This window comes from Trinickia terrae (assembly GCF_005144415.1).
In the GTDB taxonomy this organism is placed as follows: Bacteria; Pseudomonadota; Gammaproteobacteria; order Burkholderiales; family Burkholderiaceae; genus Trinickia_A; species Trinickia_A terrae.
The window spans coordinates 171,924-229,594 of record NZ_SWJE01000006.1 but is presented as its reverse complement, the minus strand read 5'-3'; the positions used below and the strand labels follow the sequence as shown (position 1 = coordinate 229,594).

The window sequence follows — 57,671 nt, the reverse complement described above, 5'->3', positions numbered from 1 at the left end:
GCGAATTGCTCATGGTGGACCTCGAAAGTAACGTAAAAGTAAGTGGATTCGGCTTGATTCCTGATCGGGCCTGCTGCTCCGATGGGTGCTAAATCTAGGCGCGTTACCGTCGATTCCGAATACCCGGCGCGGTCAAACAGTCTTGCGCGGCGGGAATAAATGGTCACGCTATGAGCAGGTCTCGGATGGACTCGAGTGGCGTCTTGCCGGGGGAGCAGGCGCTCGCGGCGCGACTATAGGCGACGCATGGTGCAGCTATGCGGCCGTTGGCGCAAGAGCGAGCGCTTCGATGCCCGCGAAATCCAGTGATTCGACGCAGAGCTGCAATTTGGCCAGAAACGCATCGCACGAGGGATGGGACCTGACCATCGTTTCGATCCACTGTTCTATGTCGGTCAGGCGTCCGTCCTTGGCCAGAATGGCCAGCGTTCGACGATCACCTTCGGGAGGAACCGTGAGGGCCGCGAGATCGTTGCGTCGCGGACGGATCTGCGTGGAACCGGTGGAGAGATCTCGCGGGATCGGCGGTGTCGAAGTATCCGCATCTTCCGCGACGGGCACGATAATCTCGAATGAAAACGAGGTGCCCTGTTGCGGCGCGCTTGAAACGCGCAAGTCGCCGGCCATCGTATTGACGATTCGCTGCGCGATGAAAAGGCCGAGACCGGTGCTGCCGTTCACTGCCTGTATCTGGCGAAAAGCCGAAAAGAGGTTGGACTGTTGTTCGATTTCGATGCCGATGCCGGTGTCCGCGACTTCGAAACCCAGCTCCCATTGATGCTCCAGTTCGCGCGCTCTCACCGTCATCATGACGACGCCGTCGCGGGTGAACTTGGATGCATTGGACAGCAAATTGAGCAAGACCTGCTGTAACCGCCGGCCGTCGATCATCAGGCGGCGTGGCAACGATGTCAGTGCCTGGAAGTGAAAGTCGTTGTTCAGTTGCGCGCAGAGCGCGATGGCGTATTCGGCAATCTCGTCAAGCAATGCCGGCAGATCGATTGCGACGGGCGTGGTTTCCAGCGGCTGCAACTCCGCTTTGGCGTACCCCACCAACTCGTCGATCAGGCCGAGTTGATAGTTCACGCTGCGCTCGATGGCGTGGATCAGCGGCGCCTGCTTTGAATCGGTCTGATTCATCAGCAGCCTGGCGTAGCTCGTAATCGTTGCAAGCGGTGCACGAAGGTCGTGACTGACATAACCCAAGGTTTCAATCTTCTGCTGGTTCTTCTCTTCGGCGTCGAGCAGCGCCTCGTTCAGCTCCGATGTGCGTTGCGCGACTTCATGCTGCAGTCGTTCATGCTCGGACCTTTGCCAGTTGGCGAGTTCCGTCCTCGCCTCTTTACGTTGAATTCCGACGTGGTTTATCCATGCGGCAAGCACAACAAGATTAGTGGCCAGCCCAATGATCGCGAGGATGGGATTGGGCTGAATATCAGACGTCAGCCACGCGAGACTCGCAGGTAAAGCCCCGAGCTTCTGGAGCAGATTCATCGCAAAGTTGAAGAAGGAGAACGTCATCGTAAGCAGCATGATCCGCGCGGTTGGGGTGCGCCGAAGTGCGAGCACGGCGGGGATGCCGATCGAGCCGACAACCCCGAACAACGCGTTGACATACAGGCTGACTTGCGCGAAAAGGAACAGATTTCCGAATGCACATCCTGCCGCTGCAATGCACTCGAGCAAGGCGAATCCGAACAACACATGGCGTGCAGGGAGGTTCGTCTTTTCGGTGCGTGCGATGCGCAACACGAATACGATGAAGAGCAGCATGCCGCTGCATCCGAGCACTGAAACACTTCGTGCGCTCCATTCGGCTGCGTGCGGCCACAGATACAGCTTGGTATAGCCGCGGTCGGCAGCTTCATATAACGCTGTCGCGACACAAAGCGCCGCTAACACGAGAAACGAGACGCTGCGTGAAAAATAGGAAATGAGGAGCGCGCACCAGGCCAGCGCTAGAGTTCCACCTATCAATCCGCCGTCCCAGAGCGCCGCGCGCCTTTCCAGCGCATCGAATGCCGTTGCGGAATACACCTTTGGCCCCAGAGTGAGCGCGGTGTCCCCAGCTACCCGGATCAGGAAAAGAAGTTGCTCGCCGGGGCGGAGGGTGAAGCTCACCAGGGGATAGCGCGATTCAGGCGATTGAATGACCAGGTTCGCTGAGGGATCGGCGCCTTCATGTTTCCATTGACCGCCGGAAGTGGCGTAAAAGTCGACGTGCTGGAGACGCGGCTCTGTGAGCGCCAGAACAAGCGGAAGTTCATTCGGACTGCGGTTGGTGACTACCGCACGTAGCCACCAGGCTGAATGGGAGAAACCCACCTTCAACTCATCCCCCGAAACGCGAAAGAAACGTTGTGGCGATCTTGCCGTTAGCGCGAGCACGTCGTCCAACTGCATCTTTCCCGAAACGTCTTCGAACGCTTCCACCCGGTCCAGCGTAGCGAACCGATGCGCCTGCGATCCGGCCGTATCCGGGGTGAATGCGAACGCTTGCGCGGCCCACCAGGTCAGGCATACGAGGAGCAGGCGCTTCCATGTGCCAGTTGTCATGGCGACTCAATCTGTATCAAGGGTGGTTTCCCCGGTGCCGGCCAAGTCTTGAAGCCGGGGTTCCTGGCGGTAGGTCGAGGGTGTCACGCCGAATCGCTCGCGAAATGCCGTGGCGAAATTCGCCGCACTGGAGAAACCAATCTCTTCGGCGATGCGAGCGATACTCAACGGCGTGTTGTTCAGCAGGTTTTGAGCAATCCGCAAGCGTTCGTTTCGGAGATGCTCGAACACTGTCTCGCCAAGGTGATCTCGAAACGCGCGCGACAGCCGTTTTTCATTCGTTCCCACGATGCGGGCCAGTTGTTCGACGCCGGGTGGATTGTTTAGCCGTTTTGAAAGATGCTGAACGGCCGCACGAACGAGGACGCCGTCGCCTGACAAGTCCGGAGCCGACATCTCTTCTTTGGTGGCGGGCAGGGTACGGTTTGTTCGCGACAGGTGGACACGAATGCGCGCGAGTACCTCAGCCGGCGCGAACGGCTTGAGTACGTAGTCGACGCCACCGATCTCCAAACCCTCGAGACGCTCGTCGAGGTCGGCGGCTACCGTCAGAAATATGATGGGAATTGCGCACGTGCGGGTGTCCGCGGCAAGAAGCCGGCAGGCAGCGAATCCATCCATCCGAGGCATCCGCACGTCCATCAGGATGAGGTCGGGCGAGAGGGCCAGCGCTCGTTCATATGCCTGCGCCCCGTCGAATCCAACGCTAATGCGGCACCCCGCGCTACGCAGAACGTCGATCAACAATCGCAGCTGGTCCGGCTGGTCGTCCACCACAAGAACATGTGCATCGGTGAGAACCGCATTTCGGGGCTGCATCATTACGTTCGGTAAGGTTTATCGACTCGAGTTCCTTCGAATTATCGGCAGGTGAGTCGATAGATTAAGGGCCGGTAACAATTTTCGCTCGAGCAAAGTATTTTTCCGCTCCAGCAAAATCTAAAACCAACGATGCAGATCATAATTGTTTCCAGCGCCACGCGGCGCATCTGGAGTTTAATATTTTTACGAAAATACTCCGCAGTGGTGCGTAATTGTGTTTTGTGATTGCAAGGATTCTGATTTTTCAATCTTTAAAGATTTTTGCTTTTGAAATTGGATCGGGTTACCTGATAATCGTGCTCGGGATGTAGATTAACTTCGAGTGCCTCGCAAACGATATTTCTGCAAGCATGATGGATGCAATAAAGGCGGGGTGTGGCGCGCCGAGACCAGGCGCTCAACAGAATTATTAAAGCTCTATGAAATCCCATGTATATGAGGCCGGTATTCACCGGTCTGATTGGCGGATGTTGCTCAGACGGTTGGCGCATCCGATGTTTCATAGTGTCACCGATTGGAAGCGCGAGCATTTGCTGAGCCGAATCCATGATCTGGAAGCGGAAAATTCACGGCTTGCACAGATGGCGATCACGGACGATTTGACCAGTGCATATAACCGCCGGCATTTCGACGAGTATTCCCGGCGGGACTGGACATGGGACAGCGCAAGGCATTCGCTGGCTCTTTGTCTGTTCGATGTCGATAACTTCAAGGCATACAACGATTCGTATGGGCATGGCGCGGGCGATGACGCACTGCGTCTGATTGCCGACGTCGTGATGCGCCAGCTTCGACAAGGCCGGGATCTTTTATTCCGACTCGGCGGGGACGAATTCTGCGTATTGCTCTATCTGGATTCGGCCGATTCAGCAGTTGGCATTGTCGACCGACTGCGGCGCAACGTCCGGGAATTGGCGTTGCCTTCTCCGCGTGGTCGTGACGGTGTTCTGACAATCAGCTTCGGCGTCGTATGGCGTGACGATCGCCGCGCACGGATGGCGACACCCTGGCAGCTCTATCTCGACGCGGACCGGATGTTGTACGAAGCCAAACGCAACGGTCGAGACCAGATCAGGCTGGCAGGCCTTTGACCTGCACCGCATTCGCTGCCGGCGACCAGTCCGGCTGCGCCATATCACGCGGGTGAACCGCCTGCGATTTCCCTGAGACAGTTCGCAAACTACGGATGGTGAGTCCATGCCATTGAAAGTCATGACCGTATTCGGCACGCGGCCGGAAGCCATCAAGATGGCGCCGCTCGTCAAGCAATTGGAGGCGGACGCCGATATCGAGTCGATGGTGTGCGTGACGGGGCAGCATCGGGAGATGCTGAAGCAGGTGCTCCAGCTGTTCCAGATCGAGCCGGACTGCGATCTCGCGCTGATGACCGGCAACCAGACGCTCAATGGTCTGGCTTCGCGTCTCATTGCATCGCTCGACGAGGTGCTCGCCGCACGGCGGCCGGATCGCATCCTGGTGCACGGCGATACCGCGACGGCATGCGCTGCCGCAATTGCCGCGTTTCATCGCGGGATTCCGGTGGGGCACGTGGAGGCGGGGCTGCGCACCGGCAACCTGATGCAGCCGTGGCCGGAAGAGATGAACCGTCGTGTCGTGGACGTAGTGAGCGATCTGATGTTCGCGCCCACCGCGAGTTCGAAGGCGAACCTCGAACGCGAAGCACTTCAAGGCCGGATCGTCGTCACCGGCAATACGGTGATCGATGCGCTGAACCTGACCACCGCGCGCATCGACAGCACCCCGGCCTTGCGCGCCGAACTCGACGCGCGCTTGCCGTTCCTCGACGGCGCGCTGCCGGTGCTGCTCGTGACGGGCCATCGCCGCGAGAGCTTCGGCGCGGGCTTCGCGAACATCTGTGCGGCGCTCGCCGATCTGGCCCGCTCCAACGCCGTGCAGATCGTTTATCCGGTGCACCTGAATCCGAACGTGCGCAAGCCGGTGCAGGAGACGCTCGGCGCCGCGCGCAACGTTCACCTGATCGAGCCGCTCGACTACCTCGGGTTCGTGCGGCTGATGCAGCGCGCTTCCATCATCCTCACCGACTCGGGCGGGATTCAGGAAGAGGCGCCGGCTTTCGGCAAGCCGGTGCTGGTGATGCGCGACGTTACCGAACGCCCCGAAGCGATCGAAGCGGGCGCCGCGCGACTGGTCGGAACGAGCCGCTCCAGCATTCGGGACGCTGTTCTCTTTCAGCTCGCGCGGCTGAGCGATTCGCGAGCACCTGTCCCGCGCAATCCATATGGAGACGGACTGGCGTCCGAGCGTATTGCGGCAGTGCTGGCTGGCCGGCCGTTCCAGGAGTTCGGCGCACCCGATGCAAACGCGAGCATCCTGCCGATACCCGCGCAGCAGGCGCATGTGCGGCGCGCCGGACACGCGGAGTTTCAGTGAACGCGCAATGCCGCGCATCGCCCGTTGCTTATTTCTATCCATAAACGACCGTGAATCCTGTTCTCATATCGTGCATCTCCAGTCCGTCGAGCACGCGTAGCGTGCGCGCTTTCCGTTTGCTGCATGCCGCCAGTTCGTTCGTGCTGGGCTGCGCACTGGCAGGCTGGATCGGCGGCGCGCTTGCGCAGCCCTTGGGGGTGTCCGCCGCACCCGGCAAGGGCGTTGTTCCTCGCGACAGCGGCTTCGCCGAAGCGCTGGCCCACGCCGGCAACAGCGTGACGACGCGCAGCGTCGCATTGAGTCGACTTGGCATGCGTGAGACCGCCGTTCTCGACGCGCCGCAAACGAACCGGGAGTACTACTTTCCGGTGCCTGCCGGCGTGCCTCTCGACGGTGCCGAGCTGCAGGTCGATGCCGACTATCTGCGCGGCGACGGGGGCCGCGCCACGATGCTGGTCTCGCTCGACGGCTCACCGGTGCTGGCTCGTGCGTTGACGCAGCCGCGCGGCGATGCGGCCGCAACGCTCGGTGTGAGCGGCGAGCCGCGCCCGAGCGGCTATGTTCGTGTGGGTCTCGCGTGGTCGTCGGTCATCAACGACGCCATATGCACAGACCAGACCGCGATCGGCAACGTGTTGCGCGTCGAGCCGACCACGCGTCTTACGTATCGCTATGACACGAACGATGTGAAGGATCTGCGCACCGCGTGGACGGCGCTGCCGCAAACACCGTCGATCGTGATTTCGGCGGCGAGCGTCGGCGCGCCGGCCTATGACACCGCATGGCGTGCCGCTGCGCTGATGCAGCGCGACGGCCGCGAGCCCGTGATTCGAACCTGGCCGAAGGTGGGCGATACCGTGGAGCTGGGCACGCTCGGCGTACCCGCCCCGCTGCGTGTGCTGCCCGCGTTCGCTGCTCTGGCGATGGGCGGCACGCACCGGTTGGCGAATCCCGCGGAAGTGGGGGCGCTGCTCGTGCTCGTGCCTGAGCGCGTGTGGCCGGCGGACCTGATTGTGGCCGATGACGCGCTGCATGCCGCGCTCGATGCGTCGCTCGACGCGCTGCGTGTGCAGGCGCTCGGTGTATCGCAGGATGATGCCGACGCGTTCGACGTGTGGCGCAAGCGCGCCATCGCGCCGCTTGCCGCGCCGCTGGCGGGAGGAGAAGCGCGTCTTGTGCATGTCGGCGGACAGGCGGCGATCGTCGTCGGCGACCGCAACGCCATCGACGTCCTCGCCCAGGCTTGGCGTTCGATCAACGTGTCGAACCAGCTCGTCGTGCACGAAATCGACAGCGGCTCGAACGGCAAGGCCGAAGTCGTTTCGCTGACCGCGCTGGGCGGCGAACCGCGGACCATCGACGTGCGTCGTCAGGCATCGTGGAGCGTGGCCTTCGACCTGGGCGCGGTGGCGGGTGCGGGCCGTCTGCCGGACGACGTGGTGCTCGATCTTGCCGGTGCGCCCAACAGCCACGGCGCGAACGTAGTCGCTTCGGTCTACTTCAACGACGTGCTGATCGGCGCGAAGCTGCTGGACGCGGACGGGCGCGCGCAGCGCGTGACGGCCCACATCCCGCGCTACGCGCTCGCTGCGCGCAATCAGCTGCGCGTGTCGTTCCAGCGTCAGCCTGATGGGGGTTGCGCGACGGACCAGGGGTATCCGGCTGCGGTCCTGCCCGGCAGCCACTTGACGCTTGTGCATGCGGAGGGCGACCAAAGCTTCACCGGCATGGTTGCGCGCTTTGCGCAGAGCGCCACGGTGATCGTACCCGCGTCGTACCTCGGTGACGCCACCGCGACGCTGCCGCGCGTGGCGCGCCTGGCGGATGCGGCTGGCGTCGCCCCCCAGCGCGCGGCGCTCGACGTGACGCCCGCCGGCCAAAGCGCGGCGCCGACCGCCCCCTTTCTTGCCATCGACGTGCCGCTTGCCGAACCGAAGTCGCATGTGCGCGTCGCGAATAACGGGCTGACCATTCTCGGTCCGAACGAAGAGTCGCTCTACGACGTCAGCGGTGTCGCGAACCTGGCCGGTGTCGGCGTGGTCGATGTCGAGCGCGCCGGCGGCGCGATGGGTGTGGTCTACCGCAATATCGGCGCGCGTGCGCCGCTGCTGCCGGTTGCATTCCAGCTTGCGCGCGGCGATGTCGCGGTGATCGACGGCAGCGGCGTGCTCAAGCAGATCGATACCGTGCACGCCGGTGCACTGGAGCAGGAAAGCACCGGCACGGCGTGGACGAAGCAGTGGCTCATCTGGATCGTGCCGGCCGCCGTCGTGGCCGCCTTCATCGCGTTGCTGCTGCTCGCGTCGCTCGTGCGCCGGCGCAAAGCGCGCAAGCAGGACGGCGAGTGAGCTTGCGCATCATGGACCTGTATCTCGGCTACTACGCCGCGCGGTACTACGACGTGCTGCAGTATTGCGCCGGCTTCATTGCGGTGCTGATCCTGCTGTCGAGCATCGACGATCTGTTCGTGGACGCGTGGTACTGGGCGCGCGAGGCATGGCGCGCCGTGACGATCAGGCGTGCGTACCGGCCGCTGACTGTCGAGCAGCTGTACGCGCGCGAAGAGCAGCCGATTGCGGTCATGGTGCCGGCATGGCTCGAATACGACGTGATCGCCGCGATGATCGAAGACATGGTGAGAGTGCTCGATTACCGCAACTACGTCGTTTTCATCGGCACCTACCGCAACGACGCTCGGACGATCGCGGAAGTCGAACGCATGCGCCGCCGCTACCGGCAGTTGCGCCGTGTCGAGGTGCCCCACGACGGTCCGACCTGCAAGGCGGATTGCCTGAACTGGGTGATCCAGGCGATCTTCGGGTACGAGCGGGAAACCGGGCTCGAATTCGCGGGTGTGGTCTTGCACGACAGCGAGGACGTGCTGCATCCGGTCGAGCTGAAGTTCTTCAATTACCTGCTGCCGCGCAAGGACATGATTCAGCTGCCGGTCGCGTCGCTCGAGCGGCACTGGTACGAGCTGGTGGCCGGCACCTACATGGATGAATTCGCCGAGTGGCACGCAAAGGATCTCGTGGTGCGCGAGAGCCTCGCGGGGGCGGTGCCGTCCGCGGGCGTGGGCACCTGCTTCTCGCGGCGCGCGCTGCAGGCGCTCGTCGACGCCACCCGCAACCAGCCGTTCAACACCGAGAGCCTCACGGAAGACTACGACGTCGGCGCAAGGCTCGCGAAGCTCGGCATGCAGTCGATCTTCGCGCGCTTTCCGGTGCAGTTTCGCTCGAAACGCGTGAGCTGGTTCGGCCTTGGCAAGCCGCGCGAGGTCACCGTGACGATGCCGCTGTGCGTGCGCGAGTTCTTTCCGGACACGATGCGCACAGCCTACCGGCAGCGCGCGCGCTGGGTACTCGGCATCGGCCTGCAGGGCTGGCAGCACACCGGCTGGACCGGCACGCTTGCCAACCGCTATCTGCTGTTTCGTGACCGCAAGGGGGTGGTTACCGCGTTCGTCGGCATCGTCGCGTACGCGCTGCTGATCCAGTTCCTGTCGTTCATGGCCGCCAGTGCGACGGGACTGACAGGCGAAATGCTGCCTTCGCCGTTCGTGGATTCCACATGGATGCATGCCGTGCTCTCGCTCAACGCCGTGGCCGTGGGGTTGCGCGTCGTGCAGCGCGCCTACTTCGTGACCCGGCTCTACGGCTGGGAGCATGGGCTGATGTCGATGCCGCGGATGGTGGTCGGCAACTTCATCAACTTCCTCGCGGTGTCGCGCGCCTGGCGGCTGTTTCTCACGCACCTCGTCACCGGCAGACGGCTCGCGTGGGACAAGACCATGCACGACTTTCCGTCGGCGGACGGGCTGACGGCCGGCCGCCGCCAGAGGCTGGGGGAGCTGCTTGTATCGTGGCAGGCAATTGACGAGCTGCAGCTCGCGCTGGCGCTGGACGACCGGCATGCGCGCGAGGCGCCGCTCGGCCGTGTCCTGATGGCCAAAGGCTGGCTCGACGAAGAAACGCTTGCCGAGGCGATTGCCTTCCAGGCCGACCTGCCGCGTGCCGTGCTCGATCTGCACCAGTTGAACACCGACCGCGCGCGCCTGCCCGTCGAAGCCGCGATCCGGCACCGCGTGCTGGTGCAGGGCAGCGACGCGGCGGGCCGCGCGATCCTGCTGGCTGCGAGTCCATTGCCCGCGCAAACGCTCGAGGTGCTGGCCGAGGCGCTCGGGCAGCCTATCGCGCAGCACGTTGCGCGCGAGAGCGAGATCGCAGCCGGACTGCGCCTTTTGCGCGACGCGCCGGCCGCACTGGAGCCGGCCGCGGCGCGTGTGCCGTTGATCGGCGATCTGCTGATCGAGCTGGGCCACGTGACGCGCGAGCGTTTCAACGACGCACTGAACCGCTACCGGCCGGACCGCGACGGCCGCATCGGCGATTTCATGGTCGATAGCGGGGTGATCAGCCGCGCGGCGCTTGACCACGCGATCGACGCGCAGACCCGCGCGCGGCGGCCGGGAGCGATCGCCACATGAGCCGGCCTTCCATTCGCGCGACCGAGGCCGGCAGCCCGCTTCGCATCGCGGCTGCCGCATCGGTGCTGCTGGGCGCGGGCTTGCTCGGCGGCTGCCAGTTCCCGCAGGCGGAGCGCGTCGACGGCATTGCCTGGCAGATCGACAGCGCGCACGTCAGTCCGCATGGGGACTGGGACCGGCTGGGCGTCACGGATCTGCTCATTCAGTGGACCGCGGTGGACGGCACTGCGTTCGTCCCCGGCACCGGCTTGCGCGAGGCGCCGCGCGTGCCCGACTGGCCGCGCATCGCGCGCGAGCCGTGGGCAGGCCATGTGCTCGTCGGCCTCGCGGGCCGCTTCGACGAGCGTGCGGTGCGTGCTCACGTTGCGGAACTCGCGGATCAATCCCTGAAGCTCGCTGCCGCCGCACCGCCGCTTTCCATTGAAGGCTGGTATTTCCCGGTCGAAGCCGATCCGACCTGGCAGGACGCTGCGCGTCTCGCGCCAGTGTTGATGCGCCTGCCGAGGCCGCTCTGGATCAGCGTGTACGACCGCTCGAACATCGGCGGGGCGGCGCTTGCCGACTGGCTCGACAGCTGGCTGCCGCGCGACGTCGGCGTGCTGTTCCAGGACGGCGTGGGGGTGTATGCGCGCCAGCCTCGCGTGGCCCGCGAGTATGCGGACGCGCTGGCGTCGAAGCTCGGGGCGGCGCGCGTGCGCATCATTGCCGAAGCGTTCCGGCCGGGCGCCGGCAACGCGTTTCGCCCTGCCGCCGCGGCAGAGCTCAAGCCGCAGCTTGCCGCTTACCGCGGCTTTCGCACTTACGTCTTCGACGGACCTCACTATGTGTCGACCGAACTCGTGGAGAGCCTGCTGAAGTGATCTGTCGCTCTCTACCCGCCATCAGACGCGCTGCCCCAACGGCTATTTCGACGCTATTCGCCGGTCTCGTTTTCGCGAGCGCGTCAGCGTGTGCCGACGAAACGCTGGCTTTGCCGCTCACGGGCAGCGCGTATAGCGTCGCCCAGCAGGCCTACAGCGAATATGCGCGCGGCGATTACGGCGCAGCGGTTCGCGATGCCCGCGAGGCAGTTCGTTTGCGTCCGGACGTGCAGCGCCTGCATTCGCTGCTCGCGCGGGCCGAAGCGGCGTCGAGACGGCGGCTTGACGGGACACATGCGGGGGCGCATGCGGGGGCGCATGCGGGGGCGCATGCGGGGGCGCATGCGGGGGCGCATGCGGCTCCCGGCGCGCCGCACGAACCGGCCAGGCGCGACGCCGACGCTGCGGCAGCGGCCTTGGCCAAGGCCGCTGCCGCGCAACGTGCCGGCGAAGCGGCCGCGCATGCGCTCGATCTGCTCGCGCGCAACGATGCGGAAGGCGCGTCGAGCGCAATCGGCGAAGCCGTTACGCTGGCGCCCGACGTGTCGCAATACCGGCTTTTGCAGGTCAGTCTGCTGACGCGTCTGCAGGACATGAAGGCGGCGTACCGCGCGAGCCGCGAAGCGCTCGTAAGCGCGAGCGACGATTCGATGGTGTATGTGCTGCATGGCTATTTGCTGCAGCAAGACGGCCATTACGATGAGGCGCGCGCGTACTACGGACAGGCGCTCGCGGGCGACTCGCTCGGCGATGCGGACCTGCGCGCCGTTCGCCTGATCGTGGCCGATGCCGCGTTGAGCGCGGGCGACACGGCGTCGGCGCTCAAGGCCGTCGAACCCATACCGGACAGCGATGCCGATGCCCGCGAGCGGCGCCAGCTCGCACGGATGCTGGCGTCCGGCAGCACGATGGCGCGTCCTGCCCTGCAGCCGCCGCTCCTGCGTTGCATCGTCAACCGCTTCGGGCCTGTGTGCTCGCTGTTCGCATCGGAACGGCCGTCGCAAGCGTTTGCCGCAGCGGCGTATCGCGCGGCGGCCGACCATCGTCCGCAGGAAGCCGTCGATGTGTTCCAGATGGCCCTGCGCATCGGCGGTCCCAACCGGGAGCTCGAGGGACGGCGCGACGCCGTTCGCCGGCAACTCGCGCAGGAACCTGCGCGCGAGGCTTACGCGGCGATGGCCGACAACGATCCGGAACGAGCGCAGAAGGCGATCGCCGAGGCGATTTCGTATGCGCCGGACGTGATGTCGTACCGCTTGCTGCAGATCGATGCCTTGAGCCGCCAGCACCGGTATGCCGATGCGGAAGCGGCGGCGAGCGCCGCGATCCGGATTGACGACGAGGATGCGGTCCCGGTGCTGCTGCGCGGCTACCTGCGCCAGATGCAGGGCAGGTATGCCGCCGCCCGCGGCGACTATGAAAAGGCCGTGAAAAACGGCACGCTCAGCGACGACGACCTGCGCAACGTCCGGCTGTATGCCGCCGATGCGGCGATGGCCGCCGGCGATCCGGCATTCGCAGCCGGGACCTTGCAGCCTTTGCCGAAGGACGACGGGGAAGCGGCCTGGCGGCGCAGCCTGATCGCGTTCCATCGGCGCCATTCGGACCGCACGCAGCTGCAGGCGCCGTTTCTCGATTGCCGGCTGACGCCTTACGGCACGGTGTGCGAGGCGCGCCCTGCGGACGCTGCACCCGATGCGATGGTCCCTGCCATCTATCGCGCGCTCTCGAAAGGAGAAAACGCGACTGCGCTCGCGCTGGCGCGTGAGCTCGTTGCCGTCTCGCCGAAGCGCGGCACGTATCGACGCGTGCTGGCCGATGTGCTCGACGCGAGCGGCCGGCACGACGAAGCCCGCCAGGTGCGCTCCGAACTGAAGGACGCCGTGCCGGACCTGGGCTTCGCGTACCTCGCCGCGGTGTCTGGCGCGCCGGCAACGGCCGTGCAGGCGTTCGGGCAGATCGACGAGGCCGGCAGGCTGCCCCCCAAGGCGTTACGCGATGCGGGTTTCGCCGCGATCAATGCCGATGCGCGTCCGCTCGCGGCGAGCTACTTCCGCCGCAGCATCGACGCCGCCGGCGACGGCGACCTCGACCAGACGCCGCAGAGCCTCTACGAGACGCGCCGCGCGATATCCGAGCTCGAGCGTCAATGGGGCGCCTATGTCGCGCTGACTTACCGCGGCAGCAACAACATGCAGGCGGGCGGGAACCAGTCGGCGCTGGTCGGCGACAACCTGCAGATCGGCACCGAGGCCTGGTGGCGGCCGTCCGCGCTCGAGCGCGACGGCACGTGGGTCGATCTCTATGCACGGCTCACCGGCACGGCGTACAGCGCGCCGACCACGTCCACCAACGCGGTCACGGGCAATACCTTCACCGGCCAATCGCCGGCCGGCTGGCCGAGCCTGCTGTCCGCATTCGGTATCCGCTGGAAGCCGCTTGCTTCGCAGAACGTCATTGCCGCGTTCGAGCGGCAACAGGCGATCGGCTCGGCGGCGAAAAGCGACTGGCTCGCGCGGCTCGGCTACTCGTGGGGCGCCGGCACCGATCTGCGCTTCGATGTGCCGAGCTGGAACAGCGTGCAGGTCTACGCGGAGACCGGCGACTACCTGCTCGCCAGGACGCGTTACTTCACTTCGGAGGTGCAGGCCGGGCGCAGCTTCCGGCTGCCCGAAACAGGGTTCGGACACACGGTGCTGTGGCCGCACGCCGTGTTCGCGGCGGACTACAACGACGCCTACGACAAACCGTTGGCGGTGGGGGCGGGCGTCGGCGTCAATCTGCGCACGTGGCTGCGGGAAGACCGCTATCACGCGCCGCGTTCGTACTTCGACCTGTCCGTGCAGTACCGCCTGAGGGTCGCGGGCGACGAACGCGCGAAGGGCTGGTTCATTCGCAGCGTCTTCAACTATTGAAAAGGGAGTCTCTCGGTCATGGTAAAGAGCCATGCTTTTTCCATACGTGCCGGCCGCCTTCGCGCCGGCGTCACCCTGCTTGCGGGCATCGTCGTGCTGGCCTGGGGAGCCGGCTCGACGGCACAGGAGATTGCCCGGCTGTATGCACCGCAGGCGCCGGCCGGATCGAGCTACCTGCGCGTGGTGAATCCGTTGGCGGCGGCAGTCGATGTCGAGTTCGCGGGCGAGCGCGATACGCTCGATCCGAAGCGAAGGATGAGCACCGACTATCGCGTGGTCGATGCCGCCGCCGGTGTCGAGATCAAGGCCGATGGCCATGTGCTCGGGCACATCGGCGTCAAGCCGGGCACGTTCAACACCGTGGTGCTGACGGGCGCCGGCCAGCCGAGGCTGATCGCCGACACAGCCGACGGGCGCGACGACCTGAAGGCGGAGCTGCGTTTCTATAACCTCGCGCCCAAGTGCAACGGCTTGCTCGCGATCGAGAACGGCGCCACGGTGTTCGATCGCGTGACGAGCGGCGACGTCCGCAAGCGCGTGATCAATCCGGTCCAAGCTCGGCTGCAGGGGCGGTGCGAGGCCGCCGGAAGCACGGCCCCGGTCGCGTTGCCGCCGCTGAAATCAGGCGACCGCGCGAGCGTCTTTCTGCTCGGCGACGCCGGCGCACCGCGCCTCGTCATCCAGGCCGACGCCATCGAGCCTTACTCGGGCAGCCACTGAGCCGGACACCTATGGTCTTCGCGAGCATCAGCTTCGTCTTCGTTTTCTTGCCGATCTTCCTGCTGGCTTATGCGGCCGTGGGCTCGCGCTGGCGTAACGCAACCCTCCTCGTGTTCAGTTGGGTCTTCTATGCGTGGTGGCGTCCCGGCTTCCTGCCGCTGATCGTCTCGATCGCGCTCTGGTCGTGGTGCACGGGCCTTTGGATCGAGCGCGTCCCGGAGCGCCAAAAGCGCTGGGCGCTGCTCGCGGGCATCGCGTGGCCGCTCGTCGCGCTCGTGTGGTTCAAGTACGCAAACCTGCTGCACGACACGGCTCGATCAATCGGCGTGCCGCTCGGCGCATGGCAGGCCGTCATACTGCCGATCGGGCTGTCGTTCTTTGTCTTCGGCGCAATTTCCTATTCGGTCGACGTCTATAGCGGCACCGTTGCCGCCGAGCCGAACTTCGTCAACTACGCGACCTACCAGTCGATGTTCGGCCATCTCGTGGCGGGGCCGGTCGTTCGCTACGAATGGGTGGCCGAGCGGCTTCAGCGGCGCGCGTTCCATGCCGCGGAGTTCGCTGCCGGCGCCGAGCGGTTCATGCTCGGCTTTGCGCAGAAGATCCTGCTGGCCGATACGCTGGCGCCGCTCGTGACGAGCGGCTATCAGCTCACGTCACCGAGCGCGGCCGACGCTGCGCTGACCGTGCTGGCGTATGCGCTGCAACTGTATTTCGACTTCTGCGCATACAGCGGCATGGCGATCGGCTTGGGCCTGATGGTGGGGCTGCGGTTTCCCGAGAACTTCGATGCGCCTTATCTGGCCGGTTCGCTGTCGGAGTTCTGGCGCCGCTGGCATATCAGCCTGTCGGGCTGGCTGCGCGACTACCTTTACATTCCGCTGGGCGGCAGCCGCCAGAGCCTGCCGCGCAGCTGCATGAACCTGTTGATCACGATGGCGCTCGGCGGCTTGTGGCACGGCGCCAGCTGGACGTTCATGGTGTGGGGGCTGTGGCACGGCGCGGGCCTCGCGGCCGAAAGGCTGTGGCGTGCGCGGGGCGGGGCGAAGCTGCCGTTCTGGGCAGGCCATGCCGCGATGCTGCTGTTCGTGATGGCCGGCTGGCTGCTGTTTCGCGCCGAGACCTGGACGCAAGTGTCGACGCTGCTTGCAGCGCTCGGCGGCAAGCATGGATGGCAGGTATCGAGTGCGTTCGCTGCCGTGTCGAGGCCTAACCAGGCCGCCTGTCTGCTGATCGGCATCGCGCTCGTTTATTTGCCCGCGGCATGGTCGCGCTGGGAGCGGGGCCGCGCCTATGGCGAAGCGCTACTGCGTTATCTGGCCGTGCCGTTGTGGCTCGTTGCGCTGTGCGTGCTGCAGGGGCGCACCGTGGTCCCATTCCTCTATTTCCAATTCTGATCGTGATGCGCAAGCTCAACACGGCCGCTTTCGTCATCATCGTGATGTGCGGCGCCGCCGCGCTGCTTTGGCGGCTCAACGAAGAGGCCGGGCCGCTCGCTCAACTGCTGCGGCAGTCGTCGTGGCTCGACGGCGCCGCGACCCAGGCGCTGGACCGGCGCGTGGCTCAGGCGGCCATGCCGCAACCGGCGGTGCGGCGCGTGATCAACGGGCTGCTTTACGCGGTCACGGGCGACGCCGATCCGCAGGTGCGCCGCGGCTGTCCGGGGTGGCTTTTTCTCACGGAGGAAGTGGTCGAAACGCCCGGCGGCGAGCGCAACCTGCAGCGGCGTGTGCTGCTCGCGGGCAGGCTGCTGGCCGACCTCAGGAAACGCGGCATCGAAGTCGTGGCCGTGCCGGTGCCGGACAAGGTCGAGCAGGCGGCGGGCGAGCTGTGCGGGCTCGACGTGTCGTGGCAGGCGCGCGGACGGCGTCTTGCCTGGCAGCAGGCGAGCGCGGGCCTCGCGTTGCGTCAGGTCGATCTCCATGGCGGCTGGGTCGCCCCCGGCTATTGGCGTACCGATACGCACTGGAATCGCGAGGGCGCGAGATTCGCTGCCGGCCGCGTGGCGGCCGCAGCGCAGGCTTACGTGCCTGCCGGCGATGTGGTCATGCAACTGCGGGTGGCCGCGCGAACGCAGCCCCGCGGCGGCGACCTGGCGCGGCTGGCGGGAATAGACGGCAACGTGCCGCCGTTCGCGCCGCAGCCCGACCTCGACCGCGACGAGCAGCTCGAGATACGCCGAAGCGGCGGCTTGCTCGACAATGCGCCCGCCCCGGTCGTGATGCTGGCCGGCTCGTCCTATTCGCTCAACTCCGGCTTCTTCGATGACCTGCAGTTCGCGATGAAACAGGAGATCGCGCAGCAAAGCCGGGTGGGCAGCGGGTTTGCCGGCAGCGTGCTGCAGCTGCTGCGGCATGACCCGGAGCGGCTCGGCGGTATCCGGCTGCTGATATGGGAATGGCCTTTGCGCTCGCTGTACCAGCCATTGACGGATGAAGAGATTGCCTATTTGGAACAACGATGAGACTTCGAATGAAAGATCGCGATTCGCTGAAGAGCAAACCAAACCGGAGCCGCTGGACACGTTTCGCGGCATTGGCCGTGCTTGCCCTGGGAAGCCAGGCGCGCGCTGCGCCGTCCGTGATCGAAGGGCAGGACGGGTGGCTCTTTCCAGGCTGGGAAAGTACCGGGAAGGTCAATCGGGCGCAGCTCGAGGCCGATATCAAGCTGATCCAGCAAACAAAGGATGACCTGGCGGCGAAGCATGTCGCGCTGGTCCTGATGGTCGTGCCGGCCAAGGCGCCGTTCTATCCGCAACGGCTTCCTGCCGGAACGACGCTCTCGCCGCAGGTCCAGTCGCGCTACGGCGACATACTCGGCATGCTGTCGGCTGCGGGAATCGCCACCTTCGACGACCGGCAAGTGCTGCAGTCCGTCGAGCATGGCCAGCAGACCGCTTTTTATCGTGCTGACTATCACTGGACCGCATGGGCCGCCGAAGCATCGGCCGACGCGACCGCCGCGTTGATCCGAAGTCAGTTCGATCTGCCCGCTTCCGGAACAGGGACCGTGCTGGGTGAATGGACCAATGACCGCCGCTATGGCGATCTCGCGATGAACTTCATGTCGCCGGAGGATCGCAAGCGCATCGGCCGGGATACCTACACCGTGCGCAAGCAAGCCGATGGTGGTGACGGTCTGCTTGCCGATAGCGCACCGCCGCAGGTTCAGGTCGTGGGCAACAGTTTCGTGCAGCCGTACCTGGGGTATTCGCAAAAGCTTTCCAATGCCCTTGGTCAGCCGGTGGGGCTTATGTGGAATCCTGGCAACGTTGGTCCGTGGAAAACCTTCCTGGATACAGTGGAGAGTCCGGCATTCGCGCAACACCGGCCCAGAGTCGTCGTGTGGCAGCTCAATGAGGCGCAGCTCGAAAACAGCCCGAATTCAGCGGATAGCTGGGATCCCGCGGGTCTGGTGTCGGCCGGGACCTGGCTGGGTAGGGTCACTACCGCGCTTGCCAGATAGGTCCGTGTCGTCGGCTTCGGCCTCGTCCGCCGTGCGATGCTCCGTGAAATCGCTATTTCATCTACAGCGGAAAACCTTCCGCGAAATTTTCGCGTAAATAGCCGACAAAGAGCCCCACCGCGCGCGGCACATGGGACGTATAGGGGCGCAGGATATAGAGTTGCTCCGCGAAGGTGCCGGTGACGCGCCACTCGGGCAGGACGATGGCGAGCTTGCCCGCCTGCACGGCCGCCTGCGCCGTGAAATCGGGCAGCAGGGCGATGCCGAGATCATTGAGCGCCGCATCGCGCAGCGCTTCGCTGTTGTTGGCGGAGAACTGTCCGTTGACGGGTAGCGTGACGGCCGTCGCGGCGGACGCTTTGCGCGCCGTCCTGCGTTCCAAGGTCCACATCGCCGGCCCGGTCGTGCGCGGGTAGAACAGGCAGTCGTGCGCGGCAAGCTCCTGCGGAATCTTCGGCGTGCCGCGGCGGCGCAGATAGGCCCGCGTCGCCACGAGCACCGAATGCGTTTCGCAGAGCTTCCAGGCGACGTGCGTATCGGGCGCCGCCGCGCTGTGCCGGATCGCGAGATCGAAGCCTTCCGCCGCGAGCGAAATGAGCCGGTCGGACACCTCCAGCTGCACCTTGACCTCGGGATTGGCGCGCAGGAAGGCGGGCAGCTTCGGCAGCAGCTGCTGCCGCGCGAAGGCGACGGGCGCGGTGACGCGCACGAGCCCGCGCGCGACGCCGGCCAGCTCCCGCACGCTCGCGAAGCTCGCCGCGATCTGCTCGTACTGGTCCCGGATGTTGTCGACGAGCCGCTGCCCGGCCTCCGTCAGCCGGACGCTGCGCGTGGTGCGCTGCACCAGCGAGATACCGGCGGCGCGCTCCAGCTCCGAAATGCGCTGGCTCATTGCGGCCTTGCTGACGCCCAGGCGCGCCGCGGCGGCCGTGTAGCTGCCTTGCTCGGCGAGCATGCCGAGCCAGTGCAGGTGGGTCCAGAGTCCTTCGATCTTTTGGGTATCCATACACTCATTGTTCAATCTGATAAACAATGAGTTCAATGTTAGCGCCTTTTCAGTTCGGCCGCGGCTTCTTACACTTGCTCGCATCGCCATTTCACGCAAAGGAGACGACATGCAGGCCTACATCGACAGCGCGGACGTCGGACATTTCATCGACGGCAAGCGCGTGAGCGGCAGCGGCGAGCGCAGCCAGCCGGTATTCAACCCCGCCACCGGCGCGCGTGCGCGCAAGCTGCTGCTCGGCGAGGCGGCCGATGTCGACGCGGCGGTGACGAGCGCCAACGCCGCGTTTCCCGCGTGGCGCGATACGCCGCCGATCCGGCGCGCGCGCGTCATGCTGCGTTTCCTCGAGTTGATGAACAAGCATCGCGACGAGCTCGCGGCCATCATCACGGCCGAGCACGGCAAGGTGTTCTCCGATGCGCAAGGCGAGGTCTCGCGCGGCATCGACGTCATCGAATTCGCCTGCGGCATTCCGCAGCTCCTCAAGGGCGACTACACCGAGCAGGTGTCGACGGGCATCGACAACTGGACCATGCGCCAGCCGCTCGGCGTCGTCGCGGGCATCACCCCGTTCAACTTCCCGTGCATGGTGCCGTGCTGGATGTTCCCGGTCGCCATCGCGGCGGGCAACGCCTTCGTCTTGAAGCCTAGCGAGCGCGATCCGTCGGCGTCGCTGTTCATGGCGGAATTGCTGAAGGAGGCGGGGCTGCCCGACGGCATTTTCAACGTGGTGCAGGGCGACAAGACGGTGGTCGATGCGCTGCTCGTGCATCCCGACGTCAAGGCCGTGAGCTTCGTCGGCTCGACTCCCATCGCCAACTACATCTACGAGACGGGCGCGAAGCACGGCAAGCGCGTGCAGGCGCTCGGCGGCGCGAAGAACCACATGGTCATCATGCCGGACGCCGACCTCGACAAGGCCGTCGATGCGCTGATCGGCGCCGCCTACGGCTCCGCGGGCGAGCGCTGCATGGCGATCTCGGTGGCGCTCCTGGTGGGCGACGTCGCCGACAGGATCATGCCGCGTCTCGCCGAGCGGGCCCGCGCGCTGGTCGTCAAGAACGGCATGGAAGCCGACGCCGAGATGGGCCCGATCGTGACGCGCCAGGCGCTCGAGCGCATCGAAGGCTATATCGACCTGGGCGTGAAGGAAGGCGCGACGCTCGTCGTCGACGGCCGCGGCCTGAAGGTGCCCGGCCATGAGGACGGCTTCTTCACGGGCGGCACGCTGTTCGACAACGTCACGCCCGAGATGCGCATCTACAAGGAAGAGATCTTCGGTCCGGTGCTCGCGTGCGTGCGCGTCAGGGACTTCACGCAGGCGGTCGACTTGATCAACGCGCACGAGTTCGGCAACGGCGTCGCTTGCTTCACGAGCGATGGCCACGTGGCCCGCGAGTTCGGCCGCCGCATCGAAGTCGGCATGGTCGGCATCAACGTGCCGATTCCGGTGCCGATGGCGTGGCACGGTTTCGGCGGCTGGAAGCGCAGCCTGTTCGGCGATACGCATGCGTACGGCGAGGAAGGCGTGCGGTTCTATACGAAGCAGAAGTCGATCATGCAGCGCTGGTCCGAGAGCATCGAGAAGGGCGCTGAGTTTGCGATGCCGACGGCGAAGTAAGCGGCATTCGAGCTGAGCAAGAGCGAAGAGCGGCCATTGGCCGCTCTTCGCTTTTTATTTCGCCGCAAGAAGCGTTTCCTGCGGCTCAAGAGTGTTTTTCCCGAAGGTCCGTTGCCGCTCGTCGGCGAAACAAGAACAATCTCGTCAAGAAGTTGACGGGAGCCATATGGACTATTCATCGCCGGGATCGTCTTGCGCTGCTGCAGCGCAAAGCGATGAACGTGGGCCGCCTGCGCATCGGAGCCCTGGAAAGCACCGCTGCGACGCGCCTGCCCGCGTTGCTTGCGTCCTACCACAGCCGCTGGCCGCAGGTCGAACTCGAGATTTCCATCGGCACGTCCTGCTCGCTCGTCGAAGACGTGATGGCGCAACGCGTGGACTGCGCTTTCGTCGCCGAAGCGGGCCAAATCGAACCTCGGCTGGTGCTGAAATGCAGTCGCGCTGGCAGGTGATGGAGCTGGCCTCCTATCACACGATGCTGGCTTGCGTCGCCGCGGGGACGTGTTTCGCGCTGTGCCCCAAGCCGGTGTTGGATCTGCAATGTGCGCCGGAGAATGTCCGCGCCCAGGAAATCGCCAAGGCCGATACCTGTCTCGTCACGCGCTCGGCGTACAGTAGCGGTGCGTACGAGGCGCTGCTTCGATCCGTCGAGATCCGGGTTCGCGCCGTGTGAACCATGAACCAGACGGCGAGCCCAAACCATGCAGCGTCAATTCGAAGATCTCGTTCTTGGCAGCATCGAGCTGTTTTGCCTCGCGGCGGAGCTGCAGAGCTTCACGCTCGCGGCGAACTCGGCCAGCGTCACGCCGGCTGCGGTGAGCCGTGCGGTGGCGCGTCTCGAGACGCGTCTCGGTGCGCGGCTGTTCGTGCGCACGACGCGGCAGATCCGGCTCACCGAATTGGGCAAGCGCTACTTCGAGCAATGCCGGCAGGCATTGAACCAGCTCGCGGACGCCGAGCGCGAAGCGACCGGTCAGCAGACCACGCCCGCCGGCCAGCTGCGCATCAGCATGCCGACGCCGTACGGCCACTATCGCGTCCTGCCGATTCTTGCGGAGTTTCGCGCGAACTATCCCGACGTCACGGTCGAAACGCACTTGAGCAACCGCAACATCGACTTCGCGGAAGAGGGCTTCGACCTCGCGATCCGAGGACGCGCGCCGCGCGACTCCGCCTTGATCGCCCGCAAGCTCGAGGATGCGGAGATCGTCGTGGTGGCCGCGCCCGAGTATCTGCGGCGAGCCGGCAAGCTGAATACGCCGGACGATCTTGCGCATCACGATTGCATCCAGTTCGAGCTGCCGAGCACCGGCCGCAATTTGCCCTGGGTGTTCCAGCAGGACGGCGAGACCGTCGAGATCAGCACGCGCGGCGGCTACGGTTCGTCGGGCGACGCGCTGGCCGGCGTGACGCTCGCGCGCAACGGCGCGGGCGTCTTCCAGACCTACCGGTTCATCGTCGAGCAGGACATAGCGAACGGCGCGCTCGAGGTCGCGCTCGCGCGCTACGGCGGCTGCTCGCGGCCGTTCTATCTGCTTTATCCGCACGCGCGGCACCTGTCGTCGCGCGTGCGCTGTTTCGTGGACTTCCTGATGATGAAGCTGGCGGCATAGCCAGCCCGTCGGCAGCCCGCTTGCGGCTCAACCTTATTTGAAGAGGACAGCGACATGGCTCACCCCAAAGACCATCGATCCCTGCTGCATTTGCTGGGCATCGACAAGCCGATCATCCAGGCGCCGATGGCCGGCGTCGCCCCGCCGGCGCTTGTCGCCGCGGTATCCAACGCGGGGGGGCTCGGCTCGCTGGCCGTAGGCGCGATGAATGCCGACGGCGCGCGCCAAGCCATCAGGGAAACGCGGGCGCTGACGGCGAAGCCCTTCAACGTCAACGTCTTCTGCCACAGCCCCGCGATGGCGGACCCGGACATGGAGAGCGGCTGGCTGAAGTGGCTCGCGCCGCATTTCGAGCGGTACGGCGCGACGCCGCCCGCGTCGCTATCGGAGATCTACACGAGCTTTCTGGCGTACCCGGAGATGGTCGAGGTGTTTCTCGAAGAGAAGCCGGCGGTGGTCAGCTTCCACTTCGGCTTGCCGGCTGCGGAAGTGATTGCCGATCTGAAGAACGCGGGCATCAAGCTGCTGGCTTCGGCGACCAATCTCGACGAGGCCGCGCAGGTCGCCGCGGCCGGCGTGGACGCCATCGTGGCGCAAGGGATCGAGGCGGGCGGCCATCGAGGCGTATTCAACCCCGATGGCTTCGACGACCGCTTGGGCACGTTCGCACTGACGCGCCTTCTGGTGGAGGCGTTCGACCTGCCCGTCATTGCGTCGGGCGGCATCATGGATGGCGCGGGCATCGCGGCGGCGCTGGCGCTCGGCGCACAGGCCGCGCAGCTCGGCACGGCCTTCGTGGCCTGCCCGGAATCGTCGATCGACGAAGGCTACCGCCGTGCGCTGCTTGGCGATGCGGCGCGCCGCACGACGTTCACCGCGGCGATTTCCGGGCGCCTCGCTCGAAGCATGGTGAACACGTTCACCGAGCTGGGCAGCGATGCGAACGCGCCGAAGCCGCCCGAGTACCCGATCACCTACGACGCGGGCAAGGCGCTGCATGCGGCGGCGAAGGCGAAGGGCGAGTTCGGCTACGGCGCGCAATGGGCTGGGCAGGCGGCGGCGCTGGCGCGGTCGATGCCGGCTGCGGAACTGGTTGCGCAATTGGAGCGCGAGTTGCGCGAGAGCGTGCAGCAATTGCGGCAATGGGCCGGCTGAGGCGTCTACGCAACTCGCGCGGGGGAAGCGGGAACCGCTGTCTGCTTCCCCGTCGAATCAGCCTGATCGGCCAAACCGGTGTTCCAGTCGAATGCGCAACACGCCATCGAGTATCAAGAGTTGCTCGCGCAGCGCCCTGGCTCGCCGCTCGCCAATACCTTCCAGAACGATCGTCTGATCCAGGACGTCGCCGCTTCGCCGCACCGCGAAATGATTGACGGACGCTTGCTGCTCTTCGAGATGCGCTGCGACGCGCGACACGACGTCGAGGCTTGCGACGGAGACGAGTTGAAGTGTGTGAGTCAGCTGAAAACCCGGCAGATGTTGCGACCAATTCTCTACGTGGTCCGCTGCGGGTTGTGAGGATGCATGCTGGTGCATAGAAGCTCCGGAAAGTAAGGATGTTCGAACCGGTGCCAGCTGTCTATGCCGCTCCCGCTTCGTTGCCGTCAATCGGCCGCATCGCCCTGAGGCGTCCACCTTGCCCGGGAAGGCAGGTTGGCGTCGGAATCATCCGACTCTTGATGCAAGGGCGAATGATAGCAGATGACCGATGGATCACCTGGGGCAGCCGAAAGCAAGCCAAACTCAGCGCGGGTAGAATTTCGCGGTGCGTTTCATCCGGCGCGAATCTTGCGCGGACTTCGAAACGCAATCGCATGCCGCCGCTATCCGCCACAGAACTCCAGGACCACGCATGAGCAACCTCGCCGACTTCCCGATCACCGCCAAATGGCCCGCGCAGCATCCTGAACGCATCCAGCTCTACTCGCTGCCGACGCCGAACGGCGTCAAGATTTCGATCATGCTCGAAGAGACCGGGCTGCAATACGAGCCGCATCTCGTGCGCTTCGACACCAACGATCAGATGTCGCCGGAATTTCTCTCGCTCAATCCGAACAACAAGATCCCGGCGATTCTCGATCCCGTCGGTCCCGATGGAAAGCCGCTCGCCCTGTTCGAATCGGGCGCGATCCTGATCTATCTCGCCGACAAGAGCGGGCAGCTGATTCCGCAGGACGCCACCGGCCGCTACGAAACGATCCAGTGGCTGATGTTCCAGATGGGCGGCATCGGCCCGATGTTCGGCCAGGTCGGCTTCTTCCACAAGTTCGCGGGCAAGGAGTACGAGGACAAGCGTCCGCGCGACCGCTACATCGCCGAGTCTCGGCGGCTTCTCGGCGTGCTCGAAGGGCGGCTTGGCGGGCGCCGCTGGATCATGGGCGACGACTACACGATCGCCGATATCGCCACGTTCCCGTGGGTGCGCAACCTGGTCGGCTTCTACGAGGCGGGCGATCTCGTGGGCTTCGCGGATTTTCCGCAGGTGCGGCGCGCGCTCGCCGCGTTCCTCGACCGGCCGGCAGTGGCGAAGGGGCTCGATATTCCGAAGCGCGTCTAGGGTCTGTTCACACTAATTACAGGCTAGCCTTTGGAATGATTTTGTTTAAACATGGGAACGTGTTTTGCCGGCCGTAATCCGGCGTAGAGGGGAAGACGTTTGATGTCGGATGACAAGGCGACCGGGGTTGCCCGGTCGGCCACGGCGGAGTCCCGATTTGCGGAAGTCTTTCAGATTTCTCGCGTCAATCATTGAGCCGACTAGTTCGCAGGTAATTGAAAGAATTTCGATTGAAACTCTAAAGAATCTTCGATTGGTGTCGAAAACATCATAATAAAGCGCGAGTGCGTAGGCATTCGCCCAAATCAACAAGACCAATCGAGGACCCGCAGCGCAACCGGCGCCGGGTAGAACAAATGACAAACCGGTATCGAGGGCGGCGTCCATACTACGGGGTATTGGGCACCACGCAATTCGTTGCTGTTTGGCTGGCGGCTGTGTCCATGGCCGGCATCCGTCAATATCTCGCCGACCGTTCCTGGCGTATCGCAGAACCCTCATCGCTCATTCAACTTCGGCGCCACCGGCACGACGCTGAATGGCACCGGCATTAACGCCCGGGCCACTGTCAATCAGGTCATCAGCACCAATCCGAACCTGATCGAGGGGCAACTGGGCGTGATCGGCCAAGAATACACACGCCAATAAACGTCAAATAAAGCTCTGTCTGCAAACGGTGGCGGACAGGACTCATGTATCGAGGAAAACAAATATGAAAAGGAACAGTCTAGCCAGAGGGGCTGTGGCATTTGTGTTTACGTGCTCGCTCGCGGCTTGCGGCGGCAGCAGTTCCGCCTCCACTCAGTCGGCCAGCAGCGGTTCTACGTCCAATAGCGGCTCTACCTCCAGTGCATCCGGGACCTATACCCCCGCAGGAAACGCGGCGACGGTGGAGGGTATTGACTCAGCCAGCCGTGGCTATCGCGACGATGTTCAACAGTTGATCGACGATAAGTACTCCGCGGTGCCGGCGGTGAAGGCAGCTGCGGAATCGGCGGCACGCGTCTTGCAGACCAGCATTCGTAGCTCGACGCTTAGCATTGCCGATACGAGTAGCTTCGTGATTGCCGAGGGGCAGGCCGGAACGTGCGCCGCGGTGAATGTAAGCGAGGAGCACGAGCGAGAACTGTTTGAGGCTATCAACGCGGTGTATGCACGGACGTTCAACACCGATGCACGTCTCGCGGCACGGCGGCAATTTATTGCTCACGCGACCAATGTCACCGTGCTCGACGCGGATCCGTCGGCCTGCGCGCCTGCTAGGGCGGCTCAATGACTCGAGCACTTGGACGTCGCGTCGCCGTATCGGTCCTGGCGATTGCGATCCTATTCAGCGGCTTCGTTCGATCAGTTTTCGCTAGTTCGGCCGTGCTCACCTCCGGCCCCTTCGCGGTGTGCACCACGTCGCCGATCGTGTACTACGTCAATGGGGTCGGGGCGCCGAATGAGTTTGAGGAGCAAGCGGAGGCCACAAAGCTCGGGGCTCGAATGGATCAATACGGCCAGCCGCACTATGGCCCTGTTCATTCGCTCTATAACCCGTCTGAAGGGTTGGTCCTGGACATCTTTCGCAAGCTGATCGCGCAGAAGTTCGGCGAGTACCTCGATAGCGCACCCGCATGGGAATTCATCGAACAGGGGCTAAGGCTGATCGGGGCCGTGCCCAACACACTTGCCGGTGCGGACTTGGACGCGGTTGCGCAGGTGGAACGCGACGCTGTGGCTACGACGGTGCTGAATGGTTTGGATCCCGCAGCGGCGGCCACGCTCGAGCGGATCACCGCTCGATTGACAGTAGACGCGTCATTCGGAGAAAAGGTGGTTATCGTCGCCCACTCCGAGGGCAATATGTTTGCTCAGGCACTGTATAAACGAACGCAGCTGGCAATTCCAAACTCGTATAACCCGGGCGCCTACGAGATCGCGCCGCAAATTCAAGTCGTCAACGTCGCAACGCCGGCGAACGCGCCGGACACGGGCTTGTACGTCACCAGCATGGAGGACCGCGTAATTGCAAAGGCGGCGGTTTTGCTTGCCTCCACATATGGTCTGCTCGCGCCAGCGCCTGCCAACTTCGATTCTGGCGCGGCGACTTACAGCTATGACAAATTGGGCCACGCTTTTGTCGGCGTCTATTTGAACCAACAACTCGGGCTCGAAGCGCAAACGCTTGGGTTGATGAAGTCTGCCGCTGCGAATGCAAGCTCATTCGGGTACTACAACCCAGAGGGGCCGATGGAAATTGCGGCATCGGTGGATGACGGTTCCACTACCTATACTGTCACTGCTCCGGACGGTAGCAATACCACCAGCGTTGTAAGCGGCGGCTCAACGCAAGTCATCTTTCAGCCAACGTGCGACCAATTGAAGGAGGGCACATATCGCATCCAGGCGGTTATCACGCCATCGTACTTGCGTGGATTTACGTCTCCATATCTAGCCAGTACATCGGTCACGGCTGTGCGTCCACTTACGCAAATACCGCCGCGCGGCTCGACTCCATTATTTTGGTATATGAACTTTGGTCAAGATCCCTCACCGGTGACCATGGAATCAGCGGACATTGTCGTGGCAAAAGATTCCGTGCGTGGTGGTTTCGACGAAACCTACTATAGGTACCACCCTTAGACTTAATTACCTCGCGGATTGCTCGTTGGGGCGTCGAAAGCGGTGAAAAGCTGGGCCGCCATCGTCGGGTCGTCGAACGCACACGTGCCTAGCCTCAATAAGCGGCGCGCAGCGCCTCATTGGCGACGGCGAGCCTGGATGCGATGACCTTGACGAGAAAGCGATGGAACTGCTGCGCGGCCTCGGGGTTGTCGCGCTCGAGCTCGGCGAGCGCCGCGAGCGACAGGCGCCGCACGCGCGTGGGCGCTTCGGCGTGCACGTCCGCGCTGCGCCGCTCCCGCGTGTACACGGCCATCTCGCCGACGACCGTGCCGGGCCCGAACGAACGCAGCCGCACCGAGCGGGCGCCCGCGAGCGGCAGCGAGACCGCCACGCGTCCGCGCTCGACGAGGTAGAGCGCGTCGCCGGGCTCGCCGCGCCTGAACAACGCCTGACCTGCCTGCAGGTCGCACGTTTCGAGCCGCGCGGTCAGCGCGTCGAGCGCGCTCGGTGAGAAATGCGGCGCCAGCGCCGCATGGAAATTGTCTTCACGATCCGCCGCGCGCGCGGTCGGCGCGAGCAACTGTTCCTCGACCCATTCCAGCCCCGCATCGAGCGTGTCGAACTCGTGAATCCGCAGCTTGAGCGTGCCGGTCTTCACGAGCAGATCGCGCGAGCGATGCGGCAGGGCCGTCAGCACGAGGTCCGCGTTCATCTTCGCGCAGAGCTGCCGGAGCTTGACGAAGCTGATCGACACCGAAGCATCCATGCCGTTGGTCGCGGCGAAATCGAGCACCACGTAGCGGACCGGCGCCGCATCGCGCGCGGCGAGCCGCGTGCGGATGCGCTGCAGGATCGAATTGGCCGTGCCGAAGAACAGAAAGCCTTGCAGGCACATCCCGCAGACCTGCGTGCCGATCCGGCGAAGCTGCTGGGTCTCCTCGATGCTGCGTTCGACGGCCGAGGTGCGGGTCGCGGCGTCGAACTCCATGCGTATGCAGCTGACGCGGCCATAGAGCAGCGTGAACGTCACGCAGGCGGCGACGATGCCGGCCACCACGCCCGCGATCACGCCATACCCGGCGATGACGACGAGGATCGCGGGCACCAGCAGATACTCGTACCAGGCGAGCTTCGCATACGCGCCGACGAGCCACTCCATCAGCAAGCGCAGTCCCATGAAAAGCTGCAGCCCGACCAGCACCGGCACCGGGAACAACGCGACGAGATCCGGCGAGACCGCGAGCACGATCAGGCACGCGAGCGCCGCGAACACGCCTGCGACCCGGCTCGTCGCGCCGGCGCGCGCGTTGAGCATCGAGCGGTTGAACGATTGGTAGCCGACGGTGCCGCCGAGCAGTCCGCTCGCGACATTGGCGAGGCCCGCCGCGCGCATCTCGCGATTGAGGTCGACGTCCTGGCCCGTCGCCGCGCCGATGGCGGTCGAATTCATCAGGATCGTGACCGCCGAGGCCGTCGTGACCACCAGGGTTTCGGGCAGGTGCGCGCCGATGGCGGCCCAGTCGACGCGGGCCTGCGCGAACGGCGCGGGCACATGCAGCACGGGAAGCTGCGGCAGGTGCAGCGCCATGCGCGGCAGCAGCAGGCCCATGCTGCGCGCGCCGTCGATCGAGAGGCCCGCTGCGTGCAGCAGGCCGTAGAACAGTGCGATCCCGAACGCGAGCACGAGCGGCAAGGCGGCCGCGTGCTTCCAGGTGCGGGTCAGGAGCGTGGCCAGCACGCCCACGAGCAATGCGGGCGCCCACGCGAGCCAGTGCAGGTGCGCGAGCAGCGCGAGCGTGCGCCACGCGAGCGGCTCGCCCGTCAGCACGCGCAACGCGCCGGCCAGCAGCAGGAAGCCCGTGCCGGCCAGGAAGCCGCCCACCACCGGATACGGCAGGAACTGCAGCGAGCGGCTGCGTTTCGTGGACCCCAGCGCGTAAAGCACGATGCCCGTCACGATCGAGCAGACCGCGATGGCGATCAGGACCGTCAGGAGAATCGTCTGCGGGGAACCGCCGTCGGCGCGCACGCTGCTCGCCACGCCTGCCGCGACGCCCGCGAGAAACGCCGTGGCGTTGCTGTCGGGGCCGGCGATGTTCAGGCGCATCGAGCTCGTCAACGCGATCACGAGCGCGGTCACGACGCAGCTCACGAGCGCGGTCGGCACGCCGAGCACGGCGTAGCGCGCGAGGTCCGCGCTGAAGATCAGCGTGCCGAGGCTCATTGCGTAGCAGAGCATGACGAGCATCGAGACGACGCCTGCCGTCATGTCGCCGAGCAAGCCCTCGATGCGGGAGCTCGGAGCGGCCTCGGAGACTGAGCCTGTCGTATCCGGTTTCACGGCGACTCCCGATGACATGCGGCGGCGCGCGGGATGCATCGGTCAGTATCCGTCCCGGTTTCGAGCACTGTCAAACGTCATACGGTGTGCTGGGTGAGCGCCTACACTAAGTAAGCGCCGGTTCGGTCGAGAAGGAGCGTGGGGCCGCGCACCGACGCTCGACGAGCAAATGCCGTGGAATCGTTTCGTCTGCTTTTTCGGTTCGCGGCGCACGGCTCGCCGGGCAGCTGCGCATAGAGGCGAATACGATGAATATCGAACAATGGCTGGGCGGATTGGGGCTCGAGCAATATGCGCGCACGTTCGCCGAGAACGACGTCGACGAGGCGATGCTGCCTAAGCTGAGCGATGCGGATTTGAAAGAGCTCGGCGTGCAGTCGCTCGGGCACCGCAAGCGCATCCTCGCCGCCATCGCCGAGCACGCCGCTGCGGCGCCTGCTCCAACGCTCGCTTCCGCCGCCGATGCGCCGCAAGACGAGCGGCGCCAAGTCACCATTCTCTTCGCCGACCTCTGCGGGTTCACGGCGCTGTCGCACACGCTCGATCCCGAGGAGTTGCGCGCGCTGATCGGCCGCTATACGGCGCTTGTCGACGAGATCGTGCTCGCCTACGGCGGCACGATCGACAAGCACATCGGCGACGCCGTCATGGCCCTGTTCGGCGCGCCGCGCGCCCACGAGACCGATACGCTGCGCGCCGCCCGCGCCGCGCTCGACATCCACGAAGCGCTCGCGCAACTGCGCGGGCAGACTGCGCGGCAGTTGCAGGCGCACATCGGCATCGCGAGCGGCGAGGTGGTCGCGGGCGCGCTGGGCCGCGGCGGCGCGCGAGACTACACGGTGCACGGCGATCCGGTCAATCTCGCCGCTCGGCTCGTGGCCACGGCGCACGCCGGCGAGACCCTGCTCTCCGCCGACGTGCAGCGCGTGCTCGGCGCGGGCGCGGTCTGCGAGCTGGCCGGCGACATCAGCCTCAAGGGCATCGACGCGCCCGTGCGCGTCTGGCGCCTGCTCGGCATGGCGAGCGAGCCGGCGGCGAGCCGCAGCCGCTTCGTCGGACGTCGCGCCGAGCTCGAGCAATTTCAGGGCATCGTGCACGCGTGTCTCGAGCAACGGCTGGGGCACATCGTCTACGTCCGCGGGGAGGCGGGCATCGGCAAGACGCGTCTCGTCGACGAGATGCGCGGCCATGCCCAGGCGCAGGGCTTCTCGATCCATCGCGCCCTCGTGCTCGATTTCGGCGTGGGCAAAGGGCAGGGACCCGTGCGCGCGGTGATCGGCAGCCTGCTCGGACTGCCGCCCGGCGCGCCGGGCCAGGCGCGGCTAAGCGCCGCCGGGCGCGTTGCCGAGGCCGGCATGGTCAAGGCCGAGCAGCGCGTGTTTCTCCACGACTTGCTCGATCTGCCGCCAGCGGACGAATGGCGCACGCTTTACGATGCGATGAGCCACGCTGTTCGCACGCGCGGCAAGCAGGCGTGCGCGGCGCGCTTGATTGAAGACGCCTGCCGGCGCGCGGCGACGATGATCGTCGTGGAAGACCTGCATTGGGCCGATCCGCAGGTGCTCGACTATCTGGCCGCTTTCGCGGCGGGCATCGCCAACGGCCCCGGCCTGCTCGTCATGACCTCGCGCGCGGAAGGCGATCCGCTCGATGCCGCCTGGCGGGCGCGCTGCCGCGACATCCCGTTCGCCACGTTCGATCTCGGCCCGCTGCGCAAGGACGAGGCGTTGAGCCTGGCCGGCAGCTTCATCGACGCGAGCCAGCGCATCGCGCTCGCGTGCATCGAGCGCGCGGGCGGCAATCCGCTGTTTCTCGAACAGCTCTTGCGCAACGCGGAGGAAGGCAGCGCGAAGACCGTTCCCGCGTCGATCCAGAGCCTCGTGCTCGCGCGCATGGATCGCCTCACGCCGCGCGACCGGCAGGCGTTCCAGGCGGCCGCGGTGATCGGCCAGCGTTTCGAGCTCGAGCTGCTGAGGCGACTCGTCGACGACCCGGACTACGCTTGCGAGGGACTGCTCGCCAACGCGCTAGTGCTGCCGGAGGGCGACGACTTCCTGTTCGCGCACGCGCTGATCCAGGAGGGCGCGTATTCGACGCTGCTGCATGTGCGCCGGCGCGAGCTGCATCGGCGCGCCGCCGACTGGTTCGCGGCGAGCGATCCGACGCTCCACGCGCAGCACCTGGACCGCGCGGAGGACGAGCGCGCGCCGCAGGCCTATCTGGCCGCCGCCGCTCTGCAGCGCAAGGCGCATCTGATCGAGGCGGCGCTGCGCCTTGCCGGACGAGGGCTCGACATTGCGCAGACGGATGCGGACCGTCACGCGCTCAGCTGCTGCATCGGCGAGCTGCAGCGCGATCTGGGCGACACCGCTGCATCGATTGCGACGTACCGGGCGGCGCTGGCCGCTGCTCCCGACGACATGAGCCGCTGCCGCTGCCAGCTCGGGCTCGCGGAAGGCTTGCGGGTGAGCGAAGGTCTTGCCGAGGCGCTGACGCTGCTCGACTCCGCTCAAGCGCTCGCGGAACGCGAGGAGATGGTGGCCGAGCTCGCGCGCCTGCATCATCTGCGCGGCAACATTCTTTTCCCCCTCGGCAAGATCAAGGAGTGCAGCGCCGAGCACGAGCGCGGGCTCGCCTACGCGCAGCGTCTCGGCTCGCCCGAAGGGGAGGCGCGCGCGCTCGGCGGGCTCGGCGACGCCGCCTATGCGCAAGGCCGCATGCGCACGGCTTTCGAGCATTTCAGCCACAGCGTCGCGCTCGCCCGCGAGCACGGCTTCGGCGGCATCGAGGTCGCCAATCGTCCGATGCAAGGCTTCAGCCGCATGTATCTCAACGAGGTGCGGCAGGCGCGCGAGGATGCGGTCGGCGCCGCGCGCGCGGCCGAGCTGGCCGGACAACCGCGCGCGCAGATGCTGTGCGAGTTGCTGGGTGTCACCTCCTGTGTGGAGTTGTGCGATGCGCCGGCTGCCGAATGCCATCTCGAACGGGTATTGCGGCTGGTCCGGCAGATTGGCGCGCGGCGTTTCGAGGCGCAATGCATCGAGATGCGGGGGCGCGTGCTGCTTGACGCCGGGCGGCGCAGCGAGGCTGCCGGCTTACTCCGCGATGCGCTCGCCATGTGCCGCGAAGTGGGCATCCAGTTCGTCGGGCCGAAGATCATCGGCACGCTGTGCCGCGCGGTCGAGGACGGCGCGGAGCGCGCCGCGCTCCTCGCCGAAGGTGAGGAACTGTTGCGGCGTGGGGCCGTGGGTCACAACCACTTGTGGTTCTACCGCGAAGCAATCGAAGCGATGCTCTCGATCGGCGACGCGGAGAACGTGCTGCGCTACGCGACGGCGCTCGAGGACTACACGCGCAACGAACCGCTGCCGTGGGCCGATTTGTTCGCGGCGCGCGGCCGCGTTCTTGCGCGCTTCATGCAAGGGCAAGCCGACGAAGCCGCGCGGCGCGAACTGGAGCGCGTGCGGGTGGCGCTGACGGAAGCGGGGTTTGCGGGCTATCTTCCGCCGGTGGATGCCGCGCTTGCGGCTTCTGGTCTGCGGGTTTGAACCGATAAATAAAATGGAAGGCTAGTCGGCCAAGCTCTGGCGCAAAGACGAGATGACCCTCGACAAAGTGAAGGCCGCGGGCCGCGAAGCCCTGCGAGAAAAGCGTTGGTAAGGGGTGGAAAATCGAAAGCGGTCGAGAAGCGATCCGACGATGGGACGGGCGCTGCGCCAGCGATATCGCGGGACACGGCTGCCGAAACGTGGGAGGTGTTCTGACCTAAAAGCCTTTCCTGACTCAAATTTCGGGGAATGCCTACACAAACGGCTCTTTAGTTAATTCGCGCCCGGTCCGTTAACGTTCAAGTCGTATCGAACCGGGTCGACCCCACAATGACGAAAAAGCCTGCGCGCTGGCTCAGTTTCTTAACCATCATCGAGCGAATCGACCGCAGGCCGTATTTCATCGCCATTCGCCGCGGGCTTGCGTTGCCCCTGCCGCTCATCATGAGCGGCGCGCTGGCGCTGTTGCTGCGCTATCCGTCAAGCGTCGACATGCACCGGTGGCTGATGAAGGTCTTCGGCCCGCGTCTGGACTTCTTCTGCGACAACCTGCTCGCCGGCACCTTCGGTATTGGCGCGCTCGTCGCCTTGTATGGCTTCGCCGACGCCCTGACGAATCTTCATAACCAGCGGCTCGGTCATCGCCATGTCAATCCCACGGTCGCCACGATCGTCGTGGTGTCCTGCTTCTTTACGCTGATCGCGGGGGATAGCGAAGGGACGCTGAGCGCATCGCTCTCGCTCGGCCGGGGGATGCTTGGCGCGCTGCTGGTCGCTTCGCTTGGCGGCTGTCTTTTCTTGAAGCTCTGCGGCATCCGCTGTTTGCGGGTTCCGCTGCGCAACCTCAGCAACGATCCTCTGGTCGGCGATGTGTTCACGGTGTTGCCGGCCGGGATGCTGACGATCCTGCTTTTCGCTTTGCTCAAGGTGGCGCTGTTTGCGGCGGGCGGGTCGAATTTCATCGGGACGTTGAGCACGCTGCTTGCCGCGCCGTTCTCGAAGTTCTCCACGAGTCCGCTGTTCGGCGTCGGCTACGAGACGGCGAGTCAAGTGCTGTGGCTCTTCGGCATCCATGGACCGAACGCGCTATACGCCGTCCAGGAGCACGTGCTGGTGCCGGCGTCGAACGCCAATATCGCTGCGGTGGTGAACGGCGGCCATCTCCAGTTCATCTTTACCTACGACTTTTTCGCGGCATTCGCCCGCATGGGAGGCTCCGGCGGCACGCTGAGCCTCATCCTCGCGCTGCTGCTGGTCAGCCGCACGGTTCGCGGGCGGAAGCTGGCGCTCTTCATGATGCTGCCGGCGCTGTTCAACGTGAACGAGCCTTTGCTGTTCGGATTGCCGCTGGTGCTCAATCCGGTTTATGCCATTCCGTTCATATTGGCCCCGGTCGTGCAGATTCTCATCGCCTATGCGGCCATCGTCGTCCACCTGATGCCGCAGCCGGGCTACAGCATCGCGTGGACGACACCGGTTCTTTATAGCGGCTACGCGGTCACGGGCTCGTTTTCCGGAACGCTGGTCCAGTTGCTCGCCCTGGTGGCAGGGACGATGGTGTATGTCCCGTTTGTCCTGATGGCCGAATATCTGGCGGGGAAGCGAGGCCAGGAAGTGCTCGCCTCCCTGCTTCACATCGCGGAGTCGCCGGAGACGGGGCTGAAAGCGAAACGTTGTCTTGATCTCCCCGGCGAAGAGGGGCGGATGGCCGTCGCGCTGGCGAGCGATCTCGAGGATGCCGTCAAGACGGAGGGACAGATCTTCCTCGAGTTCCAGCCGCAGGTGGATTTCCGGACCGGGCGTGTTTTCGGCGCCGAGGCGCTGCTGCGCTGGCAGCATCCTTTTCTGGGGCGGGTGGCGCCGCCGGTCGTCGTGGCGATTGCCGACGATGCGGGCCAGACCGACCGTCTCGGATTGCAGATTCTGTCGCTTGCATGCCGCCAAAGAAACGCTTGGCGAGAGGTTCTGCCGGACGACTTCGTGATGGCCGTCAATCTCTCCCCGCGGCAACTGCTGGATCGGGAGTTTCATCGGAAGGTGCTCGACATCCTGCGGCGGGAGCAATTGCGGCCTTCGTGGCTAGAACTCGAGATCACGGAGTCCACCATGCTGCTGCCGGACGTCATTGCGATCGATAACTTGAGACGGCTTCGCGAGGTCGGCGTCAAGGTGGCGTTGGACGATTTCGGCATGGGGCATACGTCGCTGCACTATCTGCGCGAGCTGCCGCTGGATACGGTGAAGATCGATCGCGCTCTGGCGGATGTCAGTCCCGGCAGCGTTAATGAGCACATCGTCAAAAGCGTGGCCGACCTGAGCCGCACGCTCAATCTTTCGCTGGTGGTCGAGGGCGTCGAGAACGAGTGTCAACTGAAGTGTCTCTCGGCGCTGGGCTGTGATCGATTCCAGGGCTACTTCTTCAGCCGTCCGCTCGCTGCGCATGCTTGCCTGGAGTTCGTCACCGATGCGAATTGGGGGCCTGGGTTCACGGCGTAGCGCGGACGCGAGCCCGTCGCCGCCGCACATCGCCAGGCAGAGCCGGATGTTCGATCCGCACGCCTCCTAGCGCTGGGCGTCGCGCATCTTGCGCGCCACGTCGCTCGCCACCAGCCGGATCGCGTCGATCAGCGCCCGCGCGGCGGGAGACGGCGTTGTTCCGGCGCGCACCGTCAAGCCGATGTCCCGCGTCGTGTTGCGCATCGGCACGTCGAGCACCGCGAGCTGCCCGGACTCGCGTTCGTAGTGCAATTGCTGCGCCGACAGCGCGGCGATCATGTCCGTATGCAGCAACAGGCCGCGAATGACGGCAAGATCGGCCGTTTCGATGGTCGGCGTCGGCGGCCGGGTCTTCATCCGCTTGAACAGCGCCTCGAACAGGCCACGCGACGGCGCATGGCTGCGCGGCAGGATCCATTGCGCGTCCACGAGATCCTTGGCGGTCAGGCCGCGCGCGGCGGCGAGCGGATGATCGCGCCGCGCCAGCACCACCAGATCCTCGGACATCAGCTTCTCGTTTTCGAGGCCGCTCGCGGCGTCGTTCGGGCGCAGCGCGCCAAGGATGAAATCGATGTCGCCCGCGCGCAGGCCGGCCACCAGCGTTTCGTAGGCGCTTTCGTCCGTCGCCACCTTCACGCCCGGATACTGGGCGATGACCCTCGCAATCGCTTCAGGCAGGATCAGCGTGCGGCCAAGCGGCAGCGCGCCGACCGTCACGCGCCCCTGGATGCTGCCGCGCAGCGCCGCGACGTCGTCCGAGACGTGGCGCAGCTCGTTCAGCGCGCGGCGCACGTGCAGCAGGAAGGTCTCGCCGTCGCTCGTCAGCAACAGGCCGCGCGGGTTGCGATGGAAGAGGGGAAGCCCCGCGCCGGTCTCGAGGATGCGGATGGCGCTGCTCACCGCGGGCTGGGTGATGCCGAGCGCGCGCGCGGCGCTCGGCATGTGCTTGTGGCGCGCCAGCGCCGAGAACAATTCGAGCCGCCGCGAATTGAGCAGGTAGGGGGGCACGGCCCCTTCGCCGACCGGGCGCCGCGCCGATACGCGCGCGCCGCGCCAGCGCGCGAGCGCTTCGAGCTCGGCAAAGACGCGCTCGCCGCGCTTGAGCACCACGCGGCAAACGGGCGTGGGCAGCATGCCCGATGGCTTGCGATCGAAGAGCGTCTCGCCGAGCGCCGTTTCGATTTCCTGCACGGCTCTCGTCACCGCGGATTGCGCGCGAAAGAGGGCGGTGGCCGCGCGGCTCACGCTGCCGGTCTCGGCGACGACCTGCACGGCCCGCAGATAGGCGAGGTTCAAGGGTTCGTTTTCTTTCATGGGGGGCCTCGTGTGCCGGGAAGTATAGCGGCAGGCGCGCTCGCGGCGCAGCGGGCATGGCCCGGTTGAGAGTGGGTTCTGGCGGTATCTGTTCTGTTTATCCCGTCTTCGATGCGCGCCAGGCCTTGAGTTCGGCGAATGTCTTCACTACAACGTTGAAGATCGACGCTTTCGTCGGCCAAGCTCTGCATGGGGCCAGAGTAAGGCGCTAAAGCGCTAACTATGATCGACCGGAGACATTCATGGAAGACCCGTTCCGCCGCCCGACTTTCGGCTCCGCCGTGTTCTACAAGGACCCGTTCGCCGCGCTCGACTGGCTCGAGAAGGCGTTCGGCTTCGAGCGCACGCTCGTCGTCACCGAGAAGAATGGCCGGCTCGGCCACTCGGAGATGCGCTTCGGCGACGGCTACGTGATGATCTGTACGGAGGGCTGGGGCGTGTCGGCGAGCCCCGCGTCGGTCGATGGCCGCAATACGCAGGCGGTCCACGTGCAGTTGAAGGAGGGCATCGACGCGCATTGCGCGCGGGCGCGCGCGGCGGGCGCCGTCATCACGCGCGAGCCGGAGGATCAGTTCTACGGCGATCGCGTCTATGCCGCGCGCGATCCCGAAGGGCACGTCTGGAGCTTCGGGCAGACGGTGCGCAAAGTGTCGCGTGAGGAAGCCGAGCAGGCAGGCGGCGTGAAGATCGAAGGGTGGGCCTGAATGCATCGCGGCGCGCGGTTTGTAGCCGCGCGCCGCTGTTGCTGTTGCACTCCGTGACTACGCTGCTACCGCGTCACGCCATTTCCAGCGCCGGGTAGTCCGTATAACCGGTCGCGCCTTCCGCGTAGTACGTCGCGGGGTTCGGCTGGTTGAGCGGCGCATCGAGCTCGAAGCGCTTCGGCAGATCCGGATTCGCGATGAAGAGCTGACCCCACGCGACCGCATCGGCTTCGCCCGCGTCGAGCGACTGCTGCGCCGTTTCCTTCGTGAACTTCTCGTTGGCGATATAGACGCCGCCGAACTCCGCTTTCAGCACGTGGCCGATGCGCTTGTCGCCGAGCGATTCGCGCACGCAGAGGAACGCGATCTTGCGCTTGCCGAGCTCGCGCGCCAGATAGCCGAATGTGGCTGCCGGATCGGAATCGCCCATCGTGTGTGCGTCGCCGCGCGGCGCGAGGTGCACGCCGACACGGCCGGCGCCCCAGATGCCGATGCACGCGTCGGCGATCTCGAGGATCAGGCGCGCGCGATTCTCGATCGTGCCGCCGTAGGCATCGGTGCGCTGGTTCGTGCTGTCCTGCAGGAACTGGTCGAGCAGGTAGCCGTTGGCGGCATGCACTTCGACGCCGTCGAAACCGGCGGCCTTCGCGTTTTCGGCGCCGCGCCGGAACGCCTCGACGATGCCGGGGATTTCTTCGGTGCCGAGCGCGCGCGGCGTCACGTAGGGCGTCTCTGGCCGCACGAGGCTCACATGGCCTTGCGGTGCGATCGCGCTCGGCGCGACCGGCAGCTCGCCGTCCAGGAAGAGCGGGTGCGACACGCGGCCCACGTGCCACAGTTGCAGCATGATCTTGCCGCCTTTGGCGTGAACGGCATCGGTGACGAGCTTCCAGCCTTCCACTTGCTCCTGCGACCAGATGCCCGGCGTCGCCGCATAGCCGACGCCTTGCGGCGTGACCGCGGTCGCTTCGGTCAGGATCAGGCCGGCGCTCGCGCGCTCGGCGTAGTACTGCGCCATCAGCGCGTTGGGCAGGCGCTCGTCGCCGGCGCGCTGGCGCGTGAGCGGCGCCATGATGATGCGGTTCGGCAGGGTCAGCTCGCCAAGTTGCAGCGGATCGAATAGGGTCGGCATGGCAATTTTCTCTCTTCGGCAGGCATAAGCCCGCCCTCTTCGGATCAAACGATGACTATCGGGAATGCCGCACGCGGGCGTTAAAGGTCCGTGTGCAGCGCTTCGAGGAACGCCTGGATGACGGCTTCGTTGCGCTTGAAGAACACCCACTGGCCGATGCGCTGCGTACTGACGAGCCCCGCGCTTTGCAGCACCGCAAGGTGCGCGGAGACCGTCGATTGCGACAGGCCGCAGCTGCCGTTGATCGCGCTGGCGCAGACGCCGTGCTCGAGCGACAGCACCTGCTCGGGAAAGCGGGCCGACGGCTCCTTGAGCGCAGCGAGGATCTCGCGGCGCACAGGATTCGCAAGGGCTTTGTGGATTGCGTCGATGTCTATCGTCGTCATGGGTCAGGCTTGGGTTACTAACCAGCGCAAACGGCGTTCGCCGCCGGGGCGGGGCGCGTCGCTTGGATCGCTGTTGGTCGAATCTTATATCGGATTCTGACGATATGCGAGAAGGCACCACTGGGGGTGGGGTTGATGGCTGTCGACATACAAAAAAGACGGCACTTTTGCATCGACCCGCTCTAGATACAAAAAAGACCGCACTTTTTGTGTCATATCGTGAAAAACGTCGATAAATCCATGTTTTTATGGAGATATTCATGCGAGTGCAAGGGGCGTCTCGCGCTCGTGTCTTGGCTCGAAAGTTCGGCGGCCGTGGTTTTAAACGATAAGCAGTCGAGAATATAAGTCTGCACTTGCTAGTATCGACGAGCCTCCGCCTGATAATTTCAATTTTCTTTCGTTTTTATCTGGGGAATCGATTGGTTGGAGGCTCGTTTGGCTGTCCCCGTTGGGTCACGGCGCGCCGCATAGCGTTTACGTTCCGTATACCCGCTCAATGGCGGCGCACGGCGTCTTCTGAACCTGTCACCTCTACCAGTTTTGGAACGGAATATTTCATCCATACTTTGGGCGGCACTCGCTGCCCGGATTCGGGGGCTCGGCGCAAGCACGTCGTTCGTTCCTCCTCGGAAAAGGGCAGATGAAAAACAACGGCGCCCGACACACTCACGACGAACAGTTCTACCCGATTCATTCGTAGTGCAATCCTTATCATATCGATCGTGCTCGTTCCGAAATGTTTATCGAAACAAAACCCATTGTCCGGCCAGTAGCAACTTCGATAGGTTTCTGAAAATCGCACCCACAACAAGGAAATACGATCATGAAAGAACTGACATTCAATGAGCGGTTCACCGAGGTTTGGAAACATACACAACGCGGCCTGGTATATCCCGCGCCTTTCGCGATCTTTTCGAGTTTCTGGCTCAAAAGGCCGATTGCCAAAAGCGAGCTTGCGATGCTGATGCAGGAGGTCAGGCGCAAGATCAATACCGACCCGCGACTCGGTAGCAAGAACACCACGCTGGTCGCCGGCGTGTCCTTCGAAAACTGGGCACTGATCTGCGAGCAAGAGAAGATGCCCCTCCCCAAGGGGATGCGGTTGCGCTACCCGCAGGAAAATCATCCCCATCGCTCGAAGGTCTTCGGTGCATCCAACGGCAACTTCAAGGATTCGGAGGCAAACCTCTGGTTCCACATCAAGAGCGACGACGCTAAAGCGTGCGACATCGTGCTGAAATTGACCGAGAACTGGCTGCATGAAAATACCCGTGAATCGTTTCATCAAAGCGCGGCCAGCAAATCGGGGGACAGCGACAAGCCGAACGGCGGCAGGGTGCTCGGTTGCCGCTTTGCCGAGAACCTGAACAATCCGTCCGATCCGATCTCGCTCGCGAAACATTCGATTGTCGGCGTGGAAGATGTCGAGCACTTCGGCGCGTCGTTCGTGCTGTCGCAGCGGTTCCTGATCAACTGGGATCAAATCAACATGATGTCGGAGGATCAAATCGAAGATCTGATCGGCAGAAAAACTGACGACACCATCATCCCCGACCGCGATACCCGCTCGCATATCAAGGCATCGCGCGTGCAGGACCAGTTCGGCAACACCACGCCGGTGCTGCGCCTGGGTCTTCCTTTCGGCAATGCGCACACCAGCAGTTCCTTTCGCAATCCGAAGTCCGTGACTGCCGCCGATGAGGAAGGCATCTATTTTGCCGGCTTTGCCAAGGAGATCGGCATCCTCGAGGATGTCATGCAAAACCAGATCGGCGCCGTCCACGGCTTCATGAACGACCGTCTGTTCAATCATCTGCGGTCGGACCTGGGCGGATTCTTCTACGTTCCCAGCCTGCAGGATCTCGGGTTGCTGGATGACAACACCTACGCCAACAACTTCGATGCGTTGAATCGCGGCACGTGGGACAGATTTCCGGGCGTCGACTGGTCGAGGCTGGACCGTCACTTCACGGTCGCCTCCGACAACGGATTGATGTACTACAACCATAGCAACTACCTGTTCAACATGGCGACCAAGCTGAATAAACGCAGCGACTATTTCGAGGCGCCGTCGAACCGGATACTCAGCCTGTTGGAAAATGCCTTCTCGCTTTGGCAGGACAATTGGTACTTCAACCGCAAGCAGGAAGAAATCGAGCACGACATCGCGTACTACATGGCGCAGTTCGATTTGCCCGGCAAGTCCGCCGACGTCATGCAGGAATCCATCATGGTGCGCAAGGGCTGGGCGATCCGCCTGAGCCTGCACCTGTTCACGTCGCCGGAATACGGTTTCCGCGGCCGGCGCATTCGCTTGAGCGACGGCCGCCTGATCCCGTATTCCGCGGCGAAGGAAGAGGAAGGGACCGTGGTGTACGGATCCGACACCTTCCGCATCTCCCCAGAGGAAATCATCGTCGGCGCCATGCCCAACCTGACGCTGGGCGAGGGCCGCTACGTGATGAAATACCTGAGCGAAGCCGAGCGCCTGAACGGGTTTCTTGCCAACTTGAGCGAAGCCTCCGGCGTCGGCCACGTCATTCCCGACTACCAGAAAGCCCTCGACCTCGGTCTCAGCGGGCTGTTGAACGAGGTCGCGCAATACGAAAAGAAGGCTGCCACCCAGCAGCAGCGAGAACTCTATCAATCGACGGCGTTGGCGTTGCAGGGTATTTCCGAGTACTTCGTGAACTATGCGGATCTGGCAAAGCAGATGGCGCAAGACATGCAGCCGGGCCAGGCGTGGGAGCAGCAGAATCTGACGGCCATCGAACGGCGCATGCGCAAGCTGGCGACGGAAAAACCCGGTAGCTTCGTCGAGGCGGTGCAATTCATTTTTACGTTGCACACCTGCCTGCACCTGAACGGCGAGCCGACGGCATTCGGCCGCATGGACCAACTGCTGCAACCCTACCTCGATCGGGACGCTATCCGCATCGACGAAGCGCAAGAGATCATCGACGCCTTTTACATCAAGCTCGACGAAAAGATCCAGCAAAACCGCATCTTCATGGAAGACCATCAGCCGTTCGGCAATTTGGCGATGGGCGGCAGCTCCGGACCGTATCCGCAAGGCGCTTCGCTCGGTCAATGGATTCAGCAGATCACTGTCGGCGGAACCGTGGCGGACGGCGAAACTGACATGGCGAAGACCAAGCCGGCCTATAACGACGTGACCCGCCTGTTCATACGCGCGTCCGGCCGTCTGCCGCTCAATGCGCCCTGCCTGTCGTTGCGTACCCGCAAGGACATTCCGGATGAGATTCTGGAGGAAGCCGCGCACGCGATACTTTCCGGCGGCGCGCATCCTATCCTGTTGAACGACGAGACGCTCATCGAAGGCCTGTGGCGCAGCGGCGACAACGTCGGCGGCGAGCAATTGCAAAACAATAAGGCGTGGCGGTCGGTCGTGGAGATGAAATCGGCGCAGAACTATGCGTGCGACGGATGCTATGAGCCCCAGTTCCCCGGCGAAAACTGGTTCTCGCTAGGCGGCTTTTCCACGTTGCAGCCGCTGGAGTGCGCGCTCAATCAAGGCAGGACCTATTCCAGCGCGGGCCAAAGCTATCTGTTCGGCCAAACGGTATCGCTGACCACGAGGCCGGCCGAGCAGATCGAAAGCTTCGATGCGTTGCTGGCGTTGTATCGGCAGCATTTCGAATGGCTCAACCGCAAGGCGTTCAACGGCCAGTTGATGAGCTACGGCAACAATACCCAGTATTGCCCGTCTCCGATCCTGAATGCGCTGATGGACGATTGCTTGGCCAAGGGCTTGGATTTCTACAGCGGTGGGGCCAAATACAACATCTATGGTCCTTGCTACATCGCGCTCAGCTCCACCATCAACTCCCTGTACGCGATCAAGAGCATGGTGTTCGACGACAAGACCGCAGTCACCACCTTGCCCGAGTTGCTGGAATGCCTGTGCTGCGATTGGGGCTACAAAATGACGGAGCCCTTCATCAGCAAGCTCGCAGGGGAAAACCGGATTGCGGCGCGCGCCGACCGTTTCAAGCGCTTGCGTGAAGTGGCGTTGTCACTGCCTCGCTACGGCCGCGGCCACGCGGAAATCGACGCGTTCGGCAATACCATCATCGAGATGGTGGCGCAGATTTCGATCGAGACGTTTACCCAGCCTTGGCCGCAGCTGCGCGACACCCTGCAGAACTTCGCGAGCAAATACGGGACGGTCGATCATCCGTTCGGGATTCAGATTCAGCCCGGCGTCGGCACCTTCGAAAACCACGTGGAAATGGGGTCCTGGAACGGCGCCAGCGCGGACGGCAGACGCACGGGCACGACGGTCGCCTCCGACATGAGCGCGGCGCCGAGTCCGGCGGATTTGCCGGTCGAGCATCAGTACGCCGGCTTCGCCGAAGCATTGGCAGGCTTTGAAGGGAGCGGCTCGAGCCTGATGTCCGATGGCGCACCGAGCGACTTCAATATCACCGAGGATTTTCCGGCCGAGAAATTGAAGCAAGTCCTGCGTCAATTTGCGCAGGGAAAGGGATCCAATATCTTGACCGTGACCGTGGCGAACCCGGACACCTTCGCCGATGCAATCGGCTCGCCCGAGAAATACGATTTGCTCCGCGTTCGCACCGGCGGCTGGACGAACTTCTTTACGTCGGTGTTTCCGACAATACAGGAACAACATCGTCGTCGGCCCCTTTCTTTGCCAGAAGATGTGAAAGCGGATCTGGGTAAGCAATGTCCGTTTCATGCAAGGCGATAGGTAGCTTGACAAAGTGCATCCCATGCAGATGGTCCCTCTGCATGGGATTGGATTTGCCCCCGTACTCCCGGACACGGTCTCCCCATAAGGTTGAAGCCCCGAGCGTTCCACTCATCCGATTGTCCGAATTCGCGCGGCCACCTCTCCAAATATTAGGCAACGCGCGCATCCTTTGCGCGCGTTGCCGCACCTTTGCTACGCTCATCTCCGCATCGAAAGCGACACGAATAATGCGGTGCAAAATTTAAGCGCTTAAATTTTACCCGGCATTCCGCCGATCCGTGCGGAATGTCCGAACTGGAGGATGACAATGGATAGACGATCGATGCTGCGCCTGAGTCTTTCGGCCGCGGCGGCCGCGTGTCTCGAACTGACCGGCACGCAGAAGGCACTCGCATTCTCGGACACGAGCGCATTCGCGAAGGGTGTCGACGTATCGACGCTTCCTCAGATCGAGGCGTTCGGCGGGAAATTTTATTCGGGCGGCGTGCGGCACGATGCGCTCGCGCTGCTGCGCTACAACGGCGCCGACTCGTGTCGCATCAAGATCTGGAACGACCCGGGCAACGCGAGCTACTACCCGTCCAATCAGGCGGTGGCTGGCTACAACACCGTCGCGCAGGCGGTTGCGCTCGCGAAACGCGCGGCGGCGCTCGGGATGCGCATTCTGATCGACTTCCACTACAGCGACTGGTGGGTCGATCCGAGCAAGCAATATCCGCCGCACGCATGGGCGGGCCTGAATCTGACGGACACCTGCACGCAGTTGTACGCGTTCACGACCGACGCGCTGAACCAGCTCAAAGCGGCCGGCGTCACGCCGGAATGGGTGCAGGTCGGCAACGAGATCACGAGCGGGATGCTGTGGCCGCTCGGCAAGTACGACCAGTTGGACAACCTCGCGACGCTGCTGAAGACGGGCTATAACGCGGTGAAGTCGGTCAACTCTGCGACCAAGGTGATCCTGCATCTCGACAGCGGTGGCAACAACGCGACGAGCCGTTGGTGGTTCGACGCCATGACGTCGCGCGGCGTGCAGTTCGACGTGATCGGCCTGTCCTACTACCCGGCGTGGCAAGGTTCGCTCACCGATCTGACCAACAACGTGAACGACATCGCGGTGCGCTACGACAAGGCGCTGATGGTCGTCGAAACCGCGTTCGCGTGGACGACGAGCGACGGCGACTCGGAGCCGGACACGATGACGACCGCCGGCACGACGGGCTTCCCGATGACACCGGCCGGACAGGTGGAGTTCTGGCAAGCGGTCAAGAACATCATCGCCAACATTCCGGGCGGACGCGGCAAGGGCGTGTTCTGGTGGGAGCCGGAGTGGATTCCGGTCGCGGGCGCCGGCTGGAAGGCGGGCGCTGGCGACGAGTGGGACAACTGCACGCTGTTCGACTTCCACGGTAATGCGCTGTCGTCGATCAGCCTGTTCAAGTCGTGATCACGTGACGCCGTGAAGTGAAGCCGCGATCCCTGCCCGACACAGTCCGCCGGGCAGGGATCGCGGCTTACACGCTTCGTTACTGAATCGTCGCGGCCTTTCAACAGCCCACCCACGAAGTTCGTCGTCGCGTCATTTCCTCAGGTATGAACAAGGTTCGTATTTAGGCGCAGTTCCCGGTTATGCCCAGCTCGTAGCGGGTTGAGTTCCGCGGAGACCATGGGGTACCGGTCAGAGCCGGCTAGCATTCGAAACGTCTTCGCATAATCGGAGCAAGCTTCCCCAATCAGCCATTTCGGTTGACGGGAGAAGCGCAAGAACAACACACCGTCTCCCATTCCGTCCGCAACTCGGTCACGAGGTAGGGGCAAGCGTTCGGCACAGGCAGAACTGCCCGATGAGCTGAACAGCTGGGTTGGCGATTTCGATCGCCATCTCTCGCAGGTCGTGGGGCTTGCAACTGCGTTCCGCCACCAATATCGCTTCTCTGCCCGGCGGTTCTTGGCGCTGTACTGCCCAGCGACCGCTCACGATCGGTGGACAACCCGCGCGGAACGGCTCACCGCCTCTGTTCGCCAGGAGGCTGCGAGCCTTCACGGACACTCGCGCAAGAAGCCTGGAACTGCGCTACGTGCCTGGCTCCAGTATCGGGCGTTCTGCGGCACTGTGGGCCATGAGCTCGAAGCCGCGATTCCCTCGATGCCCCGGTGGACGTACGCCTCTCTGCCGGTTCGCTTCACGGCAGAGGAGACCGCGCGCGTGCTCGGCGCGTCGCTCGACGGCAGCCCCACGAGCTACATAATCGAGCGATGTTACTGGTCCTAGCGAGAATGGGCCTACGAGGCTGTCCTACCCATGCCTGGCTCGCCGCCTTTGGCAACCCGTTCGTTCTTCAGGCTGTTGAAGAAGCTCTCTGTCGGCGCGTCCCAGCAATTTCCCTGGCGGCTCGCGGCATTACACAGCTGCGTTTCTGAAGCAATAGGTATATCTCGCATGAATATTTGCGAGAGGCCGCGGGGCCGCAACTGCCGTCGGGCCCAGACCGCGAAGGTGTTATCGGTGCGCATATCCAGATGAACCGCGTGTGCCAGTCCAACCAGGCATCAATACGATCACCCGCGGTATCACAACAGGTTAGCGATGGCGGAAGCTCAACGCCGCGGGCTGCCCCAGCCCAACCAGTCGGGACGGTGATCCAGCCGTCTGAGCAGTTTTCGGCGCATTTGCTCCCGGTGATAGTGAGCGGCGACGAACCCTATCGCCGTCACCAGCACGAATGAACCTACGACGATCGCCACTGCTTCACTCATCGGAACCTCCATTGCTGATCTCTCGGGTTCACTGCAGGTGTTGCCCTCCATTGATCGCAATGTTGGCGCCGGTCACGAAGCCCGCTTCGCGCGAACACAGGTACAGCACGAGTGCTGCAACTTCGTCCGGCTGCCCGAGCCGGCCGACCGGAATCTGCGGAATGATCTTCGTCTCGCGGATTTCCTCGGGCACCGCCATCACCATCTTTGTCGCAATATAGCCGGGCGAGATCGTGTTGACAGTGACGCCTTTTTTCGCCACCTCGAGCGCCAGCGATTTCGTGAACCCATGCATGCCGGCCTTTGCCGCCGCATAGTTGGTCTGGCCGAACCCACCCTTGGAGCCGATGATCGACGACACGTTGATGATGCGGCCCCAACCGCGCTCGACCATGCTGTCGCACACCGGCTTCGTCATGTTGAACACCGAATCGAGGTTGGTGCGGATTACCGCGTCCCAATTGACCTTGTCCAGTTTTTTGAAGCTGGCGTCGCGCGTGATGCCGGCGTTGTTGACCAAGATGTCTACCGGTCCGACTTCCGCTTTGATCTGCGCCGTGCATTTTTCGCACGAGTCGTAGTCGGCGACGTCGACCGCATACGCGCGGAACTGTCGTCCCTCGGCTTCCGTGCGTGCGAGCCACTCTTTCGAACCGGTGTTGCCGGGCGAATAGGTGACTACGACCGTATAACCGGCGTCATGCAACTTGATGCTGATCGCCTCGCCCAATCCACCCATGCCACCCGTTACTACCGCGATCTGCTTTGCCATCGAATCGTCCTCGCAAATACCGGCGGCGTGCTCGTCTGGAGCAACACTGCCTTCAGTCAAAAATTGGATGCATTGAAATGCCGGACTCTTGCCAAAGTGAATAAAAGGAATCCTACATATAGGCATGGAACCGATAACGCAGGCATCGCTGCCCGCGTGAGTCTTAGTACTTCGCGCTCGCGGCTACGGCAGCCGACTCGGTGGCACTACGTTTGGCGGCCTTGGACGCTGAGGCCGTGACGGCCTCGAGATTGGTCCCGGCCATTTCCACGGCCTGCTGCCCCGTCTTCTGCAGCGATTCGCACAGCGTGGCGGTGGCGCTGATCGCGGACTTCCACGCGGCGATCGCCGCTTCGGAACCCGCGGGAGCACTCTTCGTCGCTTCCTCGATGAATTCCTGCATGCGTGCGTTATACCGTTCGTACTGCGTCTGTGCGAGTTGCGCGACCTCAGCCTGCGTAGTTGACGCGATGTCGAAGAGTTGACGGCCGTATGACAGTGATTTCTCCGCGAAAGGCGCGGTGAAACCGGCTTGCAGCGTGAACCATTGCTGCGGGTCTGTTGTGCCGGGCGTCTTCGTCAAGTTCTCCTGCGATTCCGCCAGCGTGGACCTGACGACCTGCAGGTTCAGCGCAACCAGTTTTTCGAAGCCTTCAAAGACCTTGCCGGTCAATCCGAAGAATGCGTCGAGGCTGGCCTTCTGCGATGCGGCGATTTGCTCGGGACTCGATAGAGCCATTGTTGAAATTCCTCAGAATGCAGTCCGCTGCGCGAAACCCCGATCGACCGGATGTCGCGCGGCGAATGGCGATGATGGATGAACCGAAGCGCAAGGACGCCTGCCAGGGAGCATGCGTCGCGAATACTTCGGAGGGTCGTTACAGCAAGAGGCACTACACATTAAAGTCCAACAAAAGCTACTTCGCTTACTTCTTCTTTGGCGCGCTCGCCACGTGCTGCAGCGACACGCGCCGCAATTCCCTAGCGCCTGCGCGCGACGGCCTTGAGAATGGAAGCGCCTTTGCTTGTGACATGAGGACGTGGGTGGCCCGACGCGAGGCGTTCCAGTGATATGAGCTGACATTCCAGCAGCGTGTCGAGCTCGGCGCGGCCCAGTCCGATCCGGTCCGGCGAGTCCTTGATGAGCATTAAGGTGGCGAATTCATGGGGACTCAGCATATGGTCTCCTCGACTTGGTCTGTCTGCGCCGCGAGCATTAATTACCGTCTTCGCGGCGAATGGCGGCAAATATTCCCGTCACCTTTGCAGAGCAAGCGTTCGGGAAATCCTTACGGAGACGTCATCATAACCGCATAATTTCGAATTGAAATATGCAGAGTGCATTTTTTATTTGTATGTTTATTTAGGCTTTGTCAACTTGTCGAGGCTGAGGTGGCAAGACGGAGGGAAAGAGCATCCCCTCAGGAGGCGCTGGACGGATTTTGGACGACTTCGGTGATGTCGCGCCACGAAATGAATCTCGCCGCGAGTTGTTGGCGATAGAGTGAAGCACGCAGCAAATGCCGCTTGAGCGCGAAATGCTGCCGAATCGGCCCGAAGCAGGAGAGAAATTTCTGTGTGCCTTTCGGGTCGCGAAAGCCGCGCATGCGACGCTCGCGTTCGCGCGTCGGCTGGTGGCTGTTCTCAGCACGGTTGTTCAGCCGGGCTGCCGCTTTGACGAACATGTGCTTCACGTTCGCAAGTTCGGGGATCTCGGCTTTTGCCGCTGGATAGCTGCGCAACTGATCGGTGACGATCTTGCGCGGAACCGGGCTCGAACGCAGCACACGCTTGAAGAAGCGCTTGGCAGCGGCTTTGTCGCGCCGCTTTCACGCGATGAGCAATGCCCTTTCCAAACTTGTCACACCAGCATCGGATGGTCTCGTATGTCACGATCACGCCGAGCTCGAAGAGCAACTCTTCGATGTCGCGCAGGCTCAACTGAAAGTGGAAATAGCATCGAACAGCGCAGCTGATGACACCAGCCGGGAAACGGTGACCGTGATAGAGCGATTTCGATTTCTTCATTGCGCCATCTTATCGGACGGGCCACACAACCTGACAACGCCATTTGACTCGTCTGAGTCCGCAGATAACGAACGGATCCGCGCGCCGGGGTAGAAGAATCCGTTAGTGTCCATAGGGGACTGTTTGCGGCACAGGGCACATCGTGTGCCGCCGTCGACGAAGGCTTTGTGCCTGTCCCGTCTAGCGTTTCCCAACCGGAGACCGGGTCGATTCCCGCAGGATGATGTCGCAGTCGAGCACGACCGTGGATTCGATCGCCTGAGAAGGGTCCGACAGACGTCGGGACACCAGATCGGAAATCGATTCGGCGATGGCCGCGATCGGTTGCGCAACCGCCGTTATGCCGGGCCGGTGCAGGCTGAACACGGGCGAGTCGTCGAACGAGATGAGCGACACGTCGTCGGGCAGCACATGTCCGTTTTCCCTGAAGTACTTGAGCGCGCCGTTCGTCATCGGCCCGTTGGCGGAGAAGATCGCGGTCGGCGGGCGGGCCTGCTCCATCAGCTGCTTCGCCGCCTGTTCGCCGCCAAGCACGGTCCAGTCGCCGTCGGCCACGTATGCGGGGTCCAGCTTCAGTCCACGTTCGCGAAGTGCGTCCTCATAGCCGAGATAACGTTCCTTGCCGGTGCTGTCGTTGCGGTTGCCGCTCAAGAGCGCAATGCGCCGGTGCCCGAGATCGAGAAGATGCTTCACGGCACGGTTGCTCGCCTTGCGGTTGTCAACGAAAACACGCGAGACGGGTACGCCAGGCAGGTCGTTGTTGCAGATCACGACAGGCAAGCCGTCGTTGACGAGCTGCTGCATCTGTTCGGTGACGCGGGTGGTACCGGACATCACCAGCGCGTCGACCTGTCGAGCCGCGAAGAAATCGAGCCCTTCGACCATCACCTTCGGATCGCGACCGTGACAGTAGACAAGCAATGCGCGGCCTTCGCGCCGGATGGCTCTCGACAGATGCTCGAGCAGCACGCCGTGGTATTCCTCGAAGAACGACGGCGCCAGCAACCCGATGACCTGGGTCCGGTCGGTTCGCATCGCCGTCGCGACGGCGCTGCGACGAAAGCGCAGCGCCTGAATCGCCACTTCGATCTGCTCGCGATTGCCGCGACGAACCGGTTTGCCCTGCAGGTATCGGGATACGGTGCCAATGGCAACGCCGGCGCGCTCTGCCACATCGACGATGGTAGGGGGGCGATGTTTGCTTGCATCGTCGTTGGTAACTGATCCCATCTTTGCTACGTTCCCAAGAGTGGCAATAAAGTCGTCACCGCATGCTTGCCCGTCGGGCGATTTCGAATGCGATCCGTGGCCGGTATCGCGGACTCCGTCTTGCACGTCATGCCTGTTCGGCGACTATGGCTGCATGAATATGCAGACGCGGCAAGGTGAAGCGAATGGTATCACTCTCCAGAACCTCGAACGGATAGGCCTTGGCCGTGAGAGCGTCATAGACACGCGCGATGCGGCACGCGAGTCGAAGCGTGACGCTGACGGGCCCGATGACCGGAACATCTTCAATCATCTCCATCGGTCTCATGCCACCGTTTTCGTCGGGCACGGCCTTGCCGCGCACCTGGGGTGTTGCATAAAGCAGATGGAGCACGTAGCGTCGCGTGTCGGGCTGATGCGTGAGCATTGCGCGGCCAGCCGACGGCAGATCGGTTTCGACGGCGGGGCGCGCCAGCCGGTTGAGCAGTCCGCGCACGAGGTACTTGTAGAGCGGTTGGCCGATCGCGCGGTAAAGACGGAAGATCGGATAGGCGACATAGGCCACGCCGTTGTATTCCGTCACGGCCGCGCCCGCCGTGGGGGCCGCCGGATCGTCCGGCGTGTGTTGATGCGAGCAGAAATGCCGGTAAGAACGGTTGAAGTAGGAGCGCCGGATCGTCGCCAGGGTCTGCGCACCGTCGGCCCGGACTGTTTCCGCTTCGTCGTACAGCACGAAGGGCTCAGGCGGCAAACCGGTGTCGAGATCACCCCGTGCCAGCACATAGCTCGGGTTGCTCGTTTCTCCACCGTCCTCGCGGACGATGCCCGCGTCGATCGTCGGCGCGCCGTTCGCATCGAATACAGAGCGCCACGATGCGATGAGCTTGCCTCCCCGTTCCACATAGCTGCTCAAGCGAGCGGCGAGCGTTGCGTCGAGCCGCGCTTCGTCAGGCAGGATGACGATGCGATAGCGATCGAATTCTGTATCGGCGTCGACGATGTCGAATTGCCACTTCAGTTCGAGCAGCATCTGCGCCGCGCCGTCGTCACTGGGATGATTGCGGCCTGTGTGCCCGCTCAGATGCTCGGCGGACAGGATCGCGACTTCGGAAACCTGTCTGGCGCGCTCGAGGTACGGTTCCAGTGCTTCGATGCGCGAGTAGGCAGGAGCGATAGTCCGGTACGTCGCGTGATTGATGCGCCCGCTCGGGTGTAACTGGTCGCCAATCAGGCACTTCGATCCCAGCGCCGCCATTAGCGCGGTTTCGTATTCGAGCGCCTGCGGCTGCTTGTAGCCGCCGAACTCACCCCAACTCGTGTGGAACTTGCCGGTGTGGCCGACGAAGTCGAAGCCGAGCGCCGCCGCATAGCGCGCACTACCAGGAAAATGGTCGTAACCCCAGCCTCCGGTCGGCAAGCTTTCGAGTTCCAGGTGCGTGCAGCTCCAGTAATGCTGCTCGCCTTTCTTTTCGATATGACCACCGTTGTAGAAGATGCGCAGACCGGGAAACTTGCTGAACAGCACTTCGCTCGTCTCGCGGCGGAACTGTTCAGCGACGGCTTCGCCGTTCTTGCGCCGATCAGCGGGATTTTCCGGGTTCAAGTCTGCATTCAGCATGCGCTCGATGCAGGCAGGGCACACACAATCCTGGGCAGTCACGATGTCGAGGAAGATACCTTGCGTCCGGTAGCGCGATGCCACTTCGCGCGCCTGATCGAGGACGTATCGCCGGTAGCGCGCATGGTTCAGGCATAGCGCGTGCCAGGCCGGGCTCAACTGCCGTCCGGTCGATGGATCGCTTGGCCGTGCGCGCTGAAAGTCGTTGCTCGCGTCCATTACGCGCCATCCGGGATGTTCGCGCGCGGCGAGTTCGTCCCATTGGACCGAGAGGTAGATCTGGTTGGCGATGCCGCTGGCGCTGAGCGCGTCGATCATCTCGCCGAGCAGGTCCGGTCGCACCAGATGCGGATGCGGCTTGCCCACTGCAGTCGGGTAGTAGGACCAGCCATGGTGGCACTTTGCGAACACCGTGACGGAATCGACGTGGGCAGCCTTGAACGTGGCGGCGAAGTCGACGGGGTCGAATTGCGCGCCCACTTGCGGGATGTGCTCGGACGTATGGAAATCAAGATGAACTTGACGATATCGCAGGGGCTTGATGAGACCTTTCGGCATCGCTACTCCTTTCCTCCGCTGTGGCTCATCGAGCCGGTGGAAAATTGACGCTGAAACACGATGAAGATCAGCAGCGGCAACACAGTGGTGATGATCGCGGCCACTGCCCGCACGCTCCAGTTCGGATCCCATGTCCCGGCGATCTGGGAGAACACCACCGGTAGCGGCGCCTCGGTTCGCAAAAAGAGCAGGGGTAGCAGCAGTGAGTTCCAGGTCCACAGGAACTGCAGGATGCCGATCGCGAATATCGGCGAGAGTGCATTCGGCAGAACGACGTGGAAAAGCGTGGCGAACGCTCCGCATCCGTCGATCTTTGCGGCATCGATCAGATCCCTGGGAAAATCTTCGAGGAAGTTCTTCATCAGAAAAACCGACCAGGCGAACGACAGGCCCACATAGGGAATCAGCACCGAAGCGATGTTGTCGATCATGCCCCAGTCTTTCCAGAGCCTGAACAGAGGGATGATGACGACCTGCAGCGGCAGCACGAACGCGTTGACGATGACGATCAGCAGCGTGCGCCGCAGCGGGAACCTGAGAAATTGAAAGGCGTAGGCAGCGAGAGGTGTCAGCAGCATCGTTGCGGCGGTCGAAAGGCTCGCGATCTTCAGGGACGAGATCAGGGCCTCCATCAACGGATACCGGGTCCAGACCGCGCGCCATGCGGACAGCGTCAGCGTAAGCTTGTCGAGCGACCACCATCCCGCGCTGATCTCGTCGCTCGGCCGTACCGACATGATGACGATGCCGATCACCGGCACGATCCAGATGACGGCCAGCACGCTGACGAGCGGCGCGATCCACCACGTGGCATTGCGTTTCATTTGGCACCTGCCGTACGTTGGATGATCGCGGGAACGGAAACGAAACAGACCGCGGCGAGCAGCACCACCGTCGCGGCGGCCCCGTAGCCCAGCTTGAACTGATTCATCGACTCGCGGAACATGAAGTAGCCGACGGTTTCGGTGGCGCGCACAGGTCCGCCGCCCGTCATCACGTAGATCGTGTCGAAGGCGCGCAGGCTCGAGAGCAGGTTCATGAAGATGGCGACGCGCACGCCCGGCAACGACAGCGGCATGATGATGTGGCGCATGACCGCGAATGGCCCCGCACCGTCCATGTACGCGGCTTCGAGAATCGATTTCGGAATCGCCTGGGCCGCGGCGAAGCACAGCATCAGGGGCAAACCAGTCTGCGCCCAGGCATAGGCGACGGCGACCGCGCCGAGCGCCGTGGATGGGTCGCCGAGCCAGGCGTGTGCCCAGTTCGCGAGCCCGACCTTTGCAAGCAGCGCATTGAGCAGCCCCGCGTCGTCGGCCCGGTAGATGCCTGACCACGCGAAGCCGGTGACGGTCTCCGCCATCCCGTACGCTGCGAAGATCATCGCACGCGGGATGGCGGTGGCGGTCGGTGCGAACGAACACAGCATTGCCAGTAGCCAACCCGCGCTGACGGAAAGGCCCGTGGTCGACACCGACCAGATCAGCGTCGTCCAGATCGACCGGCGGAAACTGTCGTCGGAGAACAAGTTCACGTAGTTGCCCCAGCCGACGAAGCGGGGCACACCCATGCCGCGGATGTCGAACAGGCTCAGGCGGAGCGTCTCCGCAAGCGGATAGACGACGGACAGACAGAACAGGACCAGAATCGGAACGAGCAGCAGATACGCGGCCGCGCCTTCGCCCCGCCGGAGCGTGTGACGCCCATCGAGGCCAGTGGCTGCTCCGGGGCAAACGGCTTTGCCCAGTGTTCCCATGATGCACTCCCAACTCTTGAAAACGCTTGAACGAACGCGCTTCGGCCGGCGGAACCGCCGCCGAAGCGGATACGACTATCGCTGGTATGCAGTCTTTGCCTTCGCTTCGATTGCCGCGAGGACTTTGTCCACGTTCGCGTCAGAAGGATCCTGAATCAGGCGCTGCAACTGCACGCGATATTCGTCGACCAGATCGCCCGGCAAAAGATCGCCAAGCACGAACTGGACCTTCGAATTCGCGACTACGCGCGCCGTTTCTGCCAGTACCACGCCATACCGGGATGTGTCGGCCTTGCTTGAAGTGGAGGGAAAGCCGTATTTGGCCAGGATGTGCGCGGCGTCCGCGCTGCTCATCCAACCGAGAAACGCATCCGCGGCCGCATCGGCATGACCCGACTTCAGTTCGAGAAATTCCTTTGCATCGATCACCGTGGCGTCGTCGTGGCCGGCACCAAGAGCCGGGAACTGAAACAGCGCGTAGTCCTTGCCTTCCGCGAGCCCGAAAGCTTTCATGCGGCCATTGGCCCACATCCCGATCAGTTCGTAGCCGTGTGTGCCGTTCTTCAGCGTTTCGTCGGCGGCGTTGTCCCATTCCGTGGCAAACATGCGATCGGTCGGATCGCAGCAACCGGAGCGCAGCATTTGCGCGTAGTGCAAGGCGGCGGCCTTTACCGCGGGATCCGTCCAACTGATCTGGTGGGCGGCTAGCTTCGACATGACGTCCGGGCCGCCAATCCTGACGAGCAGCGACTCGAACCACTCACCGTGCGCCCAGACCTTGGCGGGCATTGCAATGGGAGTGATGCCCGCCGCTTTCAGCTTCTTGAACGACGCGAGGAAGTCATCCCAGGTTTTCGGCGATGCGGCAATACCCGCTTTTGCGAGCGTGTCAGGGCGATAGAAAATTCCGCTGCGGTCGCCAAACGTGAAAGGCATCCCGTAGGTAACGCCTTTGTATTGCGCGAGTTGCCGCCATTTGCCGGCAATGCTGTCGCCCCAGTGGCCGGCATCCCACTGCCGGTCGAGCGGGCGCAGCATGCCCGCGTCCGCGAGCTCGGCACGGAAGGCGGGCCATGTGTTCACCAGCAGATCTGCCTGCTCGCCGCTCATCAGCGCGATACGGATTGCACCACGGCGATCGCCCTGGCCAATCGCGTTGACTTCTCGAAATCTGACGCTGGGGTTCGACTTCTGAAATGCCGTCTCGAGGTCGTGAAGCAGATCGTGCTCGGTTCCCGTCTGCCAGTTGAGAACGATGATCTCACCAGTGAGGCCATCCGCACGCGCTTGCGGTATGAGAGCCAGCAGCGAAACGACGCCGATGCCAAGTGCACGTGCGTATCGTTGTATATCCACGTTGAAGGCTCCAGGCCTTTTCATGACGACATTTCCTCAAGAATGAAAAGGAAGTTTGTTTTCGACTATGTTGACAACGTTACTATCTAAGATGGATGATCGCAACGTGTGTATTTCCTAGTCAGTGCTCTTTGACAGACCGGTTTCATGGTCCCCGAGTAATCGATGCTTATCCATGTTGGAAAACTTGAGCGACAGGCGTATTGGCTATGCCGAAAAAGAGTAGGGGTGCACCATGTTGCGATTCGGAATTTCCTTATAAGTGCGCAGGCGGATTCTGAGCGCAAGGTGTCCGGCCCGTCTGTCACCCGGTTCCGGGCTATAGGCAATAAGGGTGTGCGAAGCACGTCGCATTGTTACTGCTTACCTATTCAAAATAGAAGAGAGTCGCTGGTATGTATATGACGATTGGCAAGCGTCTTGGTCTGACACTTGGTATGTCGCTATTCGCGCTTGTCTGCATTTCGGTGTACTCGCTGTGGAGTCTCTACGTCGGCAAGCAGCGCTTCGATTCGGTGCAGATCGAGATCATCCCGGCGATGGTCAATCTGGACAAGACCAAGGCCGAAATAACGAATATGCGTGTCGCTGCGTACCGGCATCTGATTGTCACAACGGCTGCTGACAAGGCAGCGATGGAGCAACAGATGCACAACGCTGACGCGGCACTGGATGCGCTGCTCGCGCAGTACGAACGTGAAGATGTGCAGGGCAACCCGGATGACGAGAAGCTCGCCGCAGCGGATCGCAACAATGTCGCCGCCTATCGTCATGCACGCGAGGCGTTTCTCGAAGCGTCCCGTGTCGGCGATCATGCAAGAGCCGCCGAAATGCTGCTGACAGGTTCGCTCAATCACGCATCGGGTGTGATGCGCGGTGGTCTTACGGCACACATTGACTACAACGTTCGGCAAAGCGAAAAGCTACGCGAGGCAAGCGACATTGCGAACCGCCGGGCCTTGTGGATCATGGGCTCGACCAGCGTGACCGTGATCCTGCTCACGCTTTGGCTGAGCGTGAGGCTCTTTGGTATCGTCGACGGTGGCCTGAAGCGGATTCGGAGCGCCCTCGGCGATGTCAGTCATTCTCTCGACTTGACGATACGCGTGCCAATTTCGGGTATGGATGAAATCGGGCAGAGTGCGGAAGCGTTCAATCAACTGATGGACGGTTTCCGCGCGGCGCTGGGCCATGTCCGTACGTCGAGTGACACGATCGTGCATGCGACGAATGAGATCGCTGCAGGCAACATGGATCTGTCGTCGCGTACCGAACAGCAGGCTGCGTCGCTGGAGGAAACCGCGTCGAGCAT

At 63.5% G+C, this 57,671-nt stretch carries 44 protein-coding genes, 2 pseudogenes and 1 riboswitch (2 of these 47 cut by a window edge); of the genes and pseudogenes, 27 read left to right on the top strand and 19 right to left on the bottom strand.

The genetic code is table 11. The annotated features are described in order from the left end of the window. From FAZ69_RS13760 to FAZ69_RS13750, 3 genes are all read right to left on the bottom strand, one after another. Positions 1-13 carry the 5' portion of an SDR family NAD(P)-dependent oxidoreductase gene (locus FAZ69_RS13760; RefSeq protein ID WP_136895308.1) on the bottom strand. 698 nt of this gene lie to the left of the window's left edge, so the window shows 13 of its 711 coding nt (coding positions 1-13); it begins with the start codon at positions 11-13; the stop codon falls past the left edge of the window. Between the two features lie 242 nt (positions 14-255). Beyond that, a complete protein-coding gene (locus tag FAZ69_RS13755) occupies positions 256-2,556 on the bottom strand; it encodes a sensor histidine kinase (protein ID WP_136895306.1) in 2,301 nt (766 codons plus the stop codon). Positions 2,557-2,562: 6 nt separating this feature from the next. Further along, positions 2,563-3,375: a response regulator transcription factor gene (locus FAZ69_RS13750; protein ID WP_136895415.1), complete on the bottom strand. Its 813-nt coding sequence runs from the start codon at positions 3,373-3,375 to the stop codon at positions 2,563-2,565. Positions 3,376-3,872: 497 nt separating this feature from the next. On the opposite strand from FAZ69_RS13750, the gene FAZ69_RS13745 reads away from it, so the two are divergent. From FAZ69_RS13745 to FAZ69_RS13700, 10 genes are all read left to right on the top strand, one after another. Then, entirely contained in the window at positions 3,873-4,469 is a 597-nt protein-coding gene (locus tag FAZ69_RS13745) for a GGDEF domain-containing protein (protein ID WP_169708636.1), read from the top strand. 106 nt (positions 4,470-4,575) lie between these two features. Further along, positions 4,576-5,790 carry a non-hydrolyzing UDP-N-acetylglucosamine 2-epimerase gene (wecB, locus tag FAZ69_RS13740; RefSeq protein WP_136895302.1) on the top strand — a complete coding sequence of 405 codons (1,215 nt, stop codon included), beginning with the start codon at positions 4,576-4,578 and terminating at the stop codon, positions 5,788-5,790. 101 nt (positions 5,791-5,891) lie between these two features. Continuing rightward, the gene (locus FAZ69_RS13735) at positions 5,892-8,138 is read left to right on the top strand and encodes a cellulose biosynthesis cyclic di-GMP-binding regulatory protein BcsB (RefSeq protein WP_240702222.1); all 2,247 of its coding nucleotides are present in this window, start codon (positions 5,892-5,894) and stop codon (positions 8,136-8,138) included. An 11-nt stretch (positions 8,139-8,149) separates the two neighbouring features. Then, positions 8,150-10,276 (top strand): glycosyl transferase family protein, encoded by a 2,127-nt coding sequence (locus tag FAZ69_RS13730; protein ID WP_136895412.1) that lies wholly within the window; start codon positions 8,150-8,152, stop codon positions 10,274-10,276. Continuing rightward, positions 10,273-11,136, top strand: coding sequence for an alpha-amylase family protein (locus FAZ69_RS13725; protein ID WP_136895300.1), 864 nt, complete (start codon positions 10,273-10,275; stop codon positions 11,134-11,136). The genes FAZ69_RS13730 and FAZ69_RS13725 overlap by 4 nt, the downstream gene beginning before the upstream one ends. Before the next feature lie 110 nt (positions 11,137-11,246). Beyond that, positions 11,247-14,051 carry a bacteriophage N4 adsorption protein A gene (locus FAZ69_RS13720; RefSeq protein WP_136895298.1) on the top strand — a complete coding sequence of 935 codons (2,805 nt, stop codon included), beginning with the start codon at positions 11,247-11,249 and terminating at the stop codon, positions 14,049-14,051. Positions 14,052-14,069: 18 nt separating this feature from the next. Next, entirely contained in the window at positions 14,070-14,771 is a 702-nt protein-coding gene (locus FAZ69_RS13715) for an alginate O-acetyltransferase AlgF (RefSeq protein ID WP_136895296.1), read from the top strand. A gap of 11 nt (positions 14,772-14,782) precedes the next feature. Further along, complete coding sequence (locus tag FAZ69_RS13710; RefSeq protein WP_136895295.1) at positions 14,783-16,168, top strand: MBOAT family O-acyltransferase; 1,386 nt, start codon at positions 14,783-14,785, stop codon at positions 16,166-16,168. 5 nt (positions 16,169-16,173) lie between these two features. After that, positions 16,174-17,235 carry an alginate O-acetyltransferase AlgX-related protein gene (locus tag FAZ69_RS13705; protein WP_240702227.1) on the top strand — a complete coding sequence of 354 codons (1,062 nt, stop codon included), beginning with the start codon at positions 16,174-16,176 and terminating at the stop codon, positions 17,233-17,235. An 8-nt stretch (positions 17,236-17,243) separates the two neighbouring features. Then, positions 17,244-18,236, top strand: a complete 993-nt coding sequence (locus FAZ69_RS13700) for an alginate O-acetyltransferase AlgX-related protein (protein ID WP_136895291.1) — start codon at positions 17,244-17,246, stop codon at positions 18,234-18,236. A gap of 61 nt (positions 18,237-18,297) precedes the next feature. Here FAZ69_RS13700 and FAZ69_RS13695 read toward each other — a convergent pair whose 3' ends face one another. Continuing rightward, a complete protein-coding gene (locus tag FAZ69_RS13695; protein WP_136895289.1) occupies positions 18,298-19,242 on the bottom strand; it encodes a LysR family transcriptional regulator in 945 nt (314 codons plus the stop codon). A gap of 109 nt (positions 19,243-19,351) precedes the next feature. Between FAZ69_RS13695 and FAZ69_RS13690 the strand changes: the two genes are divergently transcribed. From FAZ69_RS13690 to FAZ69_RS34565, 11 genes and pseudogenes are all read left to right on the top strand, one after another. Then, the gene (locus tag FAZ69_RS13690; protein WP_136895287.1) at positions 19,352-20,863 is read left to right on the top strand and encodes a CoA-acylating methylmalonate-semialdehyde dehydrogenase; all 1,512 of its coding nucleotides are present in this window, start codon (positions 19,352-19,354) and stop codon (positions 20,861-20,863) included. Between the two features lie 215 nt (positions 20,864-21,078). Further along, a complete protein-coding gene (locus FAZ69_RS13685) occupies positions 21,079-21,315 on the top strand; it encodes a LysR substrate-binding domain-containing protein (protein ID WP_169708634.1) in 237 nt (78 codons plus the stop codon). Next, positions 21,294-21,536, top strand: a complete 243-nt coding sequence (locus FAZ69_RS13680) for a type 2 periplasmic-binding domain-containing protein (protein WP_136895283.1) — start codon at positions 21,294-21,296, stop codon at positions 21,534-21,536. The genes FAZ69_RS13685 and FAZ69_RS13680 overlap by 22 nt, the downstream gene beginning before the upstream one ends. 28 nt (positions 21,537-21,564) lie before the next feature. Next, a complete protein-coding gene (locus FAZ69_RS13675) occupies positions 21,565-22,476 on the top strand; it encodes a LysR family transcriptional regulator (protein WP_136895281.1) in 912 nt (303 codons plus the stop codon). A gap of 54 nt (positions 22,477-22,530) precedes the next feature. Then, positions 22,531-23,631 (top strand): NAD(P)H-dependent flavin oxidoreductase, encoded by a 1,101-nt coding sequence (locus tag FAZ69_RS13670; RefSeq protein WP_136895279.1) that lies wholly within the window; start codon positions 22,531-22,533, stop codon positions 23,629-23,631. Between the two features lie 78 nt (positions 23,632-23,709). Then, positions 23,710-23,994, top strand: a complete 285-nt coding sequence (locus FAZ69_RS13665) for a hypothetical protein (protein ID WP_136895277.1) — start codon at positions 23,710-23,712, stop codon at positions 23,992-23,994. A gap of 66 nt (positions 23,995-24,060) precedes the next feature. Then, positions 24,061-24,164: riboswitch (SAM-I-IV-variant riboswitch) on the bottom strand. A gap of 164 nt (positions 24,165-24,328) precedes the next feature. After that, entirely contained in the window at positions 24,329-25,033 is a 705-nt protein-coding gene (locus FAZ69_RS13660; RefSeq protein WP_136895275.1) for a glutathione S-transferase C-terminal domain-containing protein, read from the top strand. Positions 25,034-25,450: 417 nt separating this feature from the next. Then, positions 25,451-25,681 carry a hypothetical protein gene (locus FAZ69_RS13655; protein WP_240702220.1) on the top strand — a complete coding sequence of 77 codons (231 nt, stop codon included), beginning with the start codon at positions 25,451-25,453 and terminating at the stop codon, positions 25,679-25,681. 241 nt (positions 25,682-25,922) lie between these two features. After that, entirely contained in the window at positions 25,923-26,309 is a 387-nt protein-coding gene (locus FAZ69_RS13650; protein ID WP_136895271.1) for a hypothetical protein, read from the top strand. Next, entirely contained in the window at positions 26,306-27,661 is a 1,356-nt protein-coding gene (locus tag FAZ69_RS13645; protein WP_136895269.1) for a hypothetical protein, read from the top strand. Before FAZ69_RS13650 ends, FAZ69_RS13645 begins: the two co-directional genes overlap by 4 nt. Positions 27,662-27,666: 5 nt before the next feature. Next, positions 27,667-27,750: pseudogene (locus FAZ69_RS34565) on the top strand (IS5/IS1182 family transposase); the annotation flags it as partial. A gap of 5 nt (positions 27,751-27,755) precedes the next feature. Here the strand turns inward: FAZ69_RS34565 and FAZ69_RS13640 are convergent. Next, complete coding sequence (locus FAZ69_RS13640) at positions 27,756-29,984, bottom strand: SulP family inorganic anion transporter (protein ID WP_136895267.1); 2,229 nt, start codon at positions 29,982-29,984, stop codon at positions 27,756-27,758. Positions 29,985-30,232: 248 nt separating this feature from the next. Between FAZ69_RS13640 and FAZ69_RS13635 the strand changes: the two genes are divergently transcribed. Together FAZ69_RS13635 and FAZ69_RS13630 are read left to right on the top strand one after the other, a co-directional pair. Further along, positions 30,233-33,532 (top strand): adenylate/guanylate cyclase domain-containing protein, encoded by a 3,300-nt coding sequence (locus tag FAZ69_RS13635; protein ID WP_136895265.1) that lies wholly within the window; start codon positions 30,233-30,235, stop codon positions 33,530-33,532. Positions 33,533-33,862: 330 nt separating this feature from the next. Further along, positions 33,863-36,028: a PTS sugar transporter subunit IIC/EAL domain-containing protein gene (locus tag FAZ69_RS13630; protein WP_136895263.1), complete on the top strand. Its 2,166-nt coding sequence runs from the start codon at positions 33,863-33,865 to the stop codon at positions 36,026-36,028. A gap of 66 nt (positions 36,029-36,094) precedes the next feature. On the opposite strand, the gene FAZ69_RS13625 is transcribed toward FAZ69_RS13630, so the two are convergent. Next, positions 36,095-37,342: a LysR substrate-binding domain-containing protein gene (locus tag FAZ69_RS13625; RefSeq protein WP_136895262.1), complete on the bottom strand. Its 1,248-nt coding sequence runs from the start codon at positions 37,340-37,342 to the stop codon at positions 36,095-36,097. 242 nt (positions 37,343-37,584) lie between these two features. On the opposite strand from FAZ69_RS13625, the gene FAZ69_RS13620 reads away from it, so the two are divergent. After that, positions 37,585-38,046 (top strand): VOC family protein, encoded by a 462-nt coding sequence (locus tag FAZ69_RS13620; RefSeq protein WP_136895260.1) that lies wholly within the window; start codon positions 37,585-37,587, stop codon positions 38,044-38,046. Positions 38,047-38,119: 73 nt separating this feature from the next. Here the strand turns inward: FAZ69_RS13620 and FAZ69_RS13615 are convergent, their stop codons facing one another. The 3 genes from FAZ69_RS13615 to FAZ69_RS13605 form a co-directional block, all read right to left on the bottom strand. Continuing rightward, a complete protein-coding gene (locus FAZ69_RS13615) occupies positions 38,120-39,178 on the bottom strand; it encodes an alkene reductase (protein WP_136895258.1) in 1,059 nt (352 codons plus the stop codon). 80 nt (positions 39,179-39,258) lie between these two features. After that, positions 39,259-39,564: an ArsR/SmtB family transcription factor gene (locus FAZ69_RS13610; protein ID WP_136895256.1), complete on the bottom strand. Its 306-nt coding sequence runs from the start codon at positions 39,562-39,564 to the stop codon at positions 39,259-39,261. Between the two features lie 496 nt (positions 39,565-40,060). After that, a complete protein-coding gene (locus FAZ69_RS13605) occupies positions 40,061-40,261 on the bottom strand; it encodes a hypothetical protein (protein ID WP_136895254.1) in 201 nt (66 codons plus the stop codon). Between the two features lie 129 nt (positions 40,262-40,390). Between FAZ69_RS13605 and FAZ69_RS13600 the strand changes: the two genes are divergently transcribed. Both FAZ69_RS13600 and FAZ69_RS13595 read left to right on the top strand, forming a co-directional pair. Continuing rightward, entirely contained in the window at positions 40,391-44,302 is a 3,912-nt protein-coding gene (locus FAZ69_RS13600; protein ID WP_136895252.1) for a Dyp-type peroxidase, read from the top strand. Positions 44,303-44,612: 310 nt separating this feature from the next. Next, entirely contained in the window at positions 44,613-45,752 is a 1,140-nt protein-coding gene (locus tag FAZ69_RS13595) for a glycoside hydrolase family 53 protein (protein ID WP_136895250.1), read from the top strand. A 1,151-nt stretch (positions 45,753-46,903) separates the two neighbouring features. On the opposite strand, the gene FAZ69_RS33255 is transcribed toward FAZ69_RS13595, so the two are convergent. From FAZ69_RS33255 to FAZ69_RS13545, 10 genes and pseudogenes are all read right to left on the bottom strand, one after another. Beyond that, positions 46,904-47,062, bottom strand: a complete 159-nt coding sequence (locus tag FAZ69_RS33255) for a hypothetical protein (RefSeq protein ID WP_169708627.1) — start codon at positions 47,060-47,062, stop codon at positions 46,904-46,906. A gap of 28 nt (positions 47,063-47,090) precedes the next feature. Beyond that, on the bottom strand, positions 47,091-47,834 hold the full coding sequence (phbB, locus tag FAZ69_RS13585; protein ID WP_136895247.1) for an acetoacetyl-CoA reductase: 744 nt from the start codon (positions 47,832-47,834) through the stop codon (positions 47,091-47,093). A 163-nt stretch (positions 47,835-47,997) separates the two neighbouring features. Next, entirely contained in the window at positions 47,998-48,573 is a 576-nt protein-coding gene (locus tag FAZ69_RS13580; RefSeq protein WP_136895245.1) for a phasin family protein, read from the bottom strand. 242 nt (positions 48,574-48,815) lie between these two features. After that, positions 48,816-49,013 (bottom strand): hypothetical protein, encoded by a 198-nt coding sequence (locus tag FAZ69_RS13575; protein ID WP_136895243.1) that lies wholly within the window; start codon positions 49,011-49,013, stop codon positions 48,816-48,818. A gap of 242 nt (positions 49,014-49,255) precedes the next feature. Beyond that, a pseudogene (locus FAZ69_RS13570) lies at positions 49,256-49,862 on the bottom strand (IS6 family transposase). 180 nt (positions 49,863-50,042) lie between these two features. Then, positions 50,043-51,197, bottom strand: coding sequence for a LacI family DNA-binding transcriptional regulator (locus FAZ69_RS13565; RefSeq protein WP_206171199.1), 1,155 nt, complete (start codon positions 51,195-51,197; stop codon positions 50,043-50,045). Between the two features lies 1 nt (position 51,198). Next, positions 51,199-53,247 carry an alpha-amylase family protein gene (locus tag FAZ69_RS13560; protein WP_136895408.1) on the bottom strand — a complete coding sequence of 683 codons (2,049 nt, stop codon included), beginning with the start codon at positions 53,245-53,247 and terminating at the stop codon, positions 51,199-51,201. 2 nt (positions 53,248-53,249) lie between these two features. After that, complete coding sequence (locus FAZ69_RS33895; protein ID WP_240702219.1) at positions 53,250-54,029, bottom strand: carbohydrate ABC transporter permease; 780 nt, start codon at positions 54,027-54,029, stop codon at positions 53,250-53,252. A gap of 38 nt (positions 54,030-54,067) precedes the next feature. Continuing rightward, complete coding sequence (locus FAZ69_RS13550; protein WP_136895239.1) at positions 54,068-55,003, bottom strand: carbohydrate ABC transporter permease; 936 nt, start codon at positions 55,001-55,003, stop codon at positions 54,068-54,070. Between the two features lie 75 nt (positions 55,004-55,078). After that, positions 55,079-56,359 carry an ABC transporter substrate-binding protein gene (locus FAZ69_RS13545; protein ID WP_169708632.1) on the bottom strand — a complete coding sequence of 427 codons (1,281 nt, stop codon included), beginning with the start codon at positions 56,357-56,359 and terminating at the stop codon, positions 55,079-55,081. A gap of 395 nt (positions 56,360-56,754) precedes the next feature. Between FAZ69_RS13545 and FAZ69_RS34350 the strand changes: the two genes are divergently transcribed. After that, positions 56,755-57,671, top strand: partial view of a methyl-accepting chemotaxis protein gene (locus FAZ69_RS34350; protein ID WP_304571708.1) — the 5' portion only. Its footprint extends 784 nt past the window's final position; 917 of the gene's 1,701 nt are visible here — the first part of the coding sequence; it begins with the start codon at positions 56,755-56,757; its stop codon lies off the right edge, out of view.

Coding starts and splice junctions, on each gene's coding strand:
- FAZ69_RS13755 (WP_136895306.1), bottom strand. CDS start 2,556: ATGACAACTGGCACATGGAAGCGCCTGCTCCTCGTATGCCTGACCTGG.
- FAZ69_RS13750 (WP_136895415.1), bottom strand. CDS start 3,375: ATGCAGCCCCGAAATGCGGTTCTCACCGATGCACATGTTCTTGTGGTG.
- FAZ69_RS13745 (WP_169708636.1), top strand. CDS start 3,873: ATGTTTCATAGTGTCACCGATTGGAAGCGCGAGCATTTGCTGAGCCGA.
- wecB (WP_136895302.1), top strand. CDS start 4,576: ATGCCATTGAAAGTCATGACCGTATTCGGCACGCGGCCGGAAGCCATC.
- FAZ69_RS13730 (WP_136895412.1), top strand. CDS start 8,150: ATGGACCTGTATCTCGGCTACTACGCCGCGCGGTACTACGACGTGCTG.
- FAZ69_RS13725 (WP_136895300.1), top strand. CDS start 10,273: ATGAGCCGGCCTTCCATTCGCGCGACCGAGGCCGGCAGCCCGCTTCGC.
- FAZ69_RS13715 (WP_136895296.1), top strand. CDS start 14,070: ATGGTAAAGAGCCATGCTTTTTCCATACGTGCCGGCCGCCTTCGCGCC.
- FAZ69_RS13710 (WP_136895295.1), top strand. CDS start 14,783: ATGGTCTTCGCGAGCATCAGCTTCGTCTTCGTTTTCTTGCCGATCTTC.
- FAZ69_RS13705 (WP_240702227.1), top strand. CDS start 16,174: ATGCGCAAGCTCAACACGGCCGCTTTCGTCATCATCGTGATGTGCGGC.
- FAZ69_RS13700 (WP_136895291.1), top strand. CDS start 17,244: ATGAAAGATCGCGATTCGCTGAAGAGCAAACCAAACCGGAGCCGCTGG.
- FAZ69_RS13695 (WP_136895289.1), bottom strand. CDS start 19,242: ATGGATACCCAAAAGATCGAAGGACTCTGGACCCACCTGCACTGGCTC.
- FAZ69_RS13690 (WP_136895287.1), top strand. CDS start 19,352: ATGCAGGCCTACATCGACAGCGCGGACGTCGGACATTTCATCGACGGC.
- FAZ69_RS13685 (WP_169708634.1), top strand. CDS start 21,079: ATGAACGTGGGCCGCCTGCGCATCGGAGCCCTGGAAAGCACCGCTGCG.
- FAZ69_RS13680 (WP_136895283.1), top strand. CDS start 21,294: ATGCAGTCGCGCTGGCAGGTGATGGAGCTGGCCTCCTATCACACGATG.
- FAZ69_RS13675 (WP_136895281.1), top strand. CDS start 21,565: ATGCAGCGTCAATTCGAAGATCTCGTTCTTGGCAGCATCGAGCTGTTT.
- FAZ69_RS13670 (WP_136895279.1), top strand. CDS start 22,531: ATGGCTCACCCCAAAGACCATCGATCCCTGCTGCATTTGCTGGGCATC.
- FAZ69_RS13660 (WP_136895275.1), top strand. CDS start 24,329: ATGAGCAACCTCGCCGACTTCCCGATCACCGCCAAATGGCCCGCGCAG.
- FAZ69_RS13645 (WP_136895269.1), top strand. CDS start 26,306: ATGACTCGAGCACTTGGACGTCGCGTCGCCGTATCGGTCCTGGCGATT.
- FAZ69_RS13635 (WP_136895265.1), top strand. CDS start 30,233: ATGAATATCGAACAATGGCTGGGCGGATTGGGGCTCGAGCAATATGCG.
- FAZ69_RS13630 (WP_136895263.1), top strand. CDS start 33,863: ATGACGAAAAAGCCTGCGCGCTGGCTCAGTTTCTTAACCATCATCGAG.
- FAZ69_RS13625 (WP_136895262.1), bottom strand. CDS start 37,342: ATGAAAGAAAACGAACCCTTGAACCTCGCCTATCTGCGGGCCGTGCAG.
- FAZ69_RS13620 (WP_136895260.1), top strand. CDS start 37,585: ATGGAAGACCCGTTCCGCCGCCCGACTTTCGGCTCCGCCGTGTTCTAC.
- FAZ69_RS13615 (WP_136895258.1), bottom strand. CDS start 39,178: ATGCCGACCCTATTCGATCCGCTGCAACTTGGCGAGCTGACCCTGCCG.
- FAZ69_RS13610 (WP_136895256.1), bottom strand. CDS start 39,564: ATGACGACGATAGACATCGACGCAATCCACAAAGCCCTTGCGAATCCT.
- FAZ69_RS13605 (WP_136895254.1), bottom strand. CDS start 40,261: ATGAATCGGGTAGAACTGTTCGTCGTGAGTGTGTCGGGCGCCGTTGTT.
- FAZ69_RS13600 (WP_136895252.1), top strand. CDS start 40,391: ATGAAAGAACTGACATTCAATGAGCGGTTCACCGAGGTTTGGAAACAT.
- FAZ69_RS13595 (WP_136895250.1), top strand. CDS start 44,613: ATGGATAGACGATCGATGCTGCGCCTGAGTCTTTCGGCCGCGGCGGCC.
- FAZ69_RS33255 (WP_169708627.1), bottom strand. CDS start 47,062: ATGAGTGAAGCAGTGGCGATCGTCGTAGGTTCATTCGTGCTGGTGACG.
- phbB (WP_136895247.1), bottom strand. CDS start 47,834: ATGGCAAAGCAGATCGCGGTAGTAACGGGTGGCATGGGTGGATTGGGC.
- FAZ69_RS13580 (WP_136895245.1), bottom strand. CDS start 48,573: ATGGCTCTATCGAGTCCCGAGCAAATCGCCGCATCGCAGAAGGCCAGC.
- FAZ69_RS13575 (WP_136895243.1), bottom strand. CDS start 49,013: ATGCTGAGTCCCCATGAATTCGCCACCTTAATGCTCATCAAGGACTCG.
- FAZ69_RS13560 (WP_136895408.1), bottom strand. CDS start 53,247: ATGCCGAAAGGTCTCATCAAGCCCCTGCGATATCGTCAAGTTCATCTT.
- FAZ69_RS13550 (WP_136895239.1), bottom strand. CDS start 55,003: ATGGGAACACTGGGCAAAGCCGTTTGCCCCGGAGCAGCCACTGGCCTC.